Raw genomic sequence first — 56,581 nt, 5'->3', positions numbered from 1 at the left:
TGGGGCAGCACACATGCTTCGACCGCATGGTCTTCGATGTCACCGGCGCGAAGGGCCCGGTGGGCCACCACGTCGGCTACGTCGACGCGTTCCACCAGGACGGCTCCGGCGACCGGATACCCGTCGGCGGCGGCGCCATACTCCAGGTCTTCGTCTCCGCGCCCAGCTACGACCCCGCGACGATGCGCCAGGTGTACGCCGGGCGGGCGGGCAAGCCGCTGCCCGGCGTGGACCTCACCGGCTTCAGGACGTTCCGGGACACGAAGTTCGGGGCGAGCTTCGAAGGCCAGACCCAGATCGGGCTCGGTGTCCGGGCCAGGCTGCCCTTCCGGGTGCTCCAGTACGACGGGAAGCTGATCGTGGACGTCGCCCACAAGTGGTGACCGGGCTGTCAGGCCTGCGCCCGACGGGCGAGCTGCTCCGCTCCGACCGGTACTTCAAGGTCGGGCAGTACAGCGTGGGCCACCGCCGGCTCCTGCTGCGCAGCCCGCGGGACACGCCGCAGGCCACTCGGGTCGAGGTCCACTTCGCATGCGTGGAGCTGATGTTGCTCCGCCCCTCCTCCCAGGGCTTGGTCGTCAGGAGCACCACGGACGGGGAGAGCCGCACGGTGCTCCACGAGCACGGCATCGAACCGCAGGAGGGCCAGTACGTCTTCGCCCTCGCCGACGACCTGTCCATGGGCTTCGTCATTTCCGCGCCGCCGCAGCGGCACGAGGACGAGAGTGGAGTGGACGACCCGTCGTGGTTCGGCCACATGGTCGGGACCCGCTGAACTCCCCTGCACGGGCGGGTGCGGGCCAAGCAGCCCGCACCCGCCCCCTCCATGCCCCGAATAGCGCCCGCCGGCATCGCCCCGCAAGCACAGCCGAGTCCACCATGGTGCGTTTGCGCGTATGCCACGCTGCCCTGCTGGTCTCGTCACGTCAGGCCGTGGCGCCGGCCATGCCACTGGTGACGACGATCGCTGCCACGTCACCGGTCTCGGTACGGCCCAGCCAGACGACGCCGCCCGACTCTGCCGTGAACGTGACCAGGTCGGCTCGTTGCGTCTCGTCGGATACCCGCTGGCACCCGTCGGACAGAGGTTCGGGGTCGTGCGGTACCGGCCTGCCGTCCACATACGTGCGAAACGGCGCGGACAGAGCCGTCCACGCGCCGGCGTCGGCGAAGCAGCCGACATTGGCGTCGGAGCCAAAGCGAAACTGCTCGCCGGGCTCCAGCAGGTCGATATCGTCGTCGACACCCAGGCCCATCTCCCACCCGGCCACCGGCTCGTCGCTTATGCACAAGCGGGTCGCTGCACACGCAACCCCGTCGAACGTTTCCCCGAAGAATTCGTACGGCCCCGCCGTCCATGCGATTTCCACCCCGTAGGTGCCCGGGGGAATGCGTATCGCCAGCTCCCGTGGGGGACTCGTCGGCAGTCCTCGCTCGTACTGCCAGGTCTCGTCGTCATGCCACGGCGCGTCCACGACAAGGCGGCCGCTGGGTATGCGAATGGTGCTCAGCTCTTCGATCCCCGTGACCACGACCGGCGTCGTCGGGTCGTCGTACACCGCGCCCAGGTGCGCCCCGGGGGTGAACGCCGTTTCGAGGTACCAGGTGGCATCCGGTCCGGCCGCCAGCCGAGCGTCACTGATCCACTCCATGTCCGTCTCCCGTCGCGGCCCTGGCCTGAATACTACGGACCGGCCCGACACCACCATGCGGAGCCTCCTCTGCCCGCGCCAGCGGTGAACAACCTGCGGCGCCGGCCGCGTTGTCAGAGGGGCCGGTCAGTATGGTGGCCGTGACGGACGGAACGACCTGGCTCGCTGCTCCTCGGCCCAACGCCTTCGGAGGCCACCGCGTGGTGCTCGCCCGCGGGATCCCCCCACGAGAGCTCGCCAACCGCCTTGCTGAGACCGTGTCGTACGACGCGGAGCACATCGTCGTGGAGGTGGGGGACCACACCGGGGAGTCTCTTCTGGAGCTCATGGACGACGCCTGCGGCGATTCCTCCGACGGCATCGGCCTGCGCCTCGGCAGCACCGGCGACTGGGCATACGCGGTCGCGTACGGCGGCTGGCCGGGGGAGTTCGGCATGCCGGCCCCGGTGTCGCGCGGTGGGGCGCACGTCTGTCTCCTGGAGTACGAGGAGGAGAACGGCAAGCCGGTCCCGCCGCAGTTCGCGTACTTCCACGACGGCCGCCTGCTGAGCGCCTGTAACCTGCATCTGGACGCCTCGTGGGGCTGTCAGGGAGTCGAAGGCGAGCACGCGACGGCCGCGTCCTCGCAGGAGTTGCCGACCGCAGCCGGCCTTCCGGACCCGGAGGGGGACCGCAGGGAGGTGCACCGCACCGCATCGGGCGTCGTGGAAGGGTACTTCGGGCTCTCGCTGCCACAAGACCCCATCGTCAGCGGCACCCTGCCGGCCGTCCTGCTGGAACCGGCGTAGCCCGCGGAGGGTCCCGGTGCCGCGTCGAATGTGCGCGACGTGCCGGGGGCGGGTAGCTCATAGTGGAGCCCTGCACTTGATGATCAACACGAATGGACGGCTTGTGTCTGTGACGACCGCGTACAGCGAAACCTCCACCGCGCGCGTGCCCGGACGGTCCTGGACGGTCCGGCTGATGGGCCACGCGGATCACTCCGCCACGGTCTCCTGCAGTACCGCCGCGTGCCGGATGCCGCCCCGTTCCAAAGACCTCGCGAGCCTGCGAGCGTTCGCCGCCCGGCACGCCGCAGCCCACGCCCGCGCCGCGACCGTCCGCCCGAACGCGGCCTGCCACTGCCGTGCCGAGCAGTGCGGCGCACACCAGGACACCCGCGTGCAGTGCGCCGGATCCGTGGTCATGATCCTTCGCCATGACCCGACCGTCGGGCGGGTGTGGAGCGTCGCGGAAGTCTGCGCGGCCTGCGCCCCGCTGCTCCCGCACGCCACCGTCATCGCCAGCGCCCCACGGCAACGCCCCGCCGCCACCGCGCAGAACGCGCCCCAGGTTCCCGCCCCGCGGACCCCCTCCGCGGTGCCAGGAGGCTTCTCCTCGCCCGGCACACCCGGCGCCGATGCCGACACCGAAGCCGTCCGCCGGCCACGGCGCACCGCCCGCGGAACCGGGCGCCGTTCGGGACGGCACTGACCCGCGCCACGGTCCACCCGGGCCAACGGGCCGCGCTCGCAGCTCCGGCCACCCTTGGCGGTCGCCGATGGCCGGACGGAGAATGCCCCGGTCTCGGGGCAGCCCTGTGTCTTGCGGAGGTTCTGAACGCCGGAGAGCTGCTGTGCTCGGCATCGACGCAGGGCGTGCCGGGCGGTTGCCGCGGTGTCCGCAGCCGTCTCGGACCGGCATCCGCGCGACGCCGGATGGTACTCCGTTCGACCAGAACGGCCCTCGTGATCCACAGGATGCGGCTTGTCAAGCGTGCTGATCCGGTGGCCCACCGGGCGTTGCCTGCACGTCGTCCTGGTCGGCCCTGCCGGTAGACGCAGAAGCAACGTCGGTGTCCATGTGCCGTGACACAGCAGCAGGTCCATGTCGAAGACACAGCGCGCATGCCTCACGATCCTGACAACTGCGCCACGTTCGACGCCAGGGCCACTTCCCGAGCACCGGACACACCCGATGCGTGCGGAAATGGACCGTCACCGAGTCTGGTAAACAGGTCGTGATGCTGATCCCCGAGGTCGAGCCGGCCCGTCTGTGGCAGCTGCCGACTGTGCTTCCGACGGGCCTGATCGCAGGGTGGGCTCATTGCCTCGCGGGCCACTTGCGCGGGTGCGCGACCGGATGGAGTGGCAGGTGGGCCGTGCTTCAGTCGTGGTTCACCGGCCGCGCGACGTCGGTCACCGGCGGCCCCATGGGCTGCCGGTGACCACCGAGGTGAAGATGCCGGGTCAGTGAGGGCGAGGGCCCCGGGGCGAGGGTTCGGTGGTGGCTATTCCGCTGCCTGCTTGAGGGCGTCGAGCCAGGTGCCGAGCGAGTCGTCCAGTGCGGCGGCGAGGCTGTCCCGGTCCTCGTCGACCGGCGCGCCTGCCCAGGACTCCCGGGTGCGGACCACGACTTCGTCCCCGTCCTCGGTGAACGTCCATTCGTGAAGGCCGGTGATGCCGTGCGCGGGGCCGCCCCAGAGGATGCGGTACGGGGCGTCCACCGCGTGGATGGTGGAGTTGATGGACAGTCCTGCGGTCTCCCAGTGGAACGTGCTGCCGGGCGCGACGGGGCCGTCGAGCCGGGCCTGGGTGATGGCGTACTGCCAGAGGGGCCAGGAGCCGATCCGGGTGTGCAGGTGCCAGACCCTGTCGAGCGGGGCGGCGATGCGGACGGTGCGGTCGGCGACGATGGGGGCGTTCTCGTCGATGGTCGTGGGGTGGGTCATGACGGTTCCCTTCTGAGGAAGTTCACAGTGCTGTGCGGTGGTTCGCGGGTGCCGGTGCCGGTGCCGGTGCCGGTGCCGGTGCCGGAGCCGGGTGCGGGGCGCGGAGTGCTGCGGTGCTGCGGTGCCGGACGGGTCCGGGCCGCCCGGTCCGCCCGCGGCCCGGAACCGGGTCAGGCGGGGTCGGGGATCCAGTTGCCGTGGATGCCTGCGGGCACCCTGCGCGGGAGTTCGACTGCGGCGACGGTGCTCAGATCGCCGGCGTCCAGGACGAGGAGTTCCGAGGCGTCGGCCGTGAGGTCGCTGACGATGGTGAGCAGGTAGCCGTCGTCCTCGGCGGTCCCTCCCTCGGCGGGCGTGAAGACCGCTTCGCCGGGCATCCGGCCTTCACCGTGCGCGAGGAGCTTCTCCCGCCCGGTCCGGGTGTCGAACTTGACGGTGTGATAGCCGGACAGGCCCGCCCCCGGGAAGCCGATGGCGTAGCTGTAGCGATTTGCCGTGCCGGTGTGGGACTCGTTGATCGACGGGAACTCGGTCGCCAGGTCGTTGAGCGACTCGGTGGTGACCTTGCCCGTGGCCGGATCGACGGTCCACCGGTGGAGGGTCGACCCGGCGTCGGGGCTGGTGCCGTAGCCGGGCGCCCCGACCCACCACTTCCACGAGTTCTCCCAGGCGGCACGGTCGAAGCGCGGTGCTTCGAGGACGATCCGGCCCTGCGCGTCGGTGTGGGCGTTGGCCACGTGGAGCAGTGCCGCCTGGTCGGGCACCTCGAACCAGGTGGTCCCTCCTCCGGCACGGGGCATCACGCCGAGTCGCAGAGGGACGTCGTCGTGCCAGCGGTAGGGGATGCCGGAGTGCTCGGCGTGATCGAAGACCACCGGCGAGTTGATGAAGACGACGTGTTCGCGGGTGAGGGCGAAGTCGTGCATGAGCGACGGGCCCGAGCCGTCGACGACCTCCGACCCGACGATGGCCCCCGAGGCGTCGGCCACGTAGTAGGTCAGGTACGGCGGGAAGGGGCTGTAGCCGAAGAAGTGCAGCTCGCCGGTCTCGGGGTCCTCCTTGGGGTGGGCGGTCATCGCGCTGGTGAGCTTGCCGCCGAAGTCGTGGACGCCGATCGTGTCGAGGTCGGCGCTGACCTCCCAGGGCAGGTTGGCCTCCTGCAGGGCCAGGTAGCGGCCCCCGTGGAAGATGATGTTGGTGGCGGCGGCGCTGACGTCGAGTTCGGTCCCGGTGAACGGCACGCCGTCCAGGAAGGGAGTGCGTACCCAGCGGTTGCGGTACCACTCGGCCCGGCCGCCCTCCAGGCGGATGCCGTGGATCATGCCCTCGCCGCGGAACCAGTGGGTGGGGGTGATCCCCGGCTTCGGGTTGTGGCCGTTGCGGAAGTAGCGGCCGTTCAGCTCGGGCGGCAGTGTGCCGCGTACGTTCAGTCCGTGGCTGGTGATCTCGTCGGTGACAGGGGTGAAGTGGCCGTTGATGTAGGGCTTTTCCAGAGTCATGGTCATGCCTTTCGGATCGAGAGTGCGGAGATGAGCAGGGTCAGGGCGGCGCAGGCCAGGAAGGCGGCGCCGGGGGAGGGGAGCAGGGTCAGGAAGGACAGGCCCACGGCTCCGCCGATCTGCCGGGTGGCGTTGACCAGCCCCCCGGCCAGGCCGTTGTCCGCGGCCGTGAGACCTGCGGAGGCCATCGCGGTGAGCCGGACGAAGGCGACCCCCAGGCCTGCGCCGATGAGCAGCGTCGGGCCGAGCAGGTCCACGAGGAAGGTGCCGTCGGCCGGAGTTCGGGACAGCCAGGCCAGTCCGGCCGCCAGGACCAGCAGGCCCGCGGGGAGCACATGGCGGCCGGACGTCCTGCCGGTGGCCCACGAGGAGAGGGTGATCACCAGGGCGAGGGGGAGCTGGGTCAGCCCGGCCTCCCACGGCGAGTAGCCGAGGGTGCGCTGCTGGTAGAGGGGCAGGAAGTAGAACAGTCCGAGCCAGGCCGCGCCGAGCAGGGCCATCAGCACGTTGGGTACCGCGACCGCGCGCATCCGGGCGGGCAGCAGCGGGTCGGTGGTGCGGCGCTGGAGCACCGCGAACAGGCCGAGCAGCAGCATGCCGATCACGGCGAGCGGCCAAGGACCCGACAGGCCGTAGGTGAGCGCGGCCAGCCCTGCCGTCACCGTCACCGCGCCCGGCGCGTCCAGGGTCGCACCGCGCGGCCGGTCGGCCCGGACCAGCAGTCGCGCGGCCACCAGGACGGCCGCGGCCACGGGCACCATCACCACGAACACCGCACGCCAGCCGTACAGGCTGGTGAGCAGCCCGCTCAGCAGCACGCCCGCCGCCCCGCCGGCACCGGAGACGGCGCCCCACACACCGAGCGCCGTGCCACGCCGATGCCCGTCGGGGTACAGCGTCAGCACGAGGGCCAGCGCCGTGGGCGCCAGCAGTGCGGCGCCGACGCCCTGCACCGCCCGGCAGGCGATCAGCACGGCCGCCGTGGGCGCCAGTGTCGCGCCCAGGGACGCGAGGGCGAACAGGCCCGTGCCGAGCAGGAACACGCGGCGAAGGCCGTGGACGTCGCCCGCCCGCCCGCCCGTCAGCAGCAGCGCGCCGAAGGCCAGTACGTAGGCGTTGACCGTCCATGCCTGCCCCGTGTCCGACAGGTCGAGCCCGGCCCGGATCCGGGGCAGGGCGACGTTCACGATCGACGTGCTCAGTACGACCAGGAACTGGGCCGTGGCCAGAGCCACCAGCGGCATCCAGCCGGTGGTGGTCGATTGCGGTGCGGTGCGGGTCATGGCTCGACACTCGCAGCGGGCGTGGGCCGCTCGCGTCGGTGGTCATCGCCTATACGACGTCACCCGGAAGCCCATAGGCGACAGCGGTCGTTCCAGGGGCGACCGCGATCACCGCGATCGTTCCCGGATTCCCCTACGGCGCACGACCGCATAGGTTTTCGGACATGCCCGAGACTTCCACGGATGTGCTGATCGGCCGTCAGGACGAGATACGCCGGCTCGACACCCTGCTCCAGGCGGCACGCGAGGGGCGGGGCGGCGCCCTGGTCCTGCGCGGCGAGGCGGGCATCGGCAAGAGCGCCCTGCTGCGGCAACTGGACCGGGCCGCGACCGGATTCCTCGTCATGCGGGCGTCCGGCGCGGAGTTCGAGACGGAGCTGCCGTACGCCGCACTGCACCAACTGCTCGCGCCCGTCACCGAACGGCTGACGGCGCTGCCCGCACCGCACCGCAAGGCCCTGCAGATCGCCTTCGGCCTCGACACCGGCACCCCCGACCCGTTCCTGGTCGGCGTCGCGTCGCTTGGCCTGCTGGTGGAGACCGTACGGGAACGCCCCCTGCTGTGCGTCGTCGACGACGCACAGTGGCTGGACCAGGCGTCGGCCAAGGCGCTCGCCTTCCTCGCCCGCCGCGTCTCGGCCGAGTCGATCGCCCTCGTCTTCGCCGCGCGCGAGCCGAGCCACCTGCCCGAGCTGGACGAACTGCCCGGCCTTACGCTCCGGCCCCTCGGCGAAGCGGACGCCCGCGCGCTGCTGGCCGGGGCGATCCGCGCCCCGCTGGACGAGCGGGTACGCGACCGGGTCCTGGCCGAGGCACGCGGCAACCCCCTCGCCCTGGTGGAGCTGCCCAGGACCGCCGGACTCGCCGGGATGGCGGGCGGATTCGCCCAGCCCGACTCGGTACCCGACGTGATCGAGCAGAGCTTCCGGTCCCGGCTGGAGCTGCTGCCGCCGGCGGCCCGGCTGCTGGTGACCCTTGCCGCCGCCGACCCGATCGGCGACGCCGGCCTGCTGTGGCGGGCGGCCGAACGGCTCGGCATCGACGCGGCCGCCGCCGCACAGTCCGTCCCGCTGGTCGAGTTCGGCACCCGGATCCGCTTCAGCCACCCCCTCGCCCGCTCGGCCGCCTACCGCGCCGCGGCACCCGAGGAGCGGCGCAGGGCGCACGAGGCGCTGGCCGCCGCGACCGACCCGGTCACCGACCCCGACCGGCGCGCCTGGCACCGCGCCCAGGCCACCGCCGGCCCGGACGAGCAGGTCGCCGCCGAACTCGAAGCCTCCGCCACCCGCGCACAGGAGCGCGGCGGCCTCGCCGCGGCCGCGGCCTTCCTCGAACGCTCCGCCGCGCTCACGATCAGCCCGGACCGGCGCACGGAGCGGGTCCTCGCCGCCGTCCGGGCCAAGCTCTCGGTGGGCGACTACGACACCGCGGCCGACCTGCTCACCACCGCGGTGACCGACGATCCGCGCCAGGCCGCCAGGGCCGACCTGCTCCGCGGCAGGCTGTCGTTCGCCCGCCGACGGGGAGAGGACGGCCCCACCGCGTACCTCCTGCGTGCCGCCGAACGTCTGGCGCCCACCGACCCCGCCTGGTCACGGGAGTGCTATCTGGACGCCATCGAGATGGGTCTGCTGCTCGGCGGCCTCGACCAGGTGGTGGAGGCCGCACGGAACGCCCCACCGCCGGGCGAGCCGGCATCCGGCGCGGCTGCGGTCCTGACCGGCATGATCAGTCTGGCCGGCGACGGGCATCCGGTGGCGGGGGACATCCTCCGGCCGGTCCTCGCCGACGCAGGCGAGGAGGTGTGGGCCAGGCGGCCGTCACTGGGCTTCATGGTGGCCACCGAACTGTGGAACTTCGACGCCCTGCACGCCATCGCCGCCCGTGCCGTCGCGGCCGGCCGCGAGTCGGGCTCCTTCCACGCGCTACCCATCGCCCTGGCCATGCGGGCCACCGCGGCCGTGCACACGGGCGAGTTCGGCACCGCGATGGAACTCATCTCCGAGGAGGAGGCCATCGCCGACGCCACCGGTGCGGCGCCGCTGGTCTACCCGCGCCTGCACCTGGCCGCGCTGCGCGGGCGGCGCGAGGACGCCGTCGAACTGTTCGCGACCGTGGACCCCCGCATGAGCCTCAGCGTGCAGTGGGCGACGGCCGTGCTGGGCAACGGGCTGGCCGACTACCCGGCCGCGTTGAAGGCGGCGAGGCAGGCGGTCGGGCACGGAGCCGTCGGCACCGCGGGCCTGGCCCTGCCCGAACTCGTCGAGGCGGCCGTACGGTGCGGCGAGCCCGAGACCGCCGCCGCGGCGCTCGCCTCGCTCCAGGAGCGCACACAGGCCGGCCGGCACGCGTGGGGACGCGGCGTCGAGGCCTGTGCACGAGCCCTGGTGACCGACGACGAGTCCGCCTACCAGGAGGCCATCGACCTGCTCGACGACAGCGCACTGGTCGTCTACCGCGCCCGGGCCCGCCTGCTGTACGGGGAGTGGCTGCGCCGCCGGGGCCGACGGCGCGACGCCCGCTCCGCACTGCGGCCGGCCCACGAGGCGCTGTCCGACCTCGGCCTGGAGGCGTTCGCCGAACGCGCCGCCGGCGAGCTGCGCGCCACGGGCGAACAGGCCCGCAGCCGCACCTTCAAGGCATCGGACCGGCTGACGATGCAGGAGGTGCACATCGCACGCCTGGTCGCCGACGGCGCCACCTCCAAGGAGGTGGCGGCGAAGCTGTTCCTCAGCCCGCGGACCGTCGACGCGCACCTGCGCAACATCTTCCGCAAGCTCCAGCTCACCTCACGCAGGCAACTGCGCGACCTGCCCGAGATCCGTTAGCCGCATGGTGGTGGCCGCTGCCTCGGGCGCGTTCATCGACTCGACGGGGCCGGGCCAGTTCAGCCCGTACTTGGCCCGGTAGGCGTCGGAGACGCGCCGGACGAGCTCTGGGTCCTCCACCGGCCGGAGGCCGGCGGACAGCCGGACCCCGGCCCCCTCGACCTCCACCTCCGCGCGCCGCAGAACCCTGCGGTACCAGGCACTGCGCCGCCCGAAAGCCGAGCGGATGTACGCCTCCCCGTCGAGCACCACCACCCAGACCGTCCTGGCCGACCACCGGCCGTCCGCACGCCGTACCCACAAGACGATATCCGTCCGATCCATGACCGCGTCCATGGACAGACTCTCACCGCCCCGCCCCTGCGTACGCGTCGGCGGTCGTCACCTACATAGGCGGCGATCGCCGACGCGAGGACGGTGCTCGCACGGCGAGGCTGAGTCCCATGACGAACACCGACATGAACTCCGCAACCGGCACCGCAACCGGCACCGGCGTCCTCGATGCGGCCCTGGCCGCGGCAGCGCCGCACGACAAGGACCCGAAGAAGAAGGGCAAGGCCAGGCGGCGAACCGCCAAGACTCTGGCGTACCTCGCCCTGATCTCCACCGGCCTCCTGGTCCTGGCGGAGCCGTGGCTGCTGCTCCCGGTCGCCGCCCTGGTCCTGGCCATCTCCCTCTGGGACTGACCTGGGAACCCGCGAACCCCTCACGCCGGCCGGGATCCGCCGGGAGCAGCGAGTTCTCGCGCTGTGGGACGGGATCGGATTCCGAGGGGCGTGAGGGGCGAAACCGCGGGATGCTGTTGCCTTCCGGGCTACGCAGGGTCCCGTCGCAGGTGAACCAGCGGGGGCCGCGTGCCTCGTTGACGGCGATGTGCATGCGTCGGGGTCACCGGACGGGGTGGTGATCCAGAAGATGTACTCGCCGTTGTCGGGAGAGCCCATGGTGAGGAGCCGGCCGGGATCGTGGGGAACGGGATGAGTGCCCTCGGCGTGGTCCTTGCGCAGGTGCGCTCCGGTGGCCAGGTCGAGCAGTGGTGCCCTTCACGGACCCTGAATGCCCGGTCAGGGTGCTGGTTGAAGGCGTGCACGATCTGCTGGTAGGCAGAACCTTGGGCCGTGAGGGCCGGATCGGGATCGAAATCCGGTGCTCAGCCCGCCCCGTGAGGACGCAAGATGGTGCGCATGACTCTGGCCACCCCCATACTGCACACCGCTCGCCTGCGCTTGCGCCCCTTCACCGACGCCGACGCGGGCCCCCTGTTCGCGCTGCACAGCAACGCCAACGTGATGCGCCATTGGGACTCCCCACGCTGGACCGAACGGGCCCGCGCCGAGCGCTTCATCGCGAAGTGCCGGAAGATGGCGCAGGAAGGCACCGGGGCACGGGTCGCCATCGACCGTGCTTCCGACGGGGCTTTCGTCGGCTGGTGCGTGCTGACCGGATGGAACCCGGACTACCGCAGCGCATCGTTGGGCTACTGCCTCGACGAGGCGATGTGGGGCCACGGCTACGCGACGGAGGCGGCGCACGCCTTGCTGCAGTGGGCATTCGACACACTGGACCTGAACCGGGTCCAGGCCGAGACCGATACGCGCAACGTGGCATCTGCACGGGTACTGGAGAAGATCGGATTCATGCGCGAAGGGACGTTGCGGGAAGACTGCGTCGTGAACGGCGAAGTGTCCGACTCGTGGGTTTTCGGGTTGATCAGGCGCGAGTGGCGGCCGGCGGCCGTGCCGATTACAGCCCGCGAGGAGCGGCGTTGAGTCCGTCTCCGGTAGAGGCCGTTGCCGGTCGCGACGATGGCGAAGGAGGCGGTGGCACTGGCCTTCGAGACGACGCTCGCCGAAGGCGTCCGCTTCGAACGCCGGCTCCTCCACGAGGTGTTCGCCACCGCCGACCAGAAAGCGGGAATGGGCGCCTTCGTCCACAGGCGCTCCCGCCCGAGTTCCGCCACCACTGACCGGCGTTCCCACGGCCGTGTGGCCCGCGCTCGTACCAAGCGCGGGCCACAGGTGAGGGGACGGGTGTCAGGCGCCCGCCGCAGGAGCGACCGTGCGCCGCCGGTGGATCAGCGCAAGCAGACCGTCCAGGACCAGGAACGCCGGCAGGGACCAGCCCAGCAGCGGGAACGCCCAGCCCACGGCGACCACCAGCGGCACCGCCACGGCCAGGGCGGGCCAGGGCAGGTGCCGCCACGTACCGCGCGCGGGCGCGAGGCCCACCAGGGCACGGCGGTCCCCCCGGGTGGGCCGGCGCTGCCACCACATGCGGTAGCCGAGCACGATGCCGATGCTCAGCCCGAGCGCGATGACCGCGAGAACGATCCGGTTGGCCAGGCCGAAGAAGGTGCCCGTGTGGGCGCGCACGCCGAGACTGGGACATGCCGAGAGCGTGTCGCGTCGCGTGCATCGTGGCGGCACGGTTGCCGAGCTGTCTGCGCTCCGCTCCCCTCTCCTTGCTTCCGTTCGTGGCGGTACGGCTCGTGGGGCCGGGGCGCATGTGGCGCCACGGCCCTCGGGACGTGCGGGTCAGGACCCGGACAGCTCGCCGCGAACCGTACGGGCGGCGGCCACCAGGTTCTCGAGCGAGGCCCGGGTCTCGGGCCAGGCCCGGGTCTTCAGGCCGCAGTCGGGGTTGACCCAGAGCCGCTCCGCCGGGATGGCCTTCAGGCCCGTGCGGAGCAGGTCGGCGGCCTCCTCGGCGCTGGGGACGCGCGGTGAGTGGATGTCGTACACGCCGGGGCCGGCCTCGCGCGGGTAGCCGTGGGCGGCGAGCTCCCGGGCGACCTGCATGTGCGAGCGGGCGGCCTCCAGGCTGATGACGTCGGCGTCGAGGTCGTCGATGGCCTGGACGATGTCGCCGAACTCGGCGTAGCACATGTGGGTGTGGATCTGGGTGTCCGGCCGGACCCCGCTCGTGCTCAGCCGGAACGCCTCCGTCGCCCAGGCCAGATAGGCCGGGTGGTCGGCGGCGCGCAGCGGCAGCGTCTCGCGCAGCGCGGGTTCGTCCACCTGGATGACGGACGTCCCGGACGTCTCCAGATCGTGCACCTCGTCCCGCAGGGCGAGGGCGACCTGGCGGGCGGTGTCGCCGAGGGGCTGGTCGTCGCGGACGAAGGACCACGCGAGCATGGTCACCGGTCCGGTGAGCATGCCCTTGACCGGGCGGGACGTGAGGGACTGGGCGTACCGCGTCCAGGGCACCGTCATCGGCTCGGGGCGGGAGATGTCGCCGGCCAGGATCGGCGGGCGGACGTAGCGGGTGCCGTAGGACTGCACCCAGCCGTGCTGGGTGGCGAGGTAGCCGGTGAGCTGCTCGGCGAAGTACTGGACCATGTCGTTGCGTTCGGGCTCGCCGTGCACCAGGACGTCGATGCCGGTCTTCTCCTGGAAGGAGACGACCTTCTGGATCTCGGCCTTGATGCGCTCCTCGTAGCCGGCGGCGTCGATCCGGCCGGCGCGCAGGTCGGCGCGGGCCGTGCGCAGCTCGCCGGTCTGCGGGAAGGAACCGATCGTGGTGGTCGGCAGCAGGGGCAGCCCGAGATGGGCGCGCTGCGCGGCGGCCCGCTCGGTGTAGGGCTGGGCGCGGCGGGCGTCGGCCTCGGTGACCGCCGCGGCGCGGGACCGTACGGCCGGGTCGTGCGTGATGGGGGAGCCCGCGCGGGAGGCCAGGTCGGCGCGGTTGGCGGCGAGTTCGGCGGTGATCGTGCCGGTGCCCTGGGCTAGGCCCTTGGCGAGGGTGACGATCTCGGCCGTCTTCTGCTTCGCGAAGGCGAGCCAGCGCAGGATCTGCGGCTCGATGTCCCGCTCCGGGGCCGTGTCCAGGGGCACATGGAGCAACGAGCAGGAGGCGGCCACGTCGACCCGGTCGGCCAGCCCGAGCAGGGTGGCCAGGGTGGACAGCGACTTCTCCAGGTCGTTGACCCAGATGTTGCGGCCGTTGACCACGCCCGCGACCAGACGCTTCCCGGGCAGTCCGCCGACGGCGGCGAGAGCGTCCAGGTTGGCGGCGCCGGACTCGGTGAAGTCCAGCGCGAGTCCTTCGACCGGGGCCTTGGCCAGCACCGGCAGGGCGTCGCCGAGCCGGTCGAAGTACGAGGCGATCAGCACCCTGGACCGGTCGGCGAGGGCACCGATCTCGCGGTAGGCGCGCTCGGCGGCCTTCAGCTCGGCCGGGGTGCGGTCCTGGACGAGGGCGGGCTCGTCGATCTGCACCCATTCGGCACCGGCCGCGCGCAGGTCGGCGAGGATCTCGGCGTACACGGGCAGCAGCCGGTCCAGGAGAGTGAGCGGCTCGAAGTCCGCGGGCACGGCGGGGCCGGGCTTGGCGAGCAGGAGGTATGTGATCGGGCCGACCAGGACGGGGCGCGCGGTCAGCCCGAGAGCCAGGGCTTCCTTCAGCTCGGCGACCTGCTTGGCCGAATCGGCTGTGAAGACGGTGTCCGGGCCCAGCTCCGCGACCAGGTAGTGGTAGTTCGTGTCGAACCACTTCGTCATCTCCAGCGGCGCCACGTCCTGCGTGCCGCGCGCCATGGCGAAGTAGCCGCCCAGGGCGTCCGCCTCGACGGCGGCGCGGTGGCGCTCGGGGATCGCGCCGACCATGACGGTGGTGTCGAGGACGTGGTCGTAGTACGAGAAGTCACCGGTGGGCACCTCGTGGATGCCGGCCTCGGCGAGCTGCTTCCAGTTGGAGCGGCGCAGTTCGGCGGCGGTGGCCCGGAGGGCGTCGGCGGTGACGCGGCCCTTCCAGTAGCCCTCGATCGCCTTCTTCAGTTCCCGGTTCGGGCCCTGGCGGGGGTAGCCGTGCACGGTGGACCGTGCTGCCGCGGCTGCGGACTTCGGTGTCACGGAGATCTCCTTCGCGAGATGAATCCCTGAGATCCCGGAGGCGGGGCGAGAGCGCGAAGGGGTGACGAACCGGACGGTACGAGCGTGCGCGGCAAGGCACGATCGGTCGCCTGGTATGTACGCCGACCCGCCCTCGAGGTCACCGGGATGTCCACGCACGGAGTCGTCCGCGCGCGGGCAACGGGCAGGTCTTCGGACTCGCGGGCACGCCCTCCTGACCGGAGGACACCTACTGGCCGTCGCTTCCCGGGCCCGGTACGTCGGACCCAGTGCGTATGACGGCGGTCGTTCCCGCTCACCGCTGCGGGGCAGTCCCGGATTCCCACCGGGTTCCCTCTTACGACGTCCCGCCTGGCGGACGGGACGAACCAGCTGCACAGATCAGACTAGACGGTGACGCAAGCCCGAGTGGCGTGCGTCCACGATCCGGATCGTGAAGTGGGCCACGCGAGGCAGGGCACGCCGCAGGGCGGCACGCGCCGACACTCACGCTCCCCGCCTTCCCTCTGACGCCACCCGGGCGCACAGGGCAGCACACCCAGGAGCTGTCCGGCCGATCATGCGACTGTCGCCTGGTCGGATCGTCATCTCGTGTGTGGGGCGGGGTGATCTGTCGGTTGCGGAGTGGGAACGGCTGCGGCCGTTCGTGCCGGTGGGCAACGGTCGGTGCGGGCGGCTCGGGTCGACGGCCGCGAGCCCACTCCTCTGCGTCGCCCGCACTGGGATCGCGTGGCGGTATCTGCCTCATGATCTGCCGCCTCACCCGACGACAACCCGAGAACCTCAGTAGCCGTCGACCCGAACAACGTCGGTCAATACCTCCGCGCGAAACCTTCGCGGCAGCGTAAACCAGTACGGAACACCCTCTGACGGTCGCTCGTGCCCGTCTTGGGGCGGCGTCTTGTGGGCTGGTCAGGTTGCTGTGATGGTGGCGGGTTGGCCGGTGTGGAGCGAGGCGTAGGCGGCGAGGGCGGTTTTGAGGGTGCGCAGGCCTGTCTCGCCGTCGGGGTGGGCGCGTTGTCCGGTGCGGGCGGCCGTGAGGAAACTCTCGAGCATGGCGGCGTCGAGGTCGATGGCGGCGGGTTCCCAGCGGGTGGCGGCCTGGGCGGTGTCGTAGCCGGTGAGGAGTGGTGGGAAGGCGTCGAATTCCGCGAGGGCGCGCTCGCCGACGCAGGTGAGGGTGAGACCGCCCCAGGTGGGGTGCGTGGCGGGGTGACTCCAACTGCAGTCGATGGTGGCGACGAGGCCTCGCGGGTAGGTGAGGGTGAGTAGCCCGGCGGACTCCACTTCTGGGCCGTCGGTGCTGGAGGTGAGGAGGGAGTTGGCGACGGCGTGGACGTGGGTGGGCTGCTCGCCGTCGAGGAGGACGTCCAGGAGGTCTGCGATGTGCAGGGTGTGGTCCATGATGGCGCCGCCTCCGGCGCAGGCCGGGTCGGCGAACCAGGGGCGTTCCAGAGCAGGAGGGGAGGAGTTGTTGGTGCCGTGGACGCTGAGGAGGGGCCCGAGGTCGCCGTCGGACAGGGTGTGCCGGAGGGCTGCGAAGGCCGGGTGGAAGCGTACGGGGTAGGCGGTCATGAGGCTCACGCCGACCCGCTCGCAGGCGTCGATCATGGCGCGTGCGTCGTCCTCGGTGGTGGCCAGGGGTTTCTCGCACAGGATGTGAGCACCTGCGGCGGCGGCTAGCTCGACGAGTGTGCGGTGGCGGGCGTTCTCGCTGGTGACGATGACGGCCCGGGGGCGCTCTGCGAGGGCCTCGTCGTAGCCGGCCCGGTAGGTGACACCGAGTTCGTCGGCCAGGGCCTTGCCGCGTGTAGGGTCGCCGGGATCGGCGTCGGGGTCGGTCACGATGAGCTCGATGTCGCTTCGGTCGCGCAGCAGTTGGATGTACGTCGCTGCGTGAACGTGGGCGAAGGACAGGAGGGCGACCTTCATCGGGGGCTTCCTTCCGTGAGCGTGCGCGGGGCTGCGTCGTGGACGGCGACGGCCAGCCCGGTAGCTGCGGAGCGGCGGGCGGCTGCGGCGATCTTGACGGCCGCCACACCGTCCAGGGCGTTCACCCGTGGGGCGGGGCCGCCCTGGAAGGCGGTCGCGAGCTCGCGGATCTGGGCGGAGAAGGGGTCTTCGCCGAAGTCGCCGGTGGGTACTGCGCCGGCTTGGGCGCCGGCTGCACCGGTCAGGCGCAAGGACGGGTGGGCGATGGAGTCGTGGGTGAGGGTGCCGTTGGAGCCGGCGACGTGGAAGGTGTAGCGGAACGGAGTGGCGGGCGGGCCCCACACGCCCAGGACCTGGGTGATCACGCCGGAGTCGTGGGTGAGGGTGGCGCTGCCGGTGGCCACGGGTCCCTCGGGGGCGGAGGCGGAGTCGTGGGTGGTGAGGTGGCCGCGCTGGGTGGCGTGGATGCTGACGACCTCTCCGAAGAGCCATCTGGCGATGTCCATGTCGTGGAGCATCTGGTCGGTGACGATGCCTCCCGAGAGGGCGGTATCGGCGAACCAGGGGCTCCACGTGGGATAGCGGCCGGTGCGGGTGAAGCGGGCCACGGCCGGGCGGCCGAGCGCCCCGGACCTGATGGTGCTGCGGAGGCGGGCGTAGGCGGGGAAGAATCTCACGACGTGTCCGGGGTAGAGCAGGCGTCCGGCCTTGTGGGCGGCTTCGGCCATCTCCAGGGCGTCTGCCGGTGTCAGGGCGAGGGGTTTCTCGCACAGGACGTCCGCTCCGGCCGCGAAGGCGGCCAGGGCGATGTCGCGATGGGTGGTGGTGGGGGTGCAGATGTCGGCGACCGATGCCCCGTCCAGGGCTTCATCGAGACAGGCGGTCTTGGTGAGGCCGAACTCCTCTGAGAGCAGCGCGGCTTGGTCGTCGGTGGAGAAGATGCGGATCCGCGCTCCGAGGGCGATCCAGGCCGGCAGGTGGGTGCGGGCGATGAATCCGGCACCGATCACGGCCACGTCGAGTCTTTTCATGCTTCGGTCTCCTCGTCGTTGCGTACCGCATTCGGGGAGTGTGCTCTGAGGGCGCCGCTGATGCTGCGCACGCTCGCGGCGGTGAGATCGGGGACGGTCCAGCGCGCTCCGGCCAGGGTGAGGTCGGCCGAGGCGGTGGTGGTGGTGACACCGACGATGTCCCGGACACCGGCGGCGACCAGGGCGGTGACTCCCGACGGGGAGTCCTCGAAGGCCAGGCAGTGCGCGGGCCGCGCCCGCAGGGCGGTGCAGGCCCTGAGGTAGCCCTCTGGGGAGGGTTTCCCGGACGTGGTGTCCTCGGCGGTGATGACCACGTCGACCAGGTGCCGTACGCCGAGGACCTTGTCGAGGAGGTGCTGGGCCCACAGCGCACCGGCGCTGGTGATGACGGCGACGGGATACTTCACACGCAGCCGCCGGATGAGTGCGGCAGCACCGGGAACGACCTCGACGCTGCCGGCGTGTTCCAGCGTGAAGGCGGTCATGGTGGAGAGCACGGCTTGTGCGTCGGCGCCCGTCCAGGGCCCGGGAACGCCGGCGATGACGTCGCTGGGCCGTCGCCCCATGTACTGCTGCTCGTAGTCGGCGTCGGTCACCTCGACGCCCCATGTGTCGAAGAGCGCCTGCCAGGCGAGGCGGTGGACCTCTTCGCTGAGGACCAGGGTGCCGTCCAGGTCCAGGAGGACCGCTTCGCACGGCGGACGGGAGCCGGGCCCCTGGCTGCCGGTCCTCTTCGGGGGACGGGCGTCGGCCGTTGTCACAGCGCCGCCCAGCTGAACAGCAGGGCCCCGGCCGGTACCGGGCCGGTGACGGACGGCGGCTGCGTCGATCCGGGCCGGCTGTCGAGGACCACAACGGGGCAGATCGCGGACAGGCCGTGTGCCCGGACCGCGCTCGGGTCGAAGGTGATCACAGTCCGGCCGACCTCCACCTGTTCTCCTGCGGCCACATGCGTGCGGAACCCTTCTCCCTTCAGCCGCACGGTGTCGATGCCCAGGTGCACAAGGACGGCCGCCCCGCTGCTGGTATGGATCACGAACGCATGCGGGTGCAGCGTGGCGACCGTGCCGGCGACCGGCGCTACGACGTCGACGGGCCCGTCGACGTGGGGAGGCTCGACCGCCACTCCCGATCCCACCATCTGAGCTGCGAAAACCGGGTCGGGGACTTTGCCGAGCGCCGTGAGGGTCCCGGCCAGTGGGGCGTAGACGGCAAGACTCACAGCAGCTCCTTGATGTCCTCGGCCAGGGAGTCCGCCTCGGGGCCGACGACCACCTGGACGACTCCGGCCGACACCAGGACCCCGTGGGCGCCCGCTCTCTTGAGGGCGCCCACGTCAACGACGCCCGGGTCGTTCACCTCGGTGCGCAGCCTGGTGATGCAGGCCTCGATGTCGGCGATGTTGTCTGCTCCTCCGAGCCCTTCGACGATGAGTCGGGCTTTGGACATGGGTGCCCCCTCCTGATCAGCGGATTGATGCGGCGCCGCGCCTAAGTGACGAGCAGGCCGCAGGGAAGTGGTAATTACCAGTTATGACCAGAAGGGTAGCCCAGAGGGGCGTGGTAGGCAAACCTGAAAATCATGAACATGTCAAAGAGCAAATCGGCTGGGTGCCTTGACTCGCAGCGTTGTTCACACGACTGATCGGTGGGTGGCCGCGCCGAGTGTCGGTGGCAGCGGCGTCCCGCCAGAGCTGCCGACCGTGCGCCGGCCGCCGCCGTTGGGGATGCTGCCGAGTTTCTTGATGTCGACGTGGACCAGTTCGCCGGGCCGGGCCCGTTCCTAGCGGCGGACGGGCTCTCCGGTGGGCCGGTCGAGCCAGGACCAGCCGGCTGAGACCGTGCCGGGTCAGGATGCGGTGCACGGTCGAGGCGGGGCAGCCCGAGGATCGGGCCGATGCGGGCCGGGCCCAGCTTGCGGGTCTGCCTCAGCGCACAGACACGCGCCTCCCGAAGACGGTCAGCCGGGCATCACGGTGGGACACGAAGGCCTCCGTGCGGTGAAGATTCGACACCTTCACCACGCACGGAGGCCTTCACCACGATCAAGACCCTGCGTGTCGACAACGCTCGTGATCAATACAGCGAGTGGCGTGCGCGCAGGTCAATGCATGGCTGCCGCCCGGGATTGTCCCGGGCCGGGGTTCAGTGCTCGGTGAGGGTCATGTGCAACTGGTAACGGTCGGCGCGGAACCACGAGTACGCGTGCTCGACGGGCTGCTCGCCGCTGTAGGCGATGCGGTCGAAGGTCATGACGGCAGTGCCCTTGCGGATGCCCAGGAGGGCGGCGGTCTCCGTGGAGGCCGACCCTGCCCCGACCGTCTGCTCCGCACGGTCGACGGGATATCCGAACCGTGAGCCCAGGGTGTCGTAGATCGAGGTGGTGAAGTCCACGCTGTCCAGCTCCGGCAGAAGGTCGGCGCTGTACCAGGCGTCCTCGACGCAGATGGGCGTCCCGTTGGCCAGCCGGAGGCGGCGGACGTGCCATGACTGCTGCTTCTCGGTCATCTGGAGAGCCGCGGCGGTGGCTGAGGTGGGGGCTTTCTTGTCGGTGGACAGTACGACGGTGCCCGGCTCCAGGCCGAGTCGGCGCATGTCCTCGTGGAAGGAGGCCAGGCCGAGTTCTGAGCGGTGTGTCCGCTCGGCAACGAAGGTGCCGCGCCCGTGCACCCGGACGGCCAGTCCTTCGGCCACGAGCTGACTGAGGGCTTCGCGTACCGTCACCCGGCTGACCCCGTGGTCGAGGCACAGTTGGCGCTCACTCGGCAGTGCGTCGCCGGGGGAGAGTCGGTTGGTGCACATGTCGACCAGAATCGCGCGCAGCTGTGCGTGCTTGGGCACCATGCTTTTGGCGGCGATCTGCTGTGTAGCCACTGCGACCCCACTCTCGGTTCCGGGAGGCTTCGTCGCACCCCTCTGACTGGTTACTACCAGTATGCAGCATGCGCCAGGCCTCGATTCCATCACGGCAGCGCCTGTGCCTGCTCGTGGCGGTATGCGCGTGCCGCGCCGTTCTGCTGCGTCGAAGCATTGACACGCCCCGGGTGCGGGGCCATGCTGAGGGCTAACTGGTCATTACCAGTCACTACCAGAGCCGGAGGTTCGGCCAATCCGGCAGCTCCGGGCTGCTGCGTGCCCGTCCGGCTCTCCGCGTCCCGCCCCCTGCACACGCCTTTGAGGTTGTCATGAGCACCAGTACATCCACGTCCGCAGGCCGCCGTCCGGGCCTTGCGGGTCTGCAGAAACTCGGCCGTAGCCTGATGCTGCCGATTGCCACGCTTCCGGCCGCAGGTCTGCTTCTCCGGCTGGGGCAGGACGACGTCCTGGGCCGGTTCTCCGCGCTCCAGGACACCGCGCACGTCATCTCGGCCGCCGGCGGCGTGCTGTTCACGCATCTGCCGCTGATCTTCGCCGTCGGTATCGCGATCGGGTTCGCGAAGAAGGCGGACGGTTCCACGGCGCTGGCCGCGGTGGTCGGGTATCTCGTCCTGGACGGTGTCTTCAAGGCGATGTCGCCTGTCGTCCTCGAAGGCCGGAAGGATCTCGCGGGCGAGCAGGCGGTGGTCAATTTCGGGGTCCTCGGCGGCATCGTCATCGGCATGCTCGCCGCCGTGCTGTGGCAACGCTTCTACCGCACCGTGCTTCCGCCCTATCTGGGCTTCTTCAGCGGCCGCAGACTCGTGCCCATCCTGACCGCGGTCACCGCTCTCGTGGTCGGCGTTCTGATGAGCCTGGTCTATCCGTTGTTCAACAGCGGTCTCACCGAGGTCGGCGAGGCGGTTGATGAGAACAGCATCGTCGGCGGCGGTATCTACGGAATGGCGAACAAGCTGCTCATCCCGCTGGGCCTGCACCACATCCTCAACTCCGTCGTGTGGTTCATCCTCGGCGACTACAACGGCACCCACGGTGACCTGAACCGGTTCTTCGCAGGGGACCCCGAGGCGGGCATCTTCATGACCGGCTTCTTCCCGATCATGATGTTCGCCCTTCCCGCCGCAGCCCTGGCGATCTGGCGCGAAGCCCGCCCCGAGCACCGCAAGGCCGTCGGCGGAATCATGCTCTCCGCCGGACTCACCAGCTTCCTCACCGGCATCACCGAGCCGATCGAGTTCGCCTTCCTCTTCGTCGCCTGGCCCCTGTACCTGGTACACGCCGTGCTGACCGGAACGTCTCTCGCCCTGGTGAACGCCCTCGACATCCACCACGGGTTCACCTTCTCCTCCGGTCTCATCGACTACGTACTCAACTGGGGGAAGGCCACCAACCCGCTGCTGCTGATTCCCATAGGCCTGGGCTACGCCGCCCTCTACTACGTGCTGTTCCGCTTCGTCATCCGCCGCTGGAACCTGCGCACCCCCGGCCGCGAGGAGGACAACCCGGAGGCCGATCAGGAACGCCAGCCCCAGCCCGCGGCCTGACACGGCCCAACGCACTCCGACAGCCCCTTCGAAAGGAAAACCGTCCATGGCGCAGCGCGTCGTCTCCATCGGCTCACACAGGGGCCTGCACGCCAGGCCCGCCGCCGCCTTCGTCCAGGCCGCCTCCCGGGCGCCCCTGTCGGTCACGATCGCTGTCGACGGCAAGCCCCCCGTGGCCGCCGACAGCATGCTGGGAGTCATGACGCTCGGCGCCGGCTACGGCGACCGGGTCACCCTGTCCGCAGAAGGCCGGCAGGCGGAGGCCGTCCTGGAGGAACTGGCGGCCCTGCTGAGCAAGGAGCTCGACGCGTGAGCCCCACCTCGATCACGATGACCGGCTACGGCGTCAGCCCCGGGGTGGCATGTGCCCCCCTGGCCCGCATGACGCCGCCGGTCATCACCGACCCCGACGAAGCACCGGGTGAGAACTCCGCCCACGAAGTCCAGCGGGTACGCCAGGCCCTGACCGAAGTGGCCGCGCAACTGTCCGCCATCGCTACGGGCGGCACGGCAGGCGCCATCCTGGAGGCCGGCGCCGCCATGGCCGGCGACCCTGCCCTGGTCCAGGCCGCCGCCCACCACATCGGCCGAGGCGTGCCCACCGCCCACAGCCTCTCCCTCGCGATCGACGCCTACTGCACCCAACTTGAGCAAGCCGGCGGATACATGGCCGAACGCGCCGCCGACCTGCGCGACATCCGCAACCGCACCGTCGCACTCCTGATGGACGTGCCCATGCCCGGCATACCCCGTCCAGGACACTCGTTCATCCTCGCCGCAGAGGACCTCTCCCCGGCCGACACCGCGCAGCTGGCCGGCGGTGACGTGGTGGGCCTGATCACCGAGAAGGGCGGCCCGACCGGCCACACCGCCATCCTCGCCCGCGCACTCGGTCTGCCTGCGGTGGTCGGATGCCCCCAGGCCGGCGCCCTGCAGGACGGCATCCCCGTCCTCCTCGACGGCCGGGCCGGCACCGTCGAGGCCCACCCCTCGCCCCAACGTCGGCAGCAAGCCCTCGACGACGCCCGGACCCGCACACAGTCCCGCACCAAGGGGCCGGGCCGCACCGCCGACCATCAGGCCGTTCAGCTCCTGACCAACATCGGCACTCCCGCGGACGCCGTCCGCGCGGCACAGGCCGACAACGAAGGGGTGGGGCTGTTCCGTACCGAGTTCCTCTTCCTGGACCGCCGCGAACCCCCCACGCTCGAGGAACAGATACGGGCCTACTCCCAGGTCTTCGACTCCTTCGAGGGGCGTACGGTGACGGTGCGCACCCTGGATGCCGGCTCCGACAAGCCCCTTCCCTTCCTGCACCTGCCCCGTGAGGACAATCCCGCTCTCGGGCTGCGGGGGCTGCGCACGGCCACGCTGCGGCCGGGCATCCTCGAAACCCAGCTCGCAGCCCTTGTTACGGCACAGCGCCGCACCAGCGCGCGGATGAGGGTCATGGCGCCGATGGTCACCACGGCAGAGGAAGCCGCCCACTTCGCCGGCCTCGCCCGCAGCTGCGGCGTACAGACCGTCGGAATCATGATCGAAGTACCGTCGGCGGCCCTGCGCGCGCACGATCTGCTGCCTCATGTCGACTTCGCCAGCATCGGCACCAACGACCTGGCCCAGTACAGCCTGGCCGCCGACCGGACCTCCCAGACCCTCGGCCATCTCCTGGACCCCTGGCAGCCGGCCCTGCTCACCCTGGTCGCCACGGTGTGTGGCGCGGCCGAGGACCTGGGCCGGCCGGTGGGTGTCTGCGGAGAGGCGGCCGCCGATCCGCTGCTGGCGCCCGTTCTGGCCGGTCTCGGGGTGAGCGGTCTGTCCATGGCCGCCCCGGCCGTCGCCGACGTCCGCGACGCGCTCGCCGAGCTCACGCTGGAGCAGTGCCGCAGCCTGGCGGCCGCCGTGCTCGACGCCACCAGCTCGGCGGCGGCGCGTGCCACCGCCCGGGAGATGAGCAAGACATTGCGCGCGGTGGCCCAGAACGGCGAGGGGCTGTGACATGGAGGTGGTGATCCGCCCTGATGCGGAGGACGCCGGCCGTACGGTCGCCGGCATCGTCCACCAGGCGCTGGCGGAGGGCGTGAGAACGCTGGGGCTGGCCACGGGCTCCTCACCCCTGGGGGTCTACCGGGATCTGGCCCGGCGCCACCGTCACGAGGGCCTCAGCTTCAGCGGCGTCGAGGCCTTCCTGCTCGATGAGTACGTAGGGCTCCCGGCCGCCCATCTGCAGTCCTTCGCCCAGGTGATACGACGCGAGCTGGCCGACCATGTCGACCTCGACCCCGCGCGACTCCACCTGCCCTCCGGCACGGCACCCGACCCGGCTGCGGAAGCACGCCGCTTCGAGCGCTGCCTCGCCGAGGCAGGGCCCGTCGGGCTGCAGATACTCGGAATCGGGGTCAACGGCCACATCGGTTTCAACGAGCCGGGCTCCTCATTGGCCTCACGCACCCGGCTCAAGACCCTCACCGACGACACCCGCCGCGACAACGCCCGCTTCTTCGGCGGCATCGAGGACGTTCCCCGCCACGTCATCACCCAGGGACTCGCGACGATCGGCGAGGCGTCCCACCTCGTGCTGATCGCCACCGGCCCGCACAAGGCCCGCGCGGTGGCTGCTGCCGTCGAAGGCCCCGTCACCGCGGCCTGCCCCGCCTCGGTCCTCCAGCTGCACCCCCACGTCACCGTCGTGGTGGACGCGCTCGCCGCCTCCCAGCTGGAACAACGGGCCTACTACCGCTCCATTGCCCGCTACAAGCCCGCCGGACAAAGGTACTGATGACACGCCCCGCCCATGTTGTCGCCGTCGATCTCGGCGGCACCACGATCAAGGCAGCCCGCTACGACGCCGAAGGGACGGCCGAGGAAACCCTGCGACTTCCCACACCCTCACCGAGGGGACCCGACGCTGTCGTCGCCGCGGTCGTGCAGGCGGCCACCGCCCTCGTCCGCCCCGGCGTCAGGGCCGTCGGCCTCTCCGCTCCAGGGCTGATCGACACCGACGCCGGAATCGTCCGCTTCGCATCGAACCTCGGCCTGCGCGACACACCTCTGGCCGCAGCCGTGGCCGCCGCCGTGCACCTGCCCGTCACCCTCGAGCACGATGCGAGGGCCGCCTGCCTGGCGGAGCGGCAGCTCGGGCTCGGAGCCGGCGTGAGCGACCTGCTCGTGGTCGTGCTTGGCACCGGTCTGGCTGCCGGCATCGTCAGCGACGGCCGACTCATACACGGCGCAAGCGGCATCGCCGGGGAGTTCGGCCACATCCCCGTGCACGCCGACGGAGAGCCGTGCCCCTGCGGTCAGCGCGGATGCGTCGAGGCCTACGCCGCAGCCAGCGCCCTGGTCCGTCGCTACCGCCGCGCCGGCAGCAGTGTGGACACCGCCGCCGACATCACCGCACGCCTCGGCACCGACCCGGACGCCGCCCGCGTCTGGGCCGAGGCGACGGACGCCCTCGGCAGGGCACTCGTTACCTCGACAGTCCTGTTCGACCACCAGCGCATCGTCCTGGCGGGCGGTATTGCAGCGGCCGGAGACCTCCTCGCGGTCCCGGTCCGCCGGAGCCTGCAACGGGGACTGGCCTGGCGGACCGCACCGACGGTGGAGATCTCTCCTCTCGGTGCGGACGCCGGGCTCCTCGGAGCAGCTCTGCTCGCCGTGACGGCCACAGACACGACCTCCGCCCTGAGGGGAGTCTGCCGGGACGCCCCTCGCTGACGCACAGACACCTCGCACGGCCTGACAGCTTCCGTGCGGCAGCGGCCCCGGCATCCGCTGCCGCACGGACACAACGGAGGAAGGAGCAGGTGACCATGTGGCCCCGAAGACGACAGAGACCACCCCGCCGACTGTGCCCACAACTGGACGACAGCCAGCTCACCCGCACTCTGACTCACCTCGAAGCCCAGATCGCCGCCCAGGGCGACAACCTGGCGGAAGCCAACGACCGCGGGGCCCTCACGTACCCCGTCGAGCAGGTACTGCGCGATGCGGCAGACGACTGGGACCGGCGCATGCACCGCCTGCTCGTGCTCAGCACCATCCCCGAAGCCTCCGTCCTGGCCCACCATTGGCGAAGCCGGGAACCTGCCGGCGCCGACGCCCTGCTCCTCCAGGTCTTCGCCGACATCCACAGGGCCCGCGCCACCGGTACGGCTCTCGACATCGACGCCACCATGCGTCTGTGCCGGCACGCAGCGGCGCTCGCGCCCCCGGACCCCGCCCCCTGGGTTGCCATGCTCAGCTGCCACCGGATGCAGCGGGCCTCCGGCGCGGCGGTGCAGCCCGTGTGGGAGGCCGTCAAAGAGCGCGACCGCTGGAACCGGGAAGCACACCGCGAGATGCTGGGCTACGTTTCCCCGGAGGAATGCGGATCCAGTGCCCTGACCGTGCAGTTCCTCGACTCCGTCACCATCGCCGCGCCTCCCGGAGCCCCCGTGGCGGCCCTCAGCCTCACCCACTCCCTCGCCCGGTACCGCAGAGCTCTGGCAGCCGGCGGGATCGAAGCGCTGACCGCACACCGGCACTGGAACCAGCCGCACGAAAGCGCCCTTGTCGACCACGCTGTCGCAACCTGGCCGCAGCCCGGATTCCTCACACACGCAGCAGCACTCGCCGACCTCAACCTCCTCGCCTACGTACTGACGAAAGCCACGCGCCCGCGCGACGCCTGGCCGGTCTTCGAGGCCATGTCGGCAGTGGCCACCGCCTGGCCGTGGGAATTCGACGGTGATCCGTTGGAGCAGGTGCAGGAGTCCCACCGTCGGGCTTTCCGCGCCCGGATCCGGAGCGGACGCTGATGCATGCGATCCCCCTCCGCGCCGTTCGCCCTGAGGCCTGCCGAAAATCTCCTTGGACCCAATTGACAACCTCTCCACACCGGGTTCAGTCTGGTCATATCTGGTTATTACCAGTTTGGGGCGGGGTCGGAGTCCGCTCGGCCCCCACGCGGAAGGCGCGAGGTTGTCATGACTGCCCAAGTACTCCCTGAACCGGCCGGTCCGGTGCAACTGCTCGAAGCGGGTCCCGGCGCCACGGCCCCTGGTTCCGGTCAGGCCCCGCGCCACGGACTCTGGCCCGACACGGATGACAAAGAAGCCAGGTGCCTCGTCCTGGTGGGCGCCGGCGCCGCAGACGTCAGCCGGATCCGCCGCCTCGCGCACGACTTCCTGGTACGTCTGCGAGTGCCGCCCTCGGCGTGCGAAGACGCGCTTCTCATCATCTCCGAGCTGGTCACCAATGCCGTCGTCCACGCTCTCCCGCCGGCAGCCCTGCGGGTCCGCTGCATGCGATGCGGCGCCCTTCGCATCGAGGTCATCGACGGTGGCTCGCAGTCCCCACTGCCGTCGCACACCGACTCGGAGGACGAGCACGGCCGCGGGATGTTCATTGTTGCCACCCTCGCCACTCGGCACGGCACCGTCACGCACGAAAGGGGCGCTATGCGATGGGCTGAACTTTGTCCTTGACTACGGCTTCCACCTGCCCGGGGATGGCCTGGCTTGTGGCGCCGACGCCATGCGTGCGCGTTGAACAGATGTGCACGCAGCGCTGGTTGACGAGAGGAAAGCCGAAGTTCCCCGTGATGCCGGACAGTCGTGTTTGCGCTGCGAGGATGTGTTGCTGCTCGTGTCGCTGTCGGATCTCCACGGGGTTGAGGTACCCCCAGGCCGGCCTGGAGGCGATGTGCAGCACGGTGGTCCTCCGTGTACCGCCTGGTGTGGTCGCTTGCTTCCCACCTGGCACTACTTCCTCTGCAACAGGTTGTCCCGTATCAAGGGGAAGCCTCACCAGGTGTTCAATGTCGAGGGGAAGCTTCAGCCGCCGCGTCGCAACAAGGCGGGGGCGAACGTTGCTTGATGCGGCACTAGAATGTGAGTATGAGGCGGCCCCGGACGCCGCCGGCCTCGAAGCGTCGGTGCGCCTCGGCAGCGTGGGAGGCGGGATACTCCTGTGCCACCCGCAGCGAGAGCTTTCCCTCCTCTGCGAGCAGTCGCAGTGAGTCCAGCTTGTCCCGGGCATACCGGTATTCCGGAACCCATACATCCCGGACGGTCACATCGGAGTGCTGGCGCGAGGAAACGACCCCGCGGTCCCCGACGCGGCGGACTACGGCCAGTTGGCCGCCGGGCCGGATCGCCGGGACTACGTCAGACCCCAAGAGTGCGGCGTCCACCACGGCCGCCACACCATCCGGGACGGACGCCCGGATGCGCCCGGCAAGGTCGGGTCCCCGGGCCACCACATGATCGGCCCCCAGCGTACGAACAAGATCTTCGTCGGCCGGTGCGGCATCGGCCACCACGCGCAGGCCATCCACCTTCGCCAACTGCACCGCGTAGCCCCCGACGGCGCCCGTAGCTCCCGTGACGGCAAGCCAGTTGTCGGCGACAAGCGAGAGTACATCGAGGGCCAGGCGCGATGTCAGTCCGTTCATCGGCAGTGTTGCGGCCTCGGCATGGGTGCTGCCGGCCGGAGCTCTGCCGACCTGCCTCGGGTCCAGGACGATGTACTCGGCGTAGGCACCGCCGGAGGGGTCGATCGGGATGACGATCGCCATCACACGGTCACCGATGTGCAAGTCGGTGACCGCGTTCGGTCCGATCTCGTCCACCACCCCTGCCGCTTCCATCCCCGGCCGGTAGGGCGGGGGGAGCCGGCCAGAAAGCATTGCGTCGATGGCCCCCTCCCGCAGCAGGAAGTCGGCGGGATTCACCGTCGCCGCGTGCACGCGGACACGCATTTGGCCCGGGCCGGCGTGCGGTGCGGGAAGATCCACCAACTGTAGCTTTTCGGCTCCGCCGTACTCCCACACGGCTACTGCTTTCATGGCCCTCCAGTCCGACGGTCGGAAACAGCCACGACGCGTGACAAGCTGTCAACCAGCGCATGTGCCTGTCTCTGGTCGGCGCCGGGGCCGCGAACTGCGCGGGCCTGTCGGGGTCAGTCGCTCTTGAGTGCTTTTCGCAGGGCGTGGATGGCCTGTTCCATGGCGGCTGTGGTGGCGTTGGTGGGTCGTACGGGGTTGAGCATCATGAAGTCGTGGATGATGCCGTTGTAGCGGACGCTGGTCGTGGGTACGCCGGCCTGGGTCAGCTTGCGGGCGTAGGCTTCGCCTTCGTCACGGAGCACGTCGTTCTCGTCGACGATCACGAGGGCGGGTGGGAGTCCGGTGAGTTCCTTCAGTGTGGCGCGCAGCGGGGACGCTGTGATCTCGTTTCGCTGGTCGTTGTCGCCGGGGATGTAGGCGTCCCAGAACCATTCCATGGCTTTCGCCGTGAGGAAGGGGCCGTTGGCGAACTCGCGGTAGCTGTCGGTGTTCTGTCCGGCGTCCGTGACCGGGTAGTACATGGACTGTTGGACGAAGGTGACGTCGCCCCGCTGCTTGGCCATGATTGCGACGGCGGCCGTCATGTTTCCTCCGACCGAGTCGCCCGCGACCGCCATGCGGCTCGCGTCGAGTCCTTCGTCGGCTCCGTTTTGGGTGACCCACTGGGCGGTCGCGTAGGCCTGTTCGATCGCCACCGGGTAGCGGGCTTCGGGGGAGCGGTCGTACTCGACGAAGGCGACTGCGGCTTTCGCGCCGTCGCACAGTTCGCGGATGAGCCTGTCGTGTGTGCCGGAGTTGCCCAGGATCCATCCGCCTCCGTGGATGTAGAGGATCACCGGTAGTGGGCCCTCGGTGGCGTCCGAGGGCTTGATGAGGCGGACCTGGACGTCGCCCACCTCTGCCGGCACGGTGAGCCACTTGTCCTCGCCCACTTCCACCTTGTCGACCGGGGCAGCCTGGATGTCGTCGAGTACCTTGCGGGCGCCCTCGGGGCCGAGTTCGTACAGGAACGGCGGGTTCGCTGTCGCGTCCGCGATTTCCTGGGCCTGCGGCTCGAGTACGTGCTCTCCCATTTTCCGGCTCCTTCCGGCGGCAGAAGTCCCCACGGCCACTTACAGCCGATTCTCCAGGCTGGCGAGCGATATGGCATGTGGACACCCCTCGACGCCTGTTCCTGTCGCCTCCTGCGGCGTCGGTGCCAATGGCGCCCGGTCTGCGACTCGACGCTTCTCGTCACCTGTGCGCGGGGCGGTTGGCGGCCCTGGCGGTGGTGGATACGCCGAAACCTGCTGCGACCTGTGCCCAGTCTCTGTTCGTGCGCTGGCTTCTGTAGGTGAGCGAGGCGGCTGCTGGGGCGAGTGCACCCCAGCCCTATGTGAGCTGCCGCCGGAATGTTCGCCTCTTTGACTGCTGCCTGATCGTCGCCCATCGCGCCTGACCGATTCGTACGGTTCGAAGAAATACCGTCCTGATGGCATGAACGGATACCGTTGCGGCCTCGGTGGATCTGACCGGTTGCACCCTCAGCCGTCGGGACAGTTCGCCCTCAACTTCGCGTACGTACCCGCCATTTCCACGAGCGTCGCTCTGGTCGGACTGGCCGATGCACGGAGAGCGGCTGATGCGCTGAGAAGACGATCCAGATGCTCAGCAGATTGCGGAACCGGCCGACGCACGGTGTGCGCGACTCGATCCAGGCCGGTAGGCTTGACAATCCCAGGATTCGAGTTTCGGCGAATGCTTGGACCTGCTTCATCGACTAGCTCGAGTGGAGAGTCGTTCAGGCTGAGCACATCCATAAGGCGAGATGCACCCAGGCGACACTTGCGCTCTATGTGGCGATTACTGATATCTGCGCCGGCTTCTGCAAGGCTGAAGCTTGATACAGGCAATTTGATTCTGAGTGGAGGGTCAGATAGTGGCTATCACCAGGTTGTCCGCGGGGAAGCCGACCATTGTGCTCGTGCATGGTGCATTTGCCGAGTCGGCCAGTTGGAACGGTGTCGTTGCTTCCCTCCTTGGTGAGGGCTTTCCCGTACTGGCTGTTGCCAACCCGCTAAGGGGAGTCGCGCACGATGCCGACGTCCTACGCAGTGTGCTCGATGGTATTGATGGAGAAATTATCTGTGTAGGGCACTCGTACGGGGGTTTCGTGATCTCAAATGCCGCGACAGGGAATGATAAGGTCAAGGCCTTGGTATTTGTAGGAGCTTTCGCTCCTGATGAGGGAGAGAGCGCTGTCCAGCTCGCGAGTCGTTATGAGGGAAGTACGCTGGGAGAAACTCTCGAAACGATCCCCTTGTCTGATGGAGGTAAGGATCTGTATATCCGTCAGGAAGCTTACTGGTCCCAGTTCGCTGCCGATTCCCCGGAGTCTCAGGCATCAGTTATGGCGGCGACGCAACGCCCGATCGCGGAAGCGGCGCTGAACGAACCCTCCGGGAAACCAGCGTGGCGCGGGCTTCCTAGCTGGTTCATCTTCGGCAGCGCGGATAAGAATATTCCAGTCGCCGCCCACCGATTCATGGCGGAGCGAGCCGGGTCGCGCCGGACGGTGGAGTTGCAGGGGGGATCGCATACCGTCGCCATTCCAGAGGCTTCCGTTCTCGTCGACCTGATTCGTGAGGCGGGCAACGCGTTGCGATCCGGCTGATCTGGACCACCGCCTCGACCTACCGGGCGGAGGACTGGCCCACGCCAAGTGCCTTTCCCGCAGCCAGACTGCAAGAGCTCCACAGGACTGGGCGCAGATGACGAGAGCGTAGTGCCCTGTCTGCGCTTCGTCCCGCGCGGACATCGACGGTTCCGCGCCTGTCGATCCTCGGTGCCCCGTTCCGCACCCAGGAGCGTGTGTGACTGTTGGCCAGCATTCAGGCCCCGGGGGTCATCTGCCGGAATTGCGGGCCACGACCGGCCAACCCACGACGCGGCGCACCAGGCCGTAGGGAGCCCGAGCACATCCTGCAGGCGCACCGCTGCGGCAATCTCTCCTCCAGCTACTTCCGCAGGGCCGGACACCTGCACCTGGCTTCACGCGGCCGCATTCGCGGGACGGTGTGGGTCGAAGCGGCACCGCGGACGCTTCGTCGCTGTGGGACAGGTACGCCCGTGCCGTTGGCCGCGTACGGCTCCGCTGACGGCGCGCCGGCGCCATCGTCCGGTGCCTACTCTCGGTGCGCACAGATGGCAGGCGGGCCGCAGACGATGCAACCCGACACCGTCCTTCTCTCCTGCCTGGCGGCACGACAGGGAGGTGGAGGCTGAAGTGAACGAGAGAGATAACGGTGGATGAGCCTTCCAGCACGCCAGGACGGGAGGTGCCTTGCCGGCCTTAATCGAACGTACTAGTCTGTCTGATTAAGGGAGGTGTCATGGCGACGGGTACGAGGAAGACGAAGTCGGAGGAGAGGATCCTTGCTGCGGCGGCCGAGCTGTTCTACTCGCACGGACTGCGCGGTGTCGGTATCGACCAGGTCCTGGCAGTGTCAGGCGTCGCAAAGTCGACACTCTATGTGCACTTTCGCACAAAGGAGGAGCTGATTGCGGCCTATCTGCGGAAGACGGACGACTCCTGGATGGCGCAACTGCAGGAGGCTGCCGCGCGTGCGGGTGATGGCCCTCGCGAACATCTCGTCGGGCTTTTCGATGCGCTGACGGATGCTTTCGACCGCCATGGCTTCTTCGGCTGCCCGTTCGTCAGCGCGGCGGTCGAGACGGACTTGGACTCGGAAGCCAGAGCGATCACTCTGCAACACACGCGACGACGTCAAGCGTGGCTGACCGAGCTGAGCGAGCAGGCAGGTGCTCAGAGTCCCCGTGCACTGGCTCGGCACATAGGGCTTCTCATCGATGGTGCCCTGACGTCTGGCCGCCTGCTTCAGGACCGGGCTGTCGTGGAAGATGCGAAGTCTGCCGCGCGCCGCCTGGTTGCCGACCACGCCTGAGACCACAACGCACTCTGGAGCGTGCGGACCAAGATGGCTGACTCCGGCCGCCGGAAGTCGCAACATCCTCGATTTCCCTGTCCGGTTTCCAATACGCAAGAAAGGTACAGTCATGCGCGCGATGGTTCTCGAAGAGTTCGACACCCCGCTGGTCCTTCGCGAAATCGAAACGCCCGCTCCAGGACCCGGTCAGGTACTGGTCAAGATCAAGGCCAGTGGTGTCAACCCGCTGGACGCCAAAATCAGGGCCGGCAAGGCACCCCACGCCAAGCGCACGCCTCCAGCCGTCCTGGGTTTGGACATGGCAGGCGTGGTCGAGGAGATCGGCAGCGGCGTCAGCGACTTCGCCCCTGGCGACGAGGTCTTCGGTATGACCGGAGGTGTCGGAGATGTGCAGGGCTCTCTCGCTGAGTACGCGGCGGTGGACGCACGTCTCCTCGCTCGTAAGCCTGGTTCTCTGACTCTGCATGAGGCCGCAGCGCTGCCCTTGGTCTTCATCACGTCATGGGAGGGCCTGGTGGACCGGGCGCAGGTTCACGCGGGACAGAAGGTTCTCGTTCACGGCGGAGCCGGCGGTATCGGCCACGTAGCCGTGCAGATCGCCCGATCGCGCGGTGCCGAAGTTTTCGCCACCGCATCCCCCGCACGACTGGAGGCGGTCGAGCGCCTGGGAGCCACTCCCATCGACTACACGACCACCCCCGTGAACGAATACATGGCCAAGTACACCGGTGGAGACGGATTCGACGTCGTCTTCGACACCGTCGGCGGCACCGTGCTCGACGCCTCCTTCACGGCCGTACGTACCTACACGGGTCACGTGGTCAGCGCCCTCGGCTGGGGAACCCACGCCCTCGCACCGCTCTCCTTCCGCGGCGCAACCTACTCCGGCATCTTCACTCTGTTGCCTCTCCTCACCGGACGCGGGCGGGAACACCACGGAGAGATCATGCGCGAGGCTGCCGCCCTCGCCGACGCAGGGGCACTCAAGCCGAATCTCGACCCCAGGCGCTTCACGCTCACCGACATCGCCGCAGCTCACGAGGCCGTTGAAAGCGGGGCTGCCCAAGGCAAGATCGTGGTCGACATCGACTGAGAGGACTGGTCGGAATGCGGTACGACGGAGGAACGCGGGGCGAGACTGCCGCGACTGTCCGCTGGTCCGTCCTCCCGCGTTTCGCAGCGTGGTCAGAGCCCATGGGCAGACGCTGCGGCGAGTGTGAGGGCAGCAGGAGGCTCGTGGTCACACGTTCTACAGCGGCACCGACGAGTTGCCTCTCCGCAAGGCGGCTGGCTGCTCAGCGAATAGCAACCACTGACGTGCTTCCTTGACGGGCCGGTTGCGGCGCCGCAGGCATCGGCTCGATCGACCTGCCGGCCCCCGCTGTGCGACATGCAGGGCAGACCAGTAGCGACGTTGAGCAGTGGCCGGAGATGCCGGCGACGGTGATCGAGCAACTCAACCGCTGGAGTCGTGGCCTGACTGTTCTTCAGGAGTGGGTCAGGGATCTACGCCGACCGACCCGTGGGGCTGTCGATTCCGCATCGCGGACGATCGATGAGCCGGGCCAAGCCAGTTCAGATGACCTGCCCCACCTCTCAGGTTCCAGTTTGACCTGCCCCACCTCTCAGGTTCCAGTTCTGCTGGCTAACTGACGGCCTTCACGAAAGGCTGCCGGACATGCCCCGCGCCTACCCCGCTGAGTTCCGCGCCCGCGCCATCGCGTTGGGGCGGGCAGGAAAAGAACAGAAGCAGACCGCCGTTGACCTCGGCATCCATCCGGTCACGTTGTCGAAGTGGTTGCGCCAGGACGACATCGACAACGGCCGGCGCCCTGGCAGGGTCTCGGAGGAGTCCGCAGAGCTGCGTGCAGCTCGGCGACAAATCCCGCATGCTGCCTTCCATTTCCCCGCCGGGCGGGTGGAAGGCAGCTCTGCGGCTGCCGCGGACCACTACGTCCGCCTGGACACTGGCGACTACTTGGTCCATCATCTGGCCGTCGCGTCGTGGTGACGAACTGGGAAAGGTCCTGACCTGCGACGGAGTCGAGATGCCGGCACTGGCCGAAGTGGTCGTGACTGACGACGGCGATGGGCCGGTCCTGAGGCAAACACGTGCGGTCGGTGCTCCACGTCGGGGCCGCCGCGCCGAGGTTCGCCATGCCCGGCCACGCGCGGCGACCGAGCCTGGCGGGGCATGAAACGGGTCACTGGGCGCCTTGAAGCACCGCGGTCTCCGTGCTCTTGGCCGCGACGACCGACTGGCGCCTGGGGTTGTTTGTGTTGATGGCCAGGAAGGCAAACAGTGCCGCCGCGACGAGGAATCCGGTGCCCCACCAGTAGGCAACGGCGTACCCGTGAACCAGCGACAGGGAGAGGGAATCGGCGCCGTGGTGGGAGGCGACGCATCCGGTGGTGGCGCTCGCGGCAATGGTGTTCAGCAGAGCTGTGCCGATGGAGCCGCCCATCTGCTGCGACGTGTTGGTCATGGCGGAGGCGACCCCGATGTCGGGGGGTTCCACACCGTGAGCGCCCAGGCTGAAGGCGGGCATGAACGCCGTGCCGATGCCGGCGCCCACCACCACCTTGGCCGCCGCGATGTATCCGAACGAGGAATCGACGTCAAGGAGCGCGAGCATCAGTACACCGACGCCCGACACCGCGTATCCGGCTCCCATCAGCAGGCCGGGGCGGACCCGGTGCGCAAGGCGTACGCCGAGCAGCGTGGAGCCGACGGCCTGTGCGGTCGGTCTCCGGCCGGGGAGAGATGGGGGGCGACCTCCTCGGTTGCATGGCCCAGCATGAACGAACGATCGTTAAATAAAAGGGCAAGGAACGCCTCGGATGGACCTTCGGCGCGGCAACCGGTCGAGCGGCCACAGCGCCGCACAGTCACTGAATGCAGCTCAGGGCGACCTCTGCGGCCCGCGTCAACGCGGCACGATCCGAACTGATGGCACCCATGACCCGCAGCCCCTGGAAAGTCATGGCCAGGAATGCTGCGAGATCCGCGGCGCTCCGGTCGGCCGCGATCTCGCCGCGTCCCTGCGCCTCGGTGATCACTTCAAAGAGCGTGAGTTCAAGTAGCTGCGTCGTCGCACGCAACCGTTCGGCTACCTGCGCATCGCTGTGCGCACGCTCCATGGCCGCCCCTACGATCAGGCATGACGCCTGACCGGGACCGCAGGTGACCTCATCTATCACCGCTTCGAAAGCCGCACGGACGGCCTCTCGCGCGTCACCGCTGGCCCGCAACATCTGGATGAACGGCAACGCGTAGCGCCGCCGGTACAGGTCCAGTGCGGCCAGGTAGAGGCCCTCCTTGTTGCCGAAAGCCGAGTAGATCGATCCACTGCCGATCTCCATGGCCTCGGCCAGGTCCCGCATGGAGGTGCCACCGTATCCGGTGCGCCGGAACGCCTCCATCGCCGCGGCGACGGCGGCGTCGGTGTCGAACTCGCGAGTGCGTGCCATGCAGGCCAGAGTACCCCTATATTAAACGATCGCCAAATAATTTTGAGGCCCCACCTGCCCTGCTGCTCAATGTGGTCAAGCGGTTCCGGAAAGTGAGAATGCAGGGATGGTCCGAGACCGTGCAGCCTGCTGGCCGTTGCGACAGCTGGTCCCATGACGCAACCCGGGGCCACTCCTCCGCGTGCAATCGTGCTCCCACCCTCAATTGGGCCGGATGCCATGCCGACCGGTCGTGCTCGTCAGCTCCTGGTCGACGCGTCGGTGGCTCGAGAGACTTCCGCGGCGTGCCGCTGCCTTGTGCGTCCCGTGTCGAACTCCGAACTCTACGCAGCGCGACGTGCGGGGATCTGCCAGAACGATCGATGCAGATATGCATTGATGTTTTTGACACATCGTTCCATATACGCTTCACTGTGGCGACGGTGCCTGATCGCGTCCCGTACGCCCTCAACCGGATTCAACTACAAGACCGGCTTCCGCTACTACGGTCAGTAACGCGACATGTGTCAGCGGATCAATGGCCACTGGTACATCTCCAGCACCGTGCCGTCCCGGTTTCGGGTGGACAGCGCCCCCAACTGGACGCCCTCCACGGCACGCAAGAAGTAGGCACCCACCACTACCCCTCGGCCCGAAGGGCCCCTTCTCGCAGGAGTGACGATATGAGCACTATTGGTGTCGGGATCATCGGCGGTAGCCCGGGCGGCTGGGCCTCCATCAGTCACATTCCCGCTCTCAAGGCGGTACCGGACTTCGAGCTGCGCGCCGTCAGCACCTCCCGCCGTGAGTCCGCGGAGGCCGCCAGAAGGGAGTTCGGGGTCGAGGCCGCCTTCGACCACCACGCAGCCCTCCTCGCCCATCCCGGGGTCGACGTCGTCGTGGTCGCGGTCAAGGTCCGTCACCACCGGGAACTGATCTCGGCCGCGATCGATGCCGGGAAGACCGTCTACTCCGAGTGGCCGCTGGCCCTGAACCTGGCCGAGGCCACCGAGCTGACTCGCCGTGCCGAAGCGGCCGGGGTGCGCACCGTCGTGGGTCTCCAGGGGCGCTACCACCCCGAGCTGCGCTATGCGCGCCGGCTGATCGAGGACGGCCGGATCGGCCGGGTTCTCGGCACCACCCTGGTGGCCTCCGGCATGGTCTGGAACGGGCAGACCACCAAGGCGCACTCGTACTGGTACGACGACACTCAGGGCGCCACCCCCCTGTCCGGCGCCGCCCTGCACGCCATCGACGCGCTCAACGTCACGCTTGGCGAGTTCGGCCATCTGTCGGCCGATCTCGTGCGCGGCCGCACGGAGGTGACCGTGACCGACAACGGCAACACTGTCATCCCGGTGACCGCCCCCGACCAGATCGCCCTCATCGGCACGCTGTACAACGACGCAGCCGCCTCGGTCTTTTACCGCGGCGGCACCTCGCGCGGCGACAACTTCCGCTGGGAAATCAACGGCACCGACGGCGACATCGTCCTGACCGCCCCCTGGGGAAACATCCAGGTCACCGACCTCACCCTCCAGGCGGGCTTCGGCGAGGACACGACCGTCTCCACGCTCGAAGTGCCCGCCGAGTACTCCGACGACATTCCCGCGGGCCTCACCGGACCGGCCAGGAACGTCGCCGCGCTCTACACCCACCTCGGACGGGACCTGCGCGAGGGAACCCACACCGTTCCCGACTTTGCGTACGCCCACAACCGCCACCGGCTCCTGGACGCCATCGCCAACGCATCACGGCAGAAGACCGCCCAGACCCTCGGCTGACGTCGCGCGTACACCACATCACCGAGTGCGGCGCTGGGCCTCCCTCCGCTGGATATGTAACGAACGAACGCTGCTGAACAGTGCACAGGAGTGGCGCGCCCACGCCAGCAGGTGCCCACACACGTGCAACAAGGGCAGCGTCGGCTGCCACGGACGTCCTGCCCAACCGTCTGTTCTGGGTACCTGCAGACGATACGCAAGGCCGGCCTCACCCGGATGGGTCCTTCTGGCGACGGGGACACCGGGCTAGGAGCCAACACATCGGAACACCGACGGAGAGCGCATGTCCGAATACCAGACGCTGTCAGACATTGAAGAGATCAAGAAGCTCAAGGCGCGCTACTGCCGTTTCGTCGACACGCGCAACTGGCAGGGCCTACGGAGCCTGTTCACCGATGACGCCCGATCCACCCTCAGCGGTGACGAACAGTCGGTCGAGGACTTCATCTCGCTCGCTCGGGAGTGGCTGGGCGATTCGACGAGCGTGCACAGCGCGATCATGCCGGAAATTGAGATCACCGGCCTGGGGACTGCCAGTGGTGTCTGGGGAATGGAGGACATCGTGACCTTCCCCAGTGGCCCCGGTGAGGCACCCAAAGGCATCCACGGCTGGGGGCACTACAAGGAGGAATACCGCAAGGTGAACAACCGGTGGCTGATCCACAGGATGGAACTGCAGCGCCTTCGGCTCGACCCCCTTGAGGGCGGATTCCCCCATGGCTGACAGCCGGGAACCCTGCGGCGAAGATGCCTGGACACGCGATCCGCAGCAGGTAGGCCGTGGGCTCCTCGTCCAGCCAGAGCGCGCGGGCGATGCTGCGCAGGACCTGCTCGGAGGGGTTCTTGTCGCGGCCCTGCTCCAAGCGGTTGTAGTGGTCGGAGCTGATGCCCGCGAGGAAGGCGAGCTCCTCACGGCGCAGCCCGGGGACGAGCCGGTTGCCTTGATCCACAACACCGGCATCGTCGGGCTGGACCAGTTCCCTGCGGCATGCAGATAGCGGCCCAGTGTGTCGGCGCCTTCGATCGCTGGCATGCGTCCAGCGCACGGAGGCGTGCTGGAGCCTGAGTGGCCCTGCCGGTCCCAGTCTCAGGCCAACCTGCCCGCTCGCCGGCATCCGGTGCAGGCTGGCAGCACAATCCGCGAACCAGGAGGTATGCATCACATGTCCCAGCTCTTCACTAGCCCGTTCGACCGCGACAGCCCCGCCTCGGATGTCATCGAGGGTGTCGACCTCTCCGGCAGGCGGGCGGTCGTCACGGGGGCCAACTCGGGCATCGGGGTCGAGACCGCCCGTGCTCTGGCGGCCGGCGGCGCCGAGGTCACACTCGCCGTGCGCCGTCCAGAGGCCGGCGAGCGGGTCGCGGCGGACCTGCGCAAGGCCACCGGCAACGAAGCGATCCGTGTGGCCCGCCTGGACGTGGCCGACCTGGAGTCCGTACGCGCGTTCACCGTCGCCTGGCGGGGCCCGCTCCACGTCCTGATCAACAACGCCGGAATCATGATGCCGCCGGACCTCGAGCGCGGCATCGGCGGTCACGAGCAGCAGTTCGCCACCAACTACCTCGGACACTTCGCCCTGATCCTGGGCCTGCACCGTGCCCTCGCCGACGCGGAACGGGCGCGCCTGGTCTCGGTGTCCTCCAGCGGCCATCTGTTCTCCCCCGTGGTCTTCGACGACATCGACTTCCGCTTCCGCCCCTACGACGCGCTAACTGCCTACGGGCAGTCCAAGACCGCCCAGGTCCTTCTGGCCGTCGAGGTCCAGCGCCGCTGGGCCGGTGAGGGGATCACGGCCAATGCACTGCACCCCGGTGCGATCGCCACCAACCTGCAGCGGCACACCGGCGGCCTGCGGACACCGGAGCCCTACCGCAAGACGGTCGAACAAGGCGCCGCGACCAGCGTGTTCCTCGCCGCGTCGCCGCTGGTCGAAGGCGTCGGCGGACGATACTTCGAGGATGTCAACGAAGCCCCCCTGGTCGACACTCGTCCCACTCGACTCGGTGTTCCCGGCGTGGCCCGATACGCCCTGGACCCGGCGAACGCCGAACGCCTCTGGCAGCTGGCGAGCGACATCGTCCGCTGAGCGCGCGAAGTCCGGAGGCGTGTAGCTCGACGCCCCTGCCAGTGGCGGGAGCCCGCGCGTCACCCTGACAACCCGAAGTGGGCATCGAGGCCGATACCGAGGACAACCACCTTCATCCTGGTGGCGAGCGGCGCCACCCCTGGAGCCATGTGCCAAGGGCGCTGCGGTTGGTCGCACGGGCTGGGTGTCAGTCGCTGTTCGGCCCATATGAGTTTGCCGTCCGGGGTGTTGCGGGTGCTCCACTTCCGGCTCAGCTGGTCGACGAGGAGGAGGCCGCGGCCGTTCTCGTCCGTGGTGCGGGGGCGGCGCCGGCGGGGGAGCAGTCGCTGGTGTCGTGTACTTCGCAAGATTCGATCGACGACCCATCAGTGAATGCCGGGGCCGGATCCATGCGGGACACAACGGCGGGCGATCACCGGATTGATGCCGCAAGCCGGACGAGTCGGCGGCACTTGTCATGGTCGTAGCCTCAGTCCCCGAACAACGTGTCGGGGCGCCGTCGGGGTCGTCCGACCAGGCTCCGGCAGGCGGACTCTTCTGAGCAGGGGCATCAGCTGGGTGAGCGGCCTTGCCGCGATGGGCATGAAGGGAGACAGCGACACCCCGCGCGACTTGCCAATCCGGCTACCCCCGAGGCCGTGCCGCCCGCGTGCGAAGGAGCTTCATGACCACCGAGTCCACTGGGAGCGCGGCCTACTGGGAGTCGCTCTGGGCCGAAGGACGCCGCTACCGGCAGCTCGACAGCATCGAGACCAGTCTGCTGGAGAAGCACCTCGGCCCGGGCGGCGGGCGCCCGGCTCTCGACATCGGATGCGGCGACGGCTCCCTTGCCCGCCGTCTCGGTCAGCTCGGCTATCGCGCAGCTGGCGTGGACTGTTCACCCAGCGCCATTGCACTGGCCGCCGAACAGAGGGCCGGGCCCGGCCCCGACCCGATCTGGCGGTGCATGGACATCACCACCGATGACCTCGGTACCCTGACGGACCCGTCGTACGCAGTCGTCAGCTGCCGTCTGGTTTACCGGTGGATGGACGACAAGGCCGCGTTCATCGACCGTGTCCGCCGACTCCTCGCGCCCGGCGGAACCTTCTGGGTGGTGACCGAGATCGCCGGCCGCCGCACTGTCGCCGGTCCTTCGCAGGGCCTCGGCATCACTCCCGAGGAAGCGGAGACGCTCACCGCGGGATGGGCCACCGTCCGTACCGAGGACATGGACGTGCTCCGCTGCTACGCACTCCGCCCCTGACTGCCACCCCGGCCATCCATGGAGGCCTCGTGGGCATCGAGAAGGACACCGTCGAGATCTGGAACATCTACGGATCCCACCAACTGGCCCGACGACTTGAACTTCCCGAGCTGGACAGATGGGACTGGGGAATCCCCGACACTGAGCCCGGTATCGAGGCCATCGGCGAGGTGGCAGGACTGCGCGTGCTCGACCTCGGCAGCGGGCTCGGTCGGCACGCAGCCCGGCTGGCCGCCCTGGGTGCCGAGGTCACCGCCGTCGACGCCTCCCAAGCCCAGCACCAGCGTGCCCTCGCCCGCTACCCGGACACAGCCGGCCTCCACCTGGTGTGCGCCGACGCCGTCGCTCATCTGCAGGAAGCGGCTCCCTACGACCTGATCTACTCCATCGGCGGAGTGCCGTACGTGGACCCGCACCGGCTTCTGCCGGCCGTGGCGAACGGTCTGGCACCCGGAGGGCGCCTGGTGTTCAGCGCGCTGCACACCAACTCCTATGGCACCGGCCCCTCGACCGCGGTGGTCCCGCGCCCGGAAGTCCTCCGGCTCCCCGGTACCGACGATTACCACTCCGTGTACATGTGGGTCCTTGAGCCCCAGCAGTGGAAGAACCTACTGGCCCAGTACGGCCTTGCGGTGGAGGCCGTCACTGCCATCGACTCCCCGCAGGAGAACCAGTCTGTGTCGTACCGTCTGTACTCGGCCCGCCGGCCGGAGCGGGGAGCGGGGCCGCCCCGTGGTCCGCGGCCGGTCGGGGGCGATGACGCGTCGCGTGCTGGTTCTGCCTTCGACTGAAACCGGTGACCGGAAAGATCTTCCAGTGCGGACTGACGGCGCACGGGTGGACGTGATCTCTGTGGTCCCCGGCATCGGCCCGTGCCTCAGCTGTCGGTTGGGTTTGGGTGCACGGGCAGGCACCCCCCGGACCAGCCACCCTCAGTGACGCACTGGCTCTCATGAACCGCACAGCGCCGCACCGGGCGGGGCAAGACCGTCGCGCCGTCCACGATGCATGGTCTCAACACCTCGTTACGTTGCACCTGGCTATCGCAGGTCGTGGAGCCAACATCCTCACAGGCAATCGCAGCCTGCGGTGTAGAGCAGGAGGAAGAGGGCCGTCATGGCTGCCAGGGTGAATCCGGCAGTGGCCAGGGCGGCGTGGCCCCTACGCCGGCCTTTGGCGGGAGTGCGGAAGGTCTGCCAGGCGCCGTGGGCGAGGAAGAGGCTGAGCAGCCCGGCCCCCGCGATGGTCAAGCGTGGGCTGACTGACCAGCTCGCGTAGGCGATCCACGCCAAGCAGCCGAGCAGGGCACAGGCCAGCAGCCCGAGGAGCACCTTGGCGACGGCTTCTCCCACCGTCTCGCTCAGGAAGTCGCCGACGCTTTTCGCTGCCCCGCGTACCCCCACACCGATCCTCCGTCCGCGTCCCTGATGGCCCCGAACAGAGCTTGGCATGAAGGACCCCTTCCGAGCCGGAATGGTTGCCGAGGTGCTCAGGAGCGGCGACTGCGGTGCATCCCCGGGTGTGCTGCGTACGGCAGCGTGCACATGGTGAGCAAGGCCCTCGCCCCGTGGTTCAAAGCCCTGCGGACGCAGACGCCGGTGAGCACGGACGAGATCGCCGTCGGCGGCCGGCTCAGGAAGACAGGTGGCGGGGACAACGCGGTGTCCTTTGAAGCGTCGAAGCCACCACCGGCGTGGGCGGTGCCGGCGGAGAGACGTGTGGGCCCACGCCCACTCCAACCGCACCCGTGCCGCACTCGCCGCTTCTAAGATGATCACTATGCCGATACCCGTCCATGCGCTTGCCCACCGGCCATTGACCGCTGCCGTCGTCGCCGAGTTCCTGTCGCTTCCCACGGTTTCAGCTCTCACCACCGAGGCCGTCGATGCGGAGATGCGGCGCCGCGGATGGGGTTGGGAGCACCAGTTGGTCTGCGAATCCGTCCGCACCGGGTACGGACATGTGGTGTGCACCGAGGGCTACGAGCCGTTCGGCCGCCCGGACGCTCGGCGCTTCCTGGTGTTCGGCGAGGTCTACCCGGTCGATCCAGCGGACGAGGACATGACCAACGGCGAGTGGCTGTACGGCCACATGGACGACTGGCAGCGGATCCCGGGCTGGAGTGGCCGGCGCCCGGCCACCGAACAAGATTGTGAGGCTGTGCTCACGCATGGCGCTCAGGCAGTGACTGCGCACCTCCGCACACCGCCCGAGCGCACCATGGTGCTCGACACCGCCTATCCCTGCCCGGCGCTGACGCATCGCGTCTGGCGCACTCCCACCCACGCTCTGGTCCTCGGACCGGCAGCCGACAATGGCCCCTACGGCTATCTCACCCACCTGCAGCTCTCGTGCACCCCACTCACGTGCGGGCCCGAACTGCCCTCCGCCGACGACACGGACGGCTTGGAGAGGTGGATCACCGCACACGTTGACTGGTGACCCCGAGAAGCCCGTCCCGGCAGTTCTCCGCCAGAGCGGCGGAGCCCGGTGAGCCACGCGAAGACACAGCCGTGGGGGAGACGTGTGAGGGAACCCGTCTGGTCGTGGTCTCCGTGGCGCAGTTGGGCGAACGGGTGCACCCGAAGACCGGTCGGATGATGTCCTGCTCTGCGTGCGAGGTGGCGGGCGGCACCGCTCGTGACCCGACACGCAGGCGGTGTCGGAGCTCGTCTGGGTCGCCCTGCGCGAGATCCCGCAGTAGGTGCCGTACGGACGTTTCGAGCCGGTGCATGAGTACCTCGACGCGACCCTGCTTCCGTGATCGCCACGGACGCGGAGGATCACGCGTCAAAGGAACTGACAGAAAACGACGGGTGTGGCTACGATGCCCGCGATGAAGAACTCCTCCTCATTCGGATTGGGGGCATCATTCGCTCAGGGTGAGTGCTGATGGCACATCACTTCGCGAACGGGATTCCGCCCCGACTGCTGATGTGGCAGCGCGTCCGTGAGTACGCCGTGCCACCGTCCATGATCGAGACTGCGACCGCACGGCGTGCGGTCGGCGACTGGGCGGGGGCGTGTGCCGCTGCCCGGATCGACGTCGATCTCGATCTGCGCGCCGTGGGACGTCGCCACGGCACCGAACTCGTCACCCGCCTCCGTGCCGATCTGCGCCGTCTTGCGCCCGATCTGCTGCGCTGGCACATGCCCCGGAGCGCCCCCGACGGGCTGCTCCGTCCCGGCCTCACCGTCTGTCTGGCCCGTTACCCGGGCTCCGGTTCCGGCGACGGATGTTCCGACGGCGTGCCGCTGCGGTTGGTGGTGCGGACGCCGCCGGCCTGGGCGGAGGCCGGGCAGCGGATGTCGCTGGCTTTGTGGGACGCAGGCGGGAACGGTTTCGGGGCTGACGGCCCCGGCCAGCATCCGCATCCGCATCCCGACCGGCGATTCCGGCTCGATCTGCACCGGCATCTCTGGGACGCCGCACGGAGCGGGGAGCTGGCGTGGCGCAGTACCGCGGGTGGCGATTCCCCCTGGGCGGTGCCGCGTTGGGCCGCCGAAGCGGAGCTCCTGCTGCGCGCCGACGGGCAGGACCCACGTGGGGCGTTCAGTGTGCGGCGCGCGGAGCAGTGCCGTGTACGAACTCGTCGCGCCCGACGACTGCCATGCCCCGGCGTTGCGGGAAGTTCCGACCCGGCGGTACGACGTCGCCGCGCTTCCGGTGCTGCCGGAGGCAGCGGCGCGGGTGCTGCCGGATCTGGAACTGCTGGGGGCCGGGTTGGTCTCGGCCGGACGGTTGCATCCGCTGGTCGCCGCGTCGCTGGCGCCGTACACAGCGCTGGCGCCGATGGTCGGGGCCGGGCCGGAGACCGGTGACCCGCGCCGGGTGGAGTGCCGGGGCGCGGTGCACCGGATCGCGCTGCGGGACGGGGTGCTGACGGCCGTCGATCACGAGCCGGACCAACTGCGGCGCGAGGAGCTGCTGGTGGCGCTCGGCGGTCCGCCGCTGCCCTGTCTGCGGGCGATCGAAGCCGTGCACCGCAGCCCCGAGGCGCTGCCCGCGGTACGGGAACGGCTGGGCCACGGTGATGTCGCCGGGGCGCTCGCCGTGGTCGAAGGGTTGCTCGGGCCTGGTGCTGAGCTGCGCGAGGGGCCGCTCCGGGAGGCGCTGGAGTCGGCCGTGGCCCGGCGTATCGACCACGGACTGTTCCGCTCGGGGCTGGACACCTCGCACCCCGCCGCCCGTGCGTCCAGGACGCCGCAGGGCCACGACTTCCGCCCGGACCTCCGTGCGCTGTCCGCTCTTCGGTTCAAGCGCGGCCGTCGGACCCGGCCTCGTAACGCCCTCTTCGGCTGACTTCGCCGAGCCCGCTCCCCGCGCCGACTTCGCCGCCTCGCCGAAGTCGCGCTGCCTCCTTGTCCTTTGCCGCGCGTCCTGCGCCATTCGCGACCCCAGGTGATGCCCATGACCTCCCGTCTCTCCCTCGCCGACGATCTCCTCTCCCTCCTTCGCACGACCACAACGGAACCTCGTCCCGACGAGCAGCTCGAAGCGCTCACCCTGGCCGTGTCGGCCGACCTGCCAGTACTGCTCTGGGGCGAGCCCGGCATCGGCAAGACCGCCGCCCTGAACCAGCTCGCCGACTCCCTCGGCCTGCCGCTGACGACCGTGATCGCCAGCGTCCACGAACCGTCCGACTTCTCCGGGCTGCCCATCATCGGCGACGACCCGGAGGTGCGGGGAGTGCCGATGGCGCCGCCGCAGTGGGCCGTTGAGCTGGTACGGGCCGGGCGGGGGTTGCTGTTCCTGGACGAGCTGTCCACCGCGACCCCGGCGGTCCAGGCCGCGCTGCTGCGGGTGGTGCTTGAGCGGCGGGTCGGCGCGCTGCAACTCCCGCCCGGGGTAAGGATCGTGGCCGCGGCCAATCCGCGTGCCTCCGCGGCGGACGGATGGGAGCTGAGCCCGCCGCTGGCCAACCGGTTCGTACATCTCTACTGGGTGCACGACCGGGACGTGGTGGTGCGCGGGCTTGGCGGGGTGTGGCCCCGGGCGGAGCTGCCACGGCTGGCGCCGGAGCTGCTGCCGCAGGCGGTGGATTTGGCCCGGCGCGCGGTCTGCGGATTCCTGGATGCCCGGCCCACGCTGATCCACCAGCTGCCGAACAGCGAGACACGGCGCGGCGGTGCCTGGCCGTCACCTCGAAGCTGGGAGGCCGCGTTGACACTGCTTGCCTTCGGCACTGCGGCCTCGGTGTCCCGGGAGGTGCTGGCACTGCTGGTACGTGGCGCGGTCGGAGACGGGCCCGGGCTTGAGCTCCTCGCCCATCTGGACCGGATGGACCTCCCCGACCCGGAGTCGCTGCTGGCCGATCCGGCCGCCGCCGAGCTGCCGGTACGGGGCGATCTCCGTCAGGCTGTGCTGGAGGCGGTGGTGGCAGCCGTCGGGGCGCGGCCGGAACGCGAACGCTGGGAGGCGGGCTGGGCGGTGCTTGTCCGGGCGCTGGAGACCGGCGCCCCGGATCTGCTGGTCGCTCCGGCTACGGTGCTGGCCTCGCTGCGGCGCGACGAATGGGAGGTGCCTCAGGCTGTGGAGCGGCTGGCGGGGGTGATCGGTCTCGCCAGGCGGGCGAACCGGTCGGTGGAGAAGGCCGCCCCGCGGACGCCCGCGGGGCTTGCGGCGGGGGGCGCGCCGATGACGGAGCCCATGACGAAACGGCCACTGCCGCGTCCGATGCCGCGGCCGGCGCCGCCACCGCGCCGGGTGCGGGCCATGGTGCCGCCGGAACCGGCCGCCGTGCCGAGCGATCCGGCCGAGGGGGCCGTGCTCAAGCTGGACATGGAGAAGCTGCTGGCCGCCCGGCTGCACGCGGTGAAGGTGCGTCCCTATCTGGCCGCCGCGCTGTTCGCGTTGCATGTGGTGGAGGACCGGGCGGTGCCGACGATGGCGGTGGACGCGCACTGGCGCTGCTACGTCTCCCCTGCCTTCGTGGCCCTCATGCCGGTGGAGGAGCTGGCGGGTGTCTGGGTGCACGAGGTGTCCCATCTGCTCCGGGACCACCACGGGCGCGGTGAGCGCTATGCGCGGGAGCACGAGGCATACGGGCCTGGTGAGAGGCTGCGGCGGAACATCGCCGCGGACTTCGAGATCAACGACGACATCTACGGCGAGGGACTACCGAGGCCAACGGGGGCGGTGCTGCCGTCGTTGCTGGGTCTGGACGACGGGCTGCTGATGGAGGAGTACCTGCGGACGGCTTCACTGTCCGGGCCCGCCGCGGAGCTGGCCTGGCTGGACTGCGGCGGCGGTGCCGACGGGCAGGCGCGGCCCTGGGAGCTGGGGCCCGACGGGGCACACGGTCTGTCCAGGCAACAGCGGGACGCGGTCCGCTTCCGGGTTGCGGAGGGGATCCGGGGCAGACCGGGCGACGCTCCGGAGGGCTGGCGCCGCTGGGCGGACGAGGCCTTCCATCCGCCGCAACCATGGCGGCGGTTGCTGGGAGCGGCGGTCCGCTCGGCGGCGGGCGCGCAGGAAGCGGGCGCGAACCACAGCTACCGCCGCCCGTCCCGGCGCTCGGCATCCGTACCCGGGGTGCTGCTGCCCAGCCTGCGCCCTACGCCGCCCCGGGTGTGCGTGGTGATCGACACCTCCCGGTCGGTGAGCGACGCCGAACTGGGCAGCGCGCTGTTGGAGGTGGCGGCGATCTCGCGGGCGGTGGGCGGGCGTCGCGACCTGGTGTCGGTGATCTCGTGTGACGCGGCGGCCGGGATCGCCGTGCCGATCTGCCGCGCCGAGCGGATCGAGTTGATCGGCGGCGGCGGTACGGACCTGCGCTCCGGCTTCGAGCGCGCGCAGCGCTCCCGCCCGGACGTGGTCGTCGCCCTGACGGACGGCCAGACGCCCTGGCCCTCGGCACAGCCGCCCTTCCGGACGGTGGTCGGGCTCTTCCCCCGCCCCATGCGAGCGGCGGACGAGAACGACCCCGGCTACGTCCCGGACGCTCCTCCGTCCTGGGCGCGGGTGGTCACCATCGGTTGAGCGGGGGCGGGCGCAGCTACCGGGAGTCCGGGATCCCAGCCCGGTCCAGCAGCGCCCGCATCTCCTCGACCGGCAGCAGCGGACTGGCCGCCGCGCTCCAACCCGCCTCGGGGGGCCGCAAGCGGGGGCGAGTCCGGTCGTGGGGAAGTTCGGTCTCCCGGTCAGACTCAGTACGGCGCGGTGCGTGCCGTGCAGATAGAGGTCGAGGAGCAGTTCGCCCGGGGCTTCGGGGTGGCGTTCGGCGAGCAGCAGGCGCACGGCGAAGTCCGGGTCGGCGGCGAGCAGTTCCACACAGTCGCCGGGCAGCCCGGGGCATACGGCGGCGCTGCGGCGAAGCCAGGCGAGTGCACCTGGGCCCACTCCTGGCGGCCCTTCGCCCATCTCGTGTGCGCCCAGCGGAACTCCCAGATGCACTGGCCCATGAAGTACGTGGTCAGCCAGCCGGCCCCCGCTGTTGGCCGACCGTGGCATCACCGGTGTCGAGTTGTGGAGGGGCTGCCTCGGGCACGGGTGTGGACCTGTTGTCGCGTGTCCGCAAGAACATCGTGCTCCCGCTCCTTCACGCCCACTACCGTCGCCGGCACGAACACGGAGACTGGCTCAACGCCGCTCGACGCCACTTGCTCAACCGCTTCCTCGGCCGGCTCCGCCACTGTCTCCAGACCCGGAAGCGATACGACGAACAACACGCCTTCGGCCCACTGCTCGCGCTCCGCCGGGGAGCCGGCTTGCCTTCTTGGCTCCCTGAGATGTCTTTGGGAGCTCGACATGGGAGCCGTCGACCGCAGTGTCGTCCATGTCCAACAGGCCGGCCGTTTTCAGCTCGGCGAGCAGGACCTCGTGGAGGCGGGGCCAGACGCCGACCTCGGTCCAGTCCCGCATGGCGCCGCCAGCGGGTCGCCCCGCTGCGCCGATCGTCTTCGCCGGGAGAACCGCTCACCTGACACCGCTCTGCCCGCCATGGCCTCGGTTGATGGGGCCATCTGGGTGGGTTCACTTGCTGGAGATGGCCCACGTACCGTCGCCGGCAGCAGCGGCGCTGTTGAGGTCGGTCCACGCGGCGTCGTTGAGGTTGAAGGCGTTGAAGAGGTAGGCGGAGATCGCGTCGGCGACGAGGGCGACACGGGTCGGGTCCTCGTCGGTGGTCTCGGCGGCCATCTCGCCGGCGATGCCGCCCAGGGTGTGCTCGCCTTCGGCGATGGCGAGCAGGCTCTTCGGGGACGGGCTGAGGTGGTAGGCGTCGGTGAACCACTCCGGTCCTCGGGTGGAGAGCTGTGACTGGTCCCTGCCGCCCGCGATGACCATGGCCGGGGTGGTCATGGTGGAGTAGTGCGGCCTCATGAACGGAAGGTGTTCGGCGGCGAACGGAGTGAGCGTGTCGCCGGTTCCGGTCGCGGCGATCAGCACGCCGGCCCCGACCGCAGAGTGCGAGAAGTCCTCTCCGGGTATGCCGTCGGCGTCGAGCACGCGTGCGCCGAGCATGGCGCCGGCGGTCTGGGCGCCCCAGGAGTGGCCGACGATCGCGATGCGCTCACGGTCTACGCGGGTCTCCAGGCCGCCGGCCTGAAGGAGGATGTCGTCGAGACCGTCGAGGACCGCGTGGAGGTCGGCGATCCGGACGCGCCAGATGGTGGCGAAGCGAGGGTCGTCGAACCCGATGCCGTTGCGGCGGGAGTCCAGGTGGGTGGGCTGCACCACGACGAATCCGGCTGCGGCCCACCGGTCGACGAGGGGCTCGTATCCGTCCAGGGACCACGCGTTGCCGTGGGAGAACACGATGACGGGCAGGTTCTGGCCCGACAGCGGGGCGGTGACCTTCACCAGGAGGTCAAGGCTGCGGCCGGGCGCGGGAACGGTGATGGGCTTGACCGAGACGATTTGCTGGTCGAGGTGGTGGGATGACAACGGAGACCTGCGCTTTCTCCATGGGATCGCTCTGCCATACTTTGGCGGAGCGTTGTTCCGCCAACTTAGCGGAACGTTGTTCCGCGAGCAACAGGAGGACCCCGTGGCTGAACCGGTCGGAGTGCGCCAAGCACAGGCACAGCGCACCCGCAGCGGCGTGCTGGCGGCCGCAGCGGCGGTCTTCGTGGACCAGGGCGTCCAGGCCCCCATCCGCGACATCGCCGAACGCGCCGGCGTCGGCGTGGGCACGATCTACCGAAACTTCCCGACCCGTGCGGACCTCGTCACCGCCGTCTACCGGCATCAGATCGACACCTGCACTGCTCTCGCGCCGCGCCTCTTGAAGGAATCAGCCTCCCCGTTCATCGCCCTGACCCGCTGGGCGGACGCGTTCGTGGACTTCCTCGTGACCAAGCACGGCCTCGGTGCCGCCCTCGGGTCCGGTGATCCAGGGCTGGAGAACCTCCACACCCTCATGCTCGACACCCTGGTGCCGGCCTGCGCAACGTTGCTCGATGCCTGCGCCGCCGCCGACGAACTCAGCCCCGGCATCACCGCCTACACGCTGATGCGAGCCATGGGAAACCTCTGCATCACCGGCCCTGACTACGGCCAGGCCGACGCCAAACGCATGGTCGCCACCCTCCTCGCCGGATGCCGCAGCAAGGCATAGCGACAGGCCCTGCCCCCACCGTTGCTGAGCGCAACATCGAATCTTTGCCTCGAGATGGTCGGGCTGGACCCCCGCCTCGGGGGGCGCCGGCCGCACGAGTTGTCCGGCGGACAGTGCCAGCTGGTCGGCATGGCATTGCCCGGGCCCTGTCCCGCGACCCACGGCTGCTGGTACTCGAGGAGCCGGTGTCGGCCCTGGACCCCTCCGTACGCGCCGGGGTGCTCAACCTCCTCACCGACTTGCAGGACGGCTCGGGCCGGCCTATCCGTTCATCTGCCACGGCCTGCCCCTCGTACGGCACTTCGCCGACCGGATCGCCGTGATGCGCGACGGCCGGATCGTGGAGACCGGCTTCGCCCGCGCCCTGTACACGGCCCCGGCGCCCTCGTACTCCCGCGAACTGCTGGCCGCGCGGCCCCGTCCGGCTCCGAACCGTCGACCTGAAGGCATGGCGGCCTTCCGATGGCCACCGCCCGGACCTTCATGCCCGCCGGATGTTGGTGCCCCGGCAAGCCGCCGCTCCGTGGTACTTCCCGCGGTAGCCCGTCCTCGTCCACCGGCCGCGGCGCCGGCCCGGTGGCGCACTCCTGCTTCCCTCGCCGCGCTGACCACGCCAGGCCTGCCCGTCCCGCTCCCGTCCCGCCGCGATGGAGCTTCCGCCCTGACCGCCGCGACGGGCGGGGGCCGCGCCTCCCACCGCCGACGAAGACGGAGACGCCTCGTGACCGCGGCCACCCACCAGTACGTCGACCTGCCGGACGCCTCCGTGGTCGCCATCCGCGCGCTCGCCGACACCGGCCGCCCGCGCCCGTCCGCGCCCCGCTCTGGGGCCGGTCGCGGTTGCTGAGCAGCTGAAACCGCCGACGGCGCACCTGTTCCGTTCGAGGCCGGTTACCTCCCTACTGGACACGCGAAAATCTATGCTGGCTGGAGTAGAAATTCGGGTGCGATGTGGTTATGGTTGTCTCGTAGCCGAGAGATCGAAGGGCCCGGCAGAGACGAACTGCCGGGCAGCAGTACCGCAGTACAGGTAGTCGAAGTACGCAGGACGGTGCGGTGGTGGAGTCCGAAGCCACAGCAGTAGTCAGGACGGCGACGGGACTGACGACCGTACCGGGTGGCCCGCAGTGACAGGGGCTGCCGAGCAGTGCAGAAGTGCCCGATCAGTAAGTGCAGTGCGAAGTACCAGCAGTGTGGTGACAGAGGTTCCCCGGTAAAGGCGTCAGCTGCAGCGCGCGTACCGGGAGGTTTCGGCAGTGGGTTCAGTCAGGGCACGGGGCCGGCTGCCGAAGAGCGGCGCTGTGACAGGCCGTTGAGCAGTACCAGCAGAAGAAAGTTGTGATCCCACAAGAAGAACGGAGGAACCAAGCGCCATCAGGATCGCCCGGGCGGCAAAGTCTGAGCCCGGGTACCGCAGGACATCGTTAGCGAGGTGGTCTCCGGTCAAGCAACCGCGATCCCCGCACACCCGACAGCATCTCGGCCGGGTCTGCGGAAACAGAAAGCCGGCGCAGTATCAGGGCCGGCAGATGGTGTAGTTCCTTCGGGGCCCTGGTGCCGCACGGCACCAGGGCCCCTCCGGCGTGTTCCACAGAGAGGTGCAATGACTGCAGACGACTCGTTCGGCCGTCTCGATGACGACGACTACCCCGCCTACACCATGGGCCGGGCCGCCGAGATGCTCGGCACCACCCAGGGCTTCCTCCGCGCCATCGGCGAAGCCCGCCTGATCACTCCGCTCCGCTCCGCCGGCGGTCACCGCCGCTACTCCCGCTACCAACTGCGTATCGCCGCCCGCGCCCGCGAGCTCGTCGATCAGGGCACCGCCATCGAGGCCGCCTGCCGCATCATCATTCTCGAAGACCAGCTCGAGGAAGCCCAGCGTCTCAACGCCGCATACCGTCGCGCCGCCGAATCGGCGAGTCCGCCCCCTGAAGCCCAAGGCAGCTGAGACCTGCAACGCTCCTGGGTGGTCGGGACAGGTCATTCCCCACTTCCGCGGCGCCGGCATACCCGTGCCACGCTCCGCTGTAGCGCGGGGAGCGCTCTTGCCCCGGAGCGCCGGGGCTTGCGGCGGCTGGCTGAGGGGGGCGTGTGGCACAGGGTGGCGAGTGGCGATCAGTGCCGGGCCGACACCCCCAGGGCCCCTCTGACGTGCGCTGCCCGCTCTCCGCGGCCGCTCGCGTATCCGAGCGTGTCCCGGGACGTCGGTGCTTCGTTGACGGTGGCGACGTGTGCATCTCCGTCACCCACAGAAGCACGCCGAGGGCCCTGCTGCTGCCAGGTCGGGGGTCCTCACCTCTTGGCAGCCATCGTGGAGCTGCATCTCGCTGGCTAACCGTCGGCGGCTAGGGTCGTGGCCGGGCCATGAGCCCCGCACCTTCTGGCACGCTGCCCGGAGCCGGAGCCAGTCGCCGACTGCGTGCGCGCCTTCGCTCGGATGATGTGCGAGCGCCCGCGGGCGCGACCTCGAGGACTGGCTCACCAGCGCCGAAGGCACCACGCTGAAGCCGATGGGCAGCCTGCCCGCGGACTGCGCCGGGACTTCGATGCCTTGCGGCCGGGCTCACGCTGGGGTGGGACTCGGGCAAGGGCGAGGGCAACGTGAACGGATTGAAACGGATCAAGCGGGACGGGTGCGGCCGGGCAGGGTGTTGGCGGGCGTGTTCGAGGATGCCGGGCTGGCCGAGGGGAGGAAAGTTCTATGGGGTGCACGACCCCAGGCCGGGTGCCCGGCCTGGGGTCGTGTACGGGGCGACAGGCGAGGCTGCGACGATACTGGCGGCCGTTTCTCTCCCTGACACATCGGGCGATCCTTCGACGCGCAAGCCGGCCGGCGTGTGTGACACCGAGTACCCCAATTCCTCAAGCACACCGCTGATCGCGCGGTGCACGTAGGCACGCGTGGTGCTGTGGAAGAGTGCGGCTCGGCCTTCCGCCCTTCCTTCGAGGTGTTCGCACGCTGCAGCGTTTCGCACGGCAGTGGATGCGAGCCACTCGACGGTGGCAGCCCTGTTTCCGGCGGGATTGACGAGGAGACCGACGGCCTGGGCCCGGTCCGTGGTGCCGACGATGGGCAGCCCCATGCCGCCCAGCAGAATCTCGAGCTCGGCGGAAATGTCGGTTCCCTGATGCGGCCCTGTGGTCATGATCGCAGCATATGGGCGGTTATCGGAGGCCGCCGCATGGGCTTCGTTGTGCCTTGGACGGAGGCCTCTGGCGAGGCCGCTCGGGCCGGTGCCGCGCACGTTCTGGCGGTGACCGACGTGACGGACGCGTTCCGGCCGCCGTCGTGAACTCGCCCGGGAAACCTGGACACAACCAGCAAACATCTCAGGGGCGGAGCCGGGAGCTGACAGCGGCACACCTCACCAAAGCCCGTGGGCCGGCACAGCGCTGCGGTGGGCGACCGGCTTCGTCGGCCCCCGCTGTGTCGAGCGGGCGCGGCGTGGGCTGGAGGGCCGAGCGCGAAGCCGCGCGGGAACGGGAGCGTACGAGGAACACGGCCCGGTTGTGGGCCCGGCCGGCCGGTAGCAGCGCTGCATGCTCGGGTGCATGGGGATCTCGTTCCACCCGGACCCGGCAACATGTTCGGCATCACCTGGTGCGCGGAGAGAGACCTCCTCCGGCACCCGCGTGCGGGTCGGCGCGGGCAACGGGCGGGCCTGGCCCGCGGACGGGCCAGGCGGCGCCCACTGCATGCCGCTGCAGTTCGGCCCTCCCTGCGGTGCGGGCCGTGTTCCGCGTCGTCGCCCCGCGAGTGGCTCACTCTCACCCACTCCCTGGTACCCGCGGGCCACGTGACTGGCAGCCCCTCGAACGCCTCCTTGCCGAGCGGGCCTGAAACATCCGCCTCGTCGGCCCGCCACCGCGTCGGGCCCTCGGCGAGGACGCGGTGCGGGTCGAGGAGCTGGAGCCTCGGCAGGAGCGGATCCGAGAACGGGCGCGGGCCGACTCTCTCTATGCGGCGTGGGTGAGTTCGGCGCGGCCGAAGAGCAGCGCGTAGCCGGAAGGGAGCTGTTGAAGGATGCGGCTCAGAAGCTCGGCGCCTGCGCAGGAGGCGACGGCGGAGAAGACGGATCCGGTGTCCCAGCGGGTGGTGGCCAGGGAGGCGCCGGTGCGGGCAGCGAGGTCTTTGACGAAGTTCCAGCCGGTCATCGGCTGGGTGTCGGGGATCTGCGCGGTGAGGATGCGTGCGGCTTCGAAGGGGAGGCGGGCGGCCAGTTCGACGCGTTCGTCGCCGGTCAACTGTCGTCCGAGTCCCGCGAGGACCAGGCGGACGGCTTCCTCGGCCTTCTCACGGGTGGGGTACGCGCCGTCGTAGCGGACCTTCTCCAGCATCTGCTCATAGGCCCTGCCATAGGAGTGCTGGGATGGTGCGCTCTGGTCGGACATCACTTGGATGGTTGCCTTTCTGTCACCAGGATCATGGTGGCGGGTCTGGGGTCACCGAGGCGTGTTCAGGTGGGCTGGGGGCGGCCGAAGAGGAGGTCGTAGCCCGTGGGGAGCTGGAGCAGGATCTGGCTCAGCAGGTCGTCGCCGGCGGCGTCGGCGACGGTGCTGAGGACGGCGCTGGCGTCCCACGCCGCGGTCTGTTCGGTGGCTCCTTCGATCCAGGCCGCGGTCGCGCGGACGAACCGCTCCGGTGACAGCGGCTCGGCGCTCTGCAGCGGGTTGAGAAGGATCAGGGCGAAGCCTTCCGGCAGACGCGCGGCGAGCTGGGCGCGTACCTCGCCGACCAGGTGTGCGCCCAGCAGGGCGAGCACCACGCGGGCCGCGCGCTCGGCCTCGTGCAGGGAGCCGTATTCGCCGCGTTCCTTCACCCGGTCGAGGAACGCTTCGCATCGCAGGGCCACGTCGGCCGCACCCCTTTCCTCGTTCATTGGGGCGCGCGGAGGACGGGAGAAGGGGAGACCAGGTACCCGTCCTCCGCCGCTGTTCGAGCCGTTCGACGGTCCGGCTCAGCCGGAGATCTCCTTGTGGCCGGATCCGACGCCGATGGAGATCTTGCGGGGCTTGGCGCGCTCGGCGATCGGGATGCGCAGGGTGAGCACGCCCGCGTCGTAGTCGGCCTTGATGTGCTCGGTGTCGAGGGTGTCGGCGAGCACGATCTGGCGGGAGAACACGCCCAGCGGCCGCTCGGAGAGTTCCATCTGCACGTCGTCGGCCTTCGCCACCGGTCGGCGCTCGGCCTTGACGGTCAGCATGTTCCGCTCGACGTCGATGTCGATCGCGTCCGCGGCCACGCCCGGGAGGTCGAAGGCCACCACGTACTCGTCGCCCTCGCGGTAGGCGTCCATCGGCATCGCCGACGGCTTCGACCAGGTGCCCGGGCCCATCAGCTGCTGGGCCAGCCGGTCCAGCTCACGGAAGGGGTCAGTGCGCATCAACATCGTGAAAACACCTCCAGCAGGTTCGGGCAGTTGCTGCCAATGCGCCTCACTGACACCGTTGTAACATGTCATCCAAC

General features: G+C 69.7%; 52 protein-coding genes, 7 pseudogenes and 1 riboswitch (1 of these 60 cut by a window edge). Of the genes and pseudogenes, 32 read left to right on the top strand and 27 right to left on the bottom strand.

The annotated features are described in order from the left end of the window. Both BLT82_RS28480 and BLT82_RS28475 read left to right on the top strand, forming a co-directional pair. Positions 1-383, top strand: partial view of an AMIN-like domain-containing (lipo)protein gene (locus BLT82_RS28480; protein ID WP_093659937.1) — the 3' portion only. The gene continues 187 nt to the left of window position 1, outside the view; the window shows 383 of its 570 coding nt (coding positions 188-570); the start codon falls outside the window, past its left edge; the stop codon is at positions 381-383. Continuing rightward, a complete protein-coding gene (locus BLT82_RS28475; protein ID WP_244529677.1) occupies positions 380-775 on the top strand; it encodes a hypothetical protein in 396 nt (131 codons plus the stop codon). Before BLT82_RS28480 ends, BLT82_RS28475 begins: the two co-directional genes overlap by 4 nt. A gap of 151 nt (positions 776-926) precedes the next feature. On the opposite strand, the gene BLT82_RS28470 is transcribed toward BLT82_RS28475, so the two are convergent. Further along, complete coding sequence (locus BLT82_RS28470) at positions 927-1,652, bottom strand: DUF4241 domain-containing protein (RefSeq protein ID WP_167746113.1); 726 nt, start codon at positions 1,650-1,652, stop codon at positions 927-929. 140 nt (positions 1,653-1,792) lie between these two features. On the opposite strand from BLT82_RS28470, the gene BLT82_RS28465 reads away from it, so the two are divergent. Both BLT82_RS28465 and BLT82_RS28460 read left to right on the top strand, forming a co-directional pair. Further along, a complete protein-coding gene (locus tag BLT82_RS28465; RefSeq protein ID WP_143041557.1) occupies positions 1,793-2,440 on the top strand; it encodes a hypothetical protein in 648 nt (215 codons plus the stop codon). 103 nt (positions 2,441-2,543) lie between these two features. Then, positions 2,544-3,125 carry a hypothetical protein gene (locus BLT82_RS28460; RefSeq protein ID WP_244529676.1) on the top strand — a complete coding sequence of 194 codons (582 nt, stop codon included), beginning with the start codon at positions 2,544-2,546 and terminating at the stop codon, positions 3,123-3,125. A 796-nt stretch (positions 3,126-3,921) separates the two neighbouring features. On the opposite strand, the gene BLT82_RS28450 is transcribed toward BLT82_RS28460, so the two are convergent. The 3 genes from BLT82_RS28450 to BLT82_RS28440 form a co-directional block, all read right to left on the bottom strand. After that, entirely contained in the window at positions 3,922-4,362 is a 441-nt protein-coding gene (locus BLT82_RS28450; protein ID WP_093659927.1) for an SRPBCC family protein, read from the bottom strand. A 170-nt stretch (positions 4,363-4,532) separates the two neighbouring features. Continuing rightward, positions 4,533-5,861, bottom strand: a complete 1,329-nt coding sequence (locus BLT82_RS28445) for a carotenoid oxygenase family protein (RefSeq protein WP_093659925.1) — start codon at positions 5,859-5,861, stop codon at positions 4,533-4,535. A gap of 2 nt (positions 5,862-5,863) precedes the next feature. After that, on the bottom strand, positions 5,864-7,144 hold the full coding sequence (locus BLT82_RS28440) for an MFS transporter (protein ID WP_093659923.1): 1,281 nt from the start codon (positions 7,142-7,144) through the stop codon (positions 5,864-5,866). Positions 7,145-7,308: 164 nt separating this feature from the next. On the opposite strand from BLT82_RS28440, the gene BLT82_RS28435 reads away from it, so the two are divergent. Beyond that, complete coding sequence (locus BLT82_RS28435) at positions 7,309-9,972, top strand: ATP-binding protein (protein WP_093659921.1); 2,664 nt, start codon at positions 7,309-7,311, stop codon at positions 9,970-9,972. Here the strand turns inward: BLT82_RS28435 and BLT82_RS28430 are convergent. Further along, a complete protein-coding gene (locus BLT82_RS28430; RefSeq protein ID WP_167746112.1) occupies positions 9,934-10,296 on the bottom strand; it encodes a DUF2255 family protein in 363 nt (120 codons plus the stop codon). The two genes, BLT82_RS28435 and BLT82_RS28430, sit on opposite strands and share 39 nt — an antisense overlap. Positions 10,297-10,415: 119 nt before the next feature. Here BLT82_RS28430 and BLT82_RS36920 point away from each other — a divergent pair, with 119 nt between their 5' ends. From BLT82_RS36920 to BLT82_RS38245, 3 genes and pseudogenes are all read left to right on the top strand, one after another. Continuing rightward, positions 10,416-10,658 (top strand): hypothetical protein, encoded by a 243-nt coding sequence (locus tag BLT82_RS36920; protein WP_143041556.1) that lies wholly within the window; start codon positions 10,416-10,418, stop codon positions 10,656-10,658. Positions 10,659-11,156: 498 nt separating this feature from the next. Further along, positions 11,157-11,741, top strand: coding sequence for a GNAT family N-acetyltransferase (locus tag BLT82_RS28420; RefSeq protein WP_093660084.1), 585 nt, complete (start codon positions 11,157-11,159; stop codon positions 11,739-11,741). Positions 11,742-11,762: 21 nt separating this feature from the next. Further along, positions 11,763-11,938: pseudogene (locus BLT82_RS38245) on the top strand (enoyl-CoA hydratase-related protein); the annotation flags it as partial. 67 nt (positions 11,939-12,005) lie between these two features. Here the strand turns inward: BLT82_RS38245 and BLT82_RS28410 are convergent. The 9 genes and pseudogenes from BLT82_RS28410 to BLT82_RS28365 form a co-directional block, all read right to left on the bottom strand. Beyond that, a complete protein-coding gene (locus BLT82_RS28410) occupies positions 12,006-12,398 on the bottom strand; it encodes a PepSY domain-containing protein (RefSeq protein WP_280142507.1) in 393 nt (130 codons plus the stop codon). Between the two features lie 108 nt (positions 12,399-12,506). Next, a complete protein-coding gene (metE, locus tag BLT82_RS28405) occupies positions 12,507-14,825 on the bottom strand; it encodes a 5-methyltetrahydropteroyltriglutamate--homocysteine S-methyltransferase (RefSeq protein ID WP_093659917.1) in 2,319 nt (772 codons plus the stop codon). Between the two features lie 166 nt (positions 14,826-14,991). Next, positions 14,992-15,213: riboswitch (cobalamin riboswitch) on the bottom strand. 524 nt (positions 15,214-15,737) lie between these two features. Further along, positions 15,738-16,757 (bottom strand): Gfo/Idh/MocA family protein, encoded by a 1,020-nt coding sequence (locus BLT82_RS28395; protein ID WP_093659913.1) that lies wholly within the window; start codon positions 16,755-16,757, stop codon positions 15,738-15,740. Continuing rightward, positions 16,754-17,788, bottom strand: a complete 1,035-nt coding sequence (locus BLT82_RS28390; RefSeq protein ID WP_093659911.1) for a Gfo/Idh/MocA family protein — start codon at positions 17,786-17,788, stop codon at positions 16,754-16,756. The genes BLT82_RS28395 and BLT82_RS28390 overlap by 4 nt, the downstream gene beginning before the upstream one ends. Then, positions 17,785-18,549 (bottom strand): HAD family hydrolase, encoded by a 765-nt coding sequence (locus tag BLT82_RS28385; protein WP_167746111.1) that lies wholly within the window; start codon positions 18,547-18,549, stop codon positions 17,785-17,787. The genes BLT82_RS28390 and BLT82_RS28385 overlap by 4 nt, the downstream gene beginning before the upstream one ends. After that, a complete protein-coding gene (locus BLT82_RS28380) occupies positions 18,546-19,010 on the bottom strand; it encodes a PTS sugar transporter subunit IIA (protein ID WP_093659909.1) in 465 nt (154 codons plus the stop codon). The genes BLT82_RS28385 and BLT82_RS28380 overlap by 4 nt, the downstream gene beginning before the upstream one ends. Beyond that, entirely contained in the window at positions 19,007-19,237 is a 231-nt protein-coding gene (locus BLT82_RS28375; protein WP_093659907.1) for a PTS sugar transporter subunit IIB, read from the bottom strand. Before BLT82_RS28375 ends, BLT82_RS28380 begins: the two co-directional genes overlap by 4 nt. A gap of 193 nt (positions 19,238-19,430) precedes the next feature. After that, positions 19,431-19,755: pseudogene (locus BLT82_RS38880) on the bottom strand (IS481 family transposase); the annotation flags it as partial. Between the two features lie 177 nt (positions 19,756-19,932). Beyond that, entirely contained in the window at positions 19,933-20,661 is a 729-nt protein-coding gene (locus BLT82_RS28365) for a GntR family transcriptional regulator (RefSeq protein ID WP_208868067.1), read from the bottom strand. A 311-nt stretch (positions 20,662-20,972) separates the two neighbouring features. Between BLT82_RS28365 and BLT82_RS28360 the strand changes: the two genes are divergently transcribed. The 7 genes from BLT82_RS28360 to BLT82_RS38875 all read left to right on the top strand — a co-directional run bounded on the left by BLT82_RS28360 (position 20,973) and on the right by BLT82_RS38875 (position 27,676). Continuing rightward, a complete protein-coding gene (locus BLT82_RS28360; protein ID WP_093659903.1) occupies positions 20,973-22,208 on the top strand; it encodes a PTS transporter subunit EIIC in 1,236 nt (411 codons plus the stop codon). 46 nt (positions 22,209-22,254) lie between these two features. Next, on the top strand, positions 22,255-22,521 hold the full coding sequence (locus tag BLT82_RS28355; protein ID WP_093659901.1) for an HPr family phosphocarrier protein: 267 nt from the start codon (positions 22,255-22,257) through the stop codon (positions 22,519-22,521). Further along, positions 22,518-24,206, top strand: coding sequence for a phosphoenolpyruvate--protein phosphotransferase (gene ptsP, locus BLT82_RS28350; protein WP_208868066.1), 1,689 nt, complete (start codon positions 22,518-22,520; stop codon positions 24,204-24,206). Before BLT82_RS28355 ends, ptsP begins: the two co-directional genes overlap by 4 nt. Position 24,207: 1 nt before the next feature. Continuing rightward, entirely contained in the window at positions 24,208-24,987 is a 780-nt protein-coding gene (gene nagB / locus BLT82_RS28345) for a glucosamine-6-phosphate deaminase (RefSeq protein ID WP_093659899.1), read from the top strand. Continuing rightward, positions 24,987-25,925: an ROK family protein gene (locus BLT82_RS28340; protein ID WP_093659897.1), complete on the top strand. Its 939-nt coding sequence runs from the start codon at positions 24,987-24,989 to the stop codon at positions 25,923-25,925. Before nagB ends, BLT82_RS28340 begins: the two co-directional genes overlap by 1 nt. Before the next feature lie 89 nt (positions 25,926-26,014). Beyond that, complete coding sequence (locus BLT82_RS28335; protein ID WP_143041555.1) at positions 26,015-27,007, top strand: hypothetical protein; 993 nt, start codon at positions 26,015-26,017, stop codon at positions 27,005-27,007. Between the two features lie 168 nt (positions 27,008-27,175). After that, positions 27,176-27,676 carry an ATP-binding protein gene (locus BLT82_RS38875; protein ID WP_093659893.1) on the top strand — a complete coding sequence of 167 codons (501 nt, stop codon included), beginning with the start codon at positions 27,176-27,178 and terminating at the stop codon, positions 27,674-27,676. Here BLT82_RS38875 and BLT82_RS37330 read toward each other — a convergent pair. The 3 genes from BLT82_RS37330 to BLT82_RS28320 all read right to left on the bottom strand — a co-directional run bounded on the left by BLT82_RS37330 (position 27,648) and on the right by BLT82_RS28320 (position 30,110). Continuing rightward, positions 27,648-27,902: a hypothetical protein gene (locus tag BLT82_RS37330; protein ID WP_167746110.1), complete on the bottom strand. Its 255-nt coding sequence runs from the start codon at positions 27,900-27,902 to the stop codon at positions 27,648-27,650. The two genes, BLT82_RS38875 and BLT82_RS37330, sit on opposite strands and share 29 nt — an antisense overlap. A 172-nt stretch (positions 27,903-28,074) precedes the next feature. Beyond that, positions 28,075-29,037, bottom strand: coding sequence for an NADP-dependent oxidoreductase (locus BLT82_RS28325; protein WP_093659891.1), 963 nt, complete (start codon positions 29,035-29,037; stop codon positions 28,075-28,077). 113 nt (positions 29,038-29,150) lie between these two features. Beyond that, a complete protein-coding gene (locus tag BLT82_RS28320; RefSeq protein ID WP_093659889.1) occupies positions 29,151-30,110 on the bottom strand; it encodes an alpha/beta hydrolase in 960 nt (319 codons plus the stop codon). An 845-nt stretch (positions 30,111-30,955) separates the two neighbouring features. Here BLT82_RS28320 and BLT82_RS28315 point away from each other — a divergent pair. The 4 genes and pseudogenes from BLT82_RS28315 to BLT82_RS28300 form a co-directional block, all read left to right on the top strand. Then, positions 30,956-31,690 (top strand): alpha/beta fold hydrolase, encoded by a 735-nt coding sequence (locus BLT82_RS28315; protein WP_244529672.1) that lies wholly within the window; start codon positions 30,956-30,958, stop codon positions 31,688-31,690. A 718-nt stretch (positions 31,691-32,408) separates the two neighbouring features. Continuing rightward, the gene (locus BLT82_RS28310; RefSeq protein WP_093659885.1) at positions 32,409-32,981 is read left to right on the top strand and encodes a TetR/AcrR family transcriptional regulator; all 573 of its coding nucleotides are present in this window, start codon (positions 32,409-32,411) and stop codon (positions 32,979-32,981) included. Between the two features lie 112 nt (positions 32,982-33,093). Then, complete coding sequence (locus tag BLT82_RS28305; RefSeq protein ID WP_093659883.1) at positions 33,094-34,077, top strand: zinc-dependent alcohol dehydrogenase family protein; 984 nt, start codon at positions 33,094-33,096, stop codon at positions 34,075-34,077. A gap of 585 nt (positions 34,078-34,662) precedes the next feature. Then, positions 34,663-34,869, top strand: a pseudogene (locus tag BLT82_RS28300) (transposase); the annotation flags it as partial. A 319-nt stretch (positions 34,870-35,188) separates the two neighbouring features. Here BLT82_RS28300 and BLT82_RS28295 read toward each other — a convergent pair. Together BLT82_RS28295 and BLT82_RS28290 are read right to left on the bottom strand one after the other, a co-directional pair. Then, positions 35,189-35,620: an MFS transporter gene (locus BLT82_RS28295; protein WP_208868065.1), complete on the bottom strand. Its 432-nt coding sequence runs from the start codon at positions 35,618-35,620 to the stop codon at positions 35,189-35,191. Between the two features lie 253 nt (positions 35,621-35,873). Next, a complete protein-coding gene (locus tag BLT82_RS28290; protein WP_093659881.1) occupies positions 35,874-36,455 on the bottom strand; it encodes a TetR/AcrR family transcriptional regulator in 582 nt (193 codons plus the stop codon). A 662-nt stretch (positions 36,456-37,117) separates the two neighbouring features. On the opposite strand from BLT82_RS28290, the gene BLT82_RS28285 reads away from it, so the two are divergent. Beyond that, positions 37,118-38,218, top strand: coding sequence for a Gfo/Idh/MocA family protein (locus BLT82_RS28285; RefSeq protein ID WP_093659879.1), 1,101 nt, complete (start codon positions 37,118-37,120; stop codon positions 38,216-38,218). A 283-nt stretch (positions 38,219-38,501) separates the two neighbouring features. Continuing rightward, on the top strand, positions 38,502-38,942 hold the full coding sequence (locus BLT82_RS28280) for a nuclear transport factor 2 family protein (protein WP_093659877.1): 441 nt from the start codon (positions 38,502-38,504) through the stop codon (positions 38,940-38,942). Positions 38,943-39,051: 109 nt separating this feature from the next. Here the strand turns inward: BLT82_RS28280 and BLT82_RS28275 are convergent. Beyond that, positions 39,052-39,333: pseudogene (locus tag BLT82_RS28275) on the bottom strand (hypothetical protein); the annotation flags it as partial. 48 nt (positions 39,334-39,381) lie between these two features. On the opposite strand from BLT82_RS28275, the gene BLT82_RS28270 reads away from it, so the two are divergent. Then, entirely contained in the window at positions 39,382-40,305 is a 924-nt protein-coding gene (locus tag BLT82_RS28270) for an SDR family NAD(P)-dependent oxidoreductase (protein WP_093659875.1), read from the top strand. Between the two features lie 59 nt (positions 40,306-40,364). Here the strand turns inward: BLT82_RS28270 and BLT82_RS38240 are convergent, their stop codons facing one another. Continuing rightward, positions 40,365-40,652: an ATP-binding protein gene (locus tag BLT82_RS38240; RefSeq protein ID WP_093659873.1), complete on the bottom strand. Its 288-nt coding sequence runs from the start codon at positions 40,650-40,652 to the stop codon at positions 40,365-40,367. Positions 40,653-40,969: 317 nt separating this feature from the next. On the opposite strand from BLT82_RS38240, the gene BLT82_RS28260 reads away from it, so the two are divergent. Further along, positions 40,970-41,551, top strand: coding sequence for a class I SAM-dependent methyltransferase (locus BLT82_RS28260; RefSeq protein WP_093659871.1), 582 nt, complete (start codon positions 40,970-40,972; stop codon positions 41,549-41,551). Between the two features lie 29 nt (positions 41,552-41,580). After that, the gene (locus BLT82_RS28255; protein WP_244529671.1) at positions 41,581-42,342 is read left to right on the top strand and encodes a class I SAM-dependent methyltransferase; all 762 of its coding nucleotides are present in this window, start codon (positions 41,581-41,583) and stop codon (positions 42,340-42,342) included. Positions 42,343-42,618: 276 nt separating this feature from the next. Here the strand turns inward: BLT82_RS28255 and BLT82_RS28250 are convergent, their stop codons facing one another. Next, complete coding sequence (locus BLT82_RS28250; RefSeq protein ID WP_244529670.1) at positions 42,619-43,002, bottom strand: lysine transporter LysE; 384 nt, start codon at positions 43,000-43,002, stop codon at positions 42,619-42,621. Between the two features lie 328 nt (positions 43,003-43,330). On the opposite strand from BLT82_RS28250, the gene BLT82_RS38235 reads away from it, so the two are divergent. The 5 genes and pseudogenes from BLT82_RS38235 to BLT82_RS36540 all read left to right on the top strand — a co-directional run. Further along, positions 43,331-43,993, top strand: coding sequence for a hypothetical protein (locus tag BLT82_RS38235; RefSeq protein WP_244529669.1), 663 nt, complete (start codon positions 43,331-43,333; stop codon positions 43,991-43,993). 450 nt (positions 43,994-44,443) lie between these two features. After that, positions 44,444-45,854 (top strand): annotated as a pseudogene (locus BLT82_RS28235) (hypothetical protein). A gap of 102 nt (positions 45,855-45,956) precedes the next feature. Further along, positions 45,957-47,180: pseudogene (locus BLT82_RS28230) on the top strand (AAA family ATPase); the annotation flags it as partial. 153 nt (positions 47,181-47,333) lie between these two features. Then, positions 47,334-48,533 (top strand): vWA domain-containing protein, encoded by a 1,200-nt coding sequence (locus BLT82_RS28225; RefSeq protein WP_093660076.1) that lies wholly within the window; start codon positions 47,334-47,336, stop codon positions 48,531-48,533. Between the two features lie 551 nt (positions 48,534-49,084). After that, positions 49,085-49,240, top strand: a pseudogene (locus BLT82_RS36540) (IS110 family transposase); the annotation flags it as partial. Positions 49,241-49,526: 286 nt separating this feature from the next. Here BLT82_RS36540 and BLT82_RS28210 read toward each other — a convergent pair. Continuing rightward, positions 49,527-50,438, bottom strand: a complete 912-nt coding sequence (locus BLT82_RS28210; RefSeq protein WP_093659863.1) for an alpha/beta hydrolase family protein — start codon at positions 50,436-50,438, stop codon at positions 49,527-49,529. Between the two features lie 103 nt (positions 50,439-50,541). Between BLT82_RS28210 and BLT82_RS28205 the strand changes: the two genes are divergently transcribed. From BLT82_RS28205 to BLT82_RS28195, 3 genes are all read left to right on the top strand, one after another. Then, positions 50,542-51,111, top strand: coding sequence for a TetR/AcrR family transcriptional regulator (locus BLT82_RS28205; RefSeq protein WP_093659861.1), 570 nt, complete (start codon positions 50,542-50,544; stop codon positions 51,109-51,111). 721 nt (positions 51,112-51,832) lie between these two features. After that, on the top strand, positions 51,833-51,958 hold the full coding sequence (locus BLT82_RS38610) for a hypothetical protein (protein ID WP_280142505.1): 126 nt from the start codon (positions 51,833-51,835) through the stop codon (positions 51,956-51,958). A gap of 756 nt (positions 51,959-52,714) precedes the next feature. Continuing rightward, the gene (locus BLT82_RS28195) at positions 52,715-53,062 is read left to right on the top strand and encodes a MerR family transcriptional regulator (protein WP_093659859.1); all 348 of its coding nucleotides are present in this window, start codon (positions 52,715-52,717) and stop codon (positions 53,060-53,062) included. Positions 53,063-53,813: 751 nt separating this feature from the next. On the opposite strand, the gene BLT82_RS36910 is transcribed toward BLT82_RS28195, so the two are convergent. The 4 genes from BLT82_RS36910 to BLT82_RS28180 all read right to left on the bottom strand — a co-directional run bounded on the left by BLT82_RS36910 (position 53,814) and on the right by BLT82_RS28180 (position 56,504). Continuing rightward, complete coding sequence (locus tag BLT82_RS36910; RefSeq protein WP_143041554.1) at positions 53,814-54,260, bottom strand: hypothetical protein; 447 nt, start codon at positions 54,258-54,260, stop codon at positions 53,814-53,816. An 811-nt stretch (positions 54,261-55,071) separates the two neighbouring features. Beyond that, positions 55,072-55,506, bottom strand: a complete 435-nt coding sequence (locus BLT82_RS28190) for a DUF2267 domain-containing protein (RefSeq protein ID WP_404205430.1) — start codon at positions 55,504-55,506, stop codon at positions 55,072-55,074. A gap of 65 nt (positions 55,507-55,571) precedes the next feature. After that, positions 55,572-55,994: a DUF2267 domain-containing protein gene (locus BLT82_RS28185; RefSeq protein ID WP_244529658.1), complete on the bottom strand. Its 423-nt coding sequence runs from the start codon at positions 55,992-55,994 to the stop codon at positions 55,572-55,574. Between the two features lie 78 nt (positions 55,995-56,072). Beyond that, positions 56,073-56,504 carry an Hsp20/alpha crystallin family protein gene (locus BLT82_RS28180; protein WP_093659605.1) on the bottom strand — a complete coding sequence of 144 codons (432 nt, stop codon included), beginning with the start codon at positions 56,502-56,504 and terminating at the stop codon, positions 56,073-56,075. Positions 56,505-56,581 lie beyond the last annotated feature (77 nt).

The organism is Streptomyces wuyuanensis, assembly GCF_900103455.1.
GTDB classification, from domain to species: domain Bacteria; phylum Actinomycetota; class Actinomycetes; order Streptomycetales; family Streptomycetaceae; genus Streptomyces; species Streptomyces wuyuanensis.
The sequence above is the reverse complement of the archived record's forward strand: the minus strand, read 5'-3'. Positions and strand labels throughout refer to the sequence as shown.

Coding starts and splice junctions, on each gene's coding strand:
- BLT82_RS28340 (WP_093659897.1), top strand. CDS start 24,987: ATGACACGCCCCGCCCATGTTGTCGCCGTCGATCTCGGCGGCACCACG.
- BLT82_RS28325 (WP_093659891.1), bottom strand. CDS start 29,037: ATGAAAGCAGTAGCCGTGTGGGAGTACGGCGGAGCCGAAAAGCTACAG.
- BLT82_RS28260 (WP_093659871.1), top strand. CDS start 40,970: ATGACCACCGAGTCCACTGGGAGCGCGGCCTACTGGGAGTCGCTCTGG.
- BLT82_RS28270 (WP_093659875.1), top strand. CDS start 39,382: ATGTCCCAGCTCTTCACTAGCCCGTTCGACCGCGACAGCCCCGCCTCG.
- BLT82_RS28225 (WP_093660076.1), top strand. CDS start 47,334: ATGGAGAAGCTGCTGGCCGCCCGGCTGCACGCGGTGAAGGTGCGTCCC.
- BLT82_RS28445 (WP_093659925.1), bottom strand. CDS start 5,861: ATGACTCTGGAAAAGCCCTACATCAACGGCCACTTCACCCCTGTCACC.
- BLT82_RS28185 (WP_244529658.1), bottom strand. CDS start 55,994: ATGAACGAGGAAAGGGGTGCGGCCGACGTGGCCCTGCGATGCGAAGCG.
- BLT82_RS28395 (WP_093659913.1), bottom strand. CDS start 16,757: ATGAAGGTCGCCCTCCTGTCCTTCGCCCACGTTCACGCAGCGACGTAC.
- BLT82_RS36920 (WP_143041556.1), top strand. CDS start 10,416: ATGACGAACACCGACATGAACTCCGCAACCGGCACCGCAACCGGCACC.
- BLT82_RS28280 (WP_093659877.1), top strand. CDS start 38,502: ATGTCCGAATACCAGACGCTGTCAGACATTGAAGAGATCAAGAAGCTC.
- BLT82_RS28470 (WP_167746113.1), bottom strand. CDS start 1,652: ATGGAGTGGATCAGTGACGCTCGGCTGGCGGCCGGACCGGATGCCACC.
- BLT82_RS38875 (WP_093659893.1), top strand. CDS start 27,176: ATGACTGCCCAAGTACTCCCTGAACCGGCCGGTCCGGTGCAACTGCTC.
- BLT82_RS28320 (WP_093659889.1), bottom strand. CDS start 30,110: ATGGGAGAGCACGTACTCGAGCCGCAGGCCCAGGAAATCGCGGACGCG.
- BLT82_RS28190 (WP_404205430.1), bottom strand. CDS start 55,506: ATGTCCGACCAGAGCGCACCATCCCAGCACTCCTATGGCAGGGCCTAT.
- BLT82_RS28285 (WP_093659879.1), top strand. CDS start 37,118: ATGAGCACTATTGGTGTCGGGATCATCGGCGGTAGCCCGGGCGGCTGG.
- BLT82_RS28305 (WP_093659883.1), top strand. CDS start 33,094: ATGCGCGCGATGGTTCTCGAAGAGTTCGACACCCCGCTGGTCCTTCGC.
- BLT82_RS36910 (WP_143041554.1), bottom strand. CDS start 54,260: ATGACCACAGGGCCGCATCAGGGAACCGACATTTCCGCCGAGCTCGAG.
- BLT82_RS28430 (WP_167746112.1), bottom strand. CDS start 10,296: ATGGATCGGACGGATATCGTCTTGTGGGTACGGCGTGCGGACGGCCGG.
- BLT82_RS28310 (WP_093659885.1), top strand. CDS start 32,409: ATGGCGACGGGTACGAGGAAGACGAAGTCGGAGGAGAGGATCCTTGCT.
- BLT82_RS28450 (WP_093659927.1), bottom strand. CDS start 4,362: ATGACCCACCCCACGACCATCGACGAGAACGCCCCCATCGTCGCCGAC.
- nagB (WP_093659899.1), top strand. CDS start 24,208: ATGGAGGTGGTGATCCGCCCTGATGCGGAGGACGCCGGCCGTACGGTC.
- BLT82_RS38235 (WP_244529669.1), top strand. CDS start 43,331: ATGCCGATACCCGTCCATGCGCTTGCCCACCGGCCATTGACCGCTGCC.
- BLT82_RS28195 (WP_093659859.1), top strand. CDS start 52,715: ATGACTGCAGACGACTCGTTCGGCCGTCTCGATGACGACGACTACCCC.
- BLT82_RS28435 (WP_093659921.1), top strand. CDS start 7,309: ATGCCCGAGACTTCCACGGATGTGCTGATCGGCCGTCAGGACGAGATA.
- BLT82_RS28250 (WP_244529670.1), bottom strand. CDS start 43,002: ATGCCAAGCTCTGTTCGGGGCCATCAGGGACGCGGACGGAGGATCGGT.
- BLT82_RS28390 (WP_093659911.1), bottom strand. CDS start 17,788: ATGAAAAGACTCGACGTGGCCGTGATCGGTGCCGGATTCATCGCCCGC.
- BLT82_RS28375 (WP_093659907.1), bottom strand. CDS start 19,237: ATGTCCAAAGCCCGACTCATCGTCGAAGGGCTCGGAGGAGCAGACAAC.
- BLT82_RS28440 (WP_093659923.1), bottom strand. CDS start 7,144: ATGACCCGCACCGCACCGCAATCGACCACCACCGGCTGGATGCCGCTG.
- BLT82_RS28355 (WP_093659901.1), top strand. CDS start 22,255: ATGGCGCAGCGCGTCGTCTCCATCGGCTCACACAGGGGCCTGCACGCC.
- BLT82_RS28420 (WP_093660084.1), top strand. CDS start 11,157: ATGACTCTGGCCACCCCCATACTGCACACCGCTCGCCTGCGCTTGCGC.
- BLT82_RS28180 (WP_093659605.1), bottom strand. CDS start 56,504: ATGTTGATGCGCACTGACCCCTTCCGTGAGCTGGACCGGCTGGCCCAG.
- BLT82_RS28295 (WP_208868065.1), bottom strand. CDS start 35,620: ATGCTCGCGCTCCTTGACGTCGATTCCTCGTTCGGATACATCGCGGCG.
- BLT82_RS28290 (WP_093659881.1), bottom strand. CDS start 36,455: ATGGCACGCACTCGCGAGTTCGACACCGACGCCGCCGTCGCCGCGGCG.
- BLT82_RS28360 (WP_093659903.1), top strand. CDS start 20,973: ATGAGCACCAGTACATCCACGTCCGCAGGCCGCCGTCCGGGCCTTGCG.